Raw genomic sequence first — 48,414 nt, 5'->3', positions numbered from 1 at the left:
GGCGAAGGCGGCGGCGAAGATCAGGGCGAGGAGGGCGCCGGGGCCGACCGTGCCGCCAATCGCCTGCAGCACGGGAACCGAGGAGAATGCGAGGACGCCGAAGCCGGCGACCGTCGTGAGGTTGGCAAACAGCATCGACGCGAGGGTCGCGGGCGGAGGGGCGTCCTCGTCGCCCTTGCCGTCGAAGAACAGCGCGTAGTTGGAGCCCACTGCGACGATCAGCAGCAGGCCGACGAGGTGCAGGATCGTCAGCGCCACGCCGGCGAGCACGAGTCCGGCCACGACCGTCAGCACCGAGGCAGCGAGCGGCAGCAGGACGCGCAGGACGCGCCGCGGCGAACGCAGAGCGAGCGCAAGCAGGGCGATGACCGCTGCGACGCCCGCAAGCGACAGCATGATCGCCTCGCGCAGGTAGCCCGCGTAGAGCTGCCCGGATTCGCTCTTCATGTCGATGAAGAGCGGGGCGGCCTCCGCCGCCGCGTCGAGCGCGAGGCGCACGGTAGAGGGGTCGATTTCCCCCGCATGCGCCCCCTCGACGGGCGCGCGCAGCGGCAGCAGCGCGGTCCACTGCGCGCCCTGACGCAGGAGCAGCGAGTCGACGGCCATCGCGAAGCTCGTTCCGTCGAGGTCTGCGCGTGTCAGAGGGGGGCGCTCACGCGCTGCGGAGATGTCTTCGACGAAGGGTCCGAGGCGGCTGGCCTGCAGGGGCAGCTCCGCGGTCGCGCTCGTGAGCCGTTCGCGCAAGTCCTGCGGCTCGGGGAGCGCGGAGCGGCGTTCGAGCTGTCGGGCCCGGGACGGCAGATACAGCGACGGGCTTTCGAAACCGCCGATCTCCCCGGCATCGACGAGCACCTGCAGCCGCGCGGATACCGCCTCCGCCTTTTGCAGCGTGCCCTCGGCATCGTTTGCACGGACGACGATCATGTAGCGCAGGTCCGGCGCGCCGAGATCGCTGCGCAACATGGCGTCGACCGCCTGCGCCTGCGGCGGCACCGGGCTCAGGGCCGCGAGTTCGTGATTCCAGATCCGGCCGTGCTGGGCAAACACGAAGGCTCCGGCCAGCGCCGCCAATCCGGCAAGGATCCAGCGCAGTCTGCGCACTGCTGTGACGACGCGCTGAAGTCGCAGTCCGAACGGGGTCACGTCACGGATCGCGAATCCTGCAGGCAGCAGGTGCGGCAGGATGTAGCGCGTCGCGAGCGCAGCGACGATCAGGCCCGCGATCGAATACAGGCCGAGCTGCGCCAGGCCGGGAAAGCCGGAGAACATCAGCGCGCCGAAGCCGCAGATGGACGTCATCACCCCGAGGCGTATGGTCGGCCAGAAGGTGTTGCGCCCGGTGTTCGTCGCTGTCGAACCGGACTGGACGAAGAGGTAGATGGCGTAATCGACCGCCTCGCCGATCAGGGTGGTGCCGAAACCGAGGGTGACCCCGTGCATCACGCCGAATCCGAGGCTGACCGCGGCGATGCCGGCCAGTGCCCCGGATATCACCGGCAGCAGCCCGAGCAGGAGGGCTGTCGGCGAGCGGTAGATGAAGAGCAGGAGCGCAACGATGATCCCGGCCGACACCAGGGCGAGGCGCGTCACCTCGCTCTCGATGGTGGATCGCGAATCGACCGCGAACACGGCGGCGCCGGAAACCAGCAGCTTCAGATCGGTCCCGGAAGGTAGTTTCGATGCCTCGCTCGCAAAGGCACTGCGCAGGGAATCGATCGCCGCCTGCTGGCCGTCGAGATCCGAGCCCGAGGCGCGGGTCTGCACGAGCAGCAGGGCGCGTCTGCCGTCCCGCGAAGCCCATACTCCCTCCTGCATCGCGGGGCGGGATCCACCATCGAGCCGTTCGAGCAGTTGCATCAGTTCGCCGGTGGGGTCGCGCGGCAGCAGCGACTTCGTGAGCATGCCGAGCGGCGAGGCGAGGAGGTCGACCGATTCCGCGATCGCTTGTTGCAGACCGGACGACGTGAAGCGCTCCGCGGTCACGGCGGGGCTCAGCACATAACGGTGCATGAACAGCAAGGCATGGTCGCTCTCGCGATGGACGGGCTCGCCGTTCGCGACCATGCCGAAGGCCGCATCGGCGCGCAGCTTGGCGGCGAGCGCACGCGAGAGTTGCGCCCGCTGAGCGGCGTCGCCGCCCTCGATGCCGGCCAGCAGCAGGCGGGATACCATGCCGTCGCGCAACTGCTCGACCAGTACCCGCTGCTCTGCGGTGGGCGCTTCGGGCAGGAAGGCCGAGAGGTCGGCCGTGAAACGCGTCTGGCTGACGACGGCAGCACAGGTAGCGACGAAGGCCAGCCACAGCAGCAGTGCCGGCAGGAAACGGCGTGTCACCGTGCCTGCCCCAGCGCCACGATCTCCATGACCGAGCGGTCGCCGTCCGCCTGGAGGATCTCGATTTCACGCAGCAGCCCGCGTGTGCCGGTGATGTTGATGCGGGTCACGACCTCGGCCATGCGAGTGTCCCGCGGCAGCAGGGTCAGGGTCCAGCGTTCCGCATTGCCGGCAAGATGCAGCGCATAGGTGCGCTCAAGCGTATCGCGGTCCCCGGCCAGCGTCGCGCGGATGCTGTCGATGAAACCGGCGACTTCGCCGTAGTCGGACAGGCGCACGTTGAACTGCTTCTTGCCACGCGTCACGCTCAGGTTGTTGCCTTCGAGGACCAGCGCTTCGGGACGCGGCTTGAGGGTGATCTTCTCCAGCCGGTCGGGCGCCTGGAAGCGCAATTCGCCGGACGATTCGACCGGCTGGTCGAGCACGGCGAGATACTTCCGTTCCTGGAAGGTGGCCTGTCCGCTGCGGTGCTTGCCCAAGGCCTGCATCAGCTGGGCAACCGTCCACGACTCGGCCGCTATGGCCTGCGGGCCGTGCAGCAAGGAAGCCGCGGCGAGCAGGGCGGCGACGAGGAGGCGCATGGATGCAGCTTTGAACACGGATACTCCAGGGGCGGTCAATGCGTCGCGCGGCGTCGCGCACTGCGCCAGAAATCGAAAAAATTGAACCAGTTGTACGGTGCCTGTCCGGCGTAGTGCGCAAGGCGTGCGGCGTAGCGTTCGACTGCGTCATCGATCAGCCGTGCCCGGTTCTCGCGCGTTGCCGCGGAGAAATCGGCGAGTTCCTCGAAGTGCACGTCGTAGCGGTTGCCGCCGCGATACAACCCCACCATCAGGATCACCGGCCGCTTGAGCATGGCCGCGATGCGCCACGGGCCGACCGGAAACTCCGCGGGCTCACCGAAGAAATCGACGGGCTGCGACGGGTCGTCGCCCAGGCTGCGGTCCGCGAGCACGCCCACGAGCGAGCCGTCATCAAGGCGCTCCTTCAGTTGCAGCATCGAATCGAGATGCCCCAGCGGAATGATGTCCGCGCGTGCGGCCGGATTGATCGCGGCCAACGTGTCGTTGATCTTGCGCGCATTCTCCTCGTACATGACCATCGCCACCCGCATCCCGGGTTGCTGACGCGCGATCGCGCGCATGACCTCGAAGCTGCCCAGGTGCGCCCCCATCAGGAACACGCCCTGGCCACCATCCACCGCTGCCCGCACGAGTTCGCCCCCGTGTACGCGGATGTCGAACAGGTCGAAACGGTCATTCACCAGATAAATGCGGTCGTGAATCGTGCTCGCGAAGCTGAAGATGTGCCGGAACCGCTCCATGGCGGCAGGGCGTCGGCCCAGCGCATGTCGGAGCCATTCTCTCGAGGCCTTCCGGGCGGCCGGCGCGAAGAGCAGGAAGTAGGCCGAAATCAGCAACAGCACCGCGCGTCCCACGCGGCGGCCGAGTCGCAGCGAGATCCATGTCATCAGCCGCAGCGTCGCGTAGTTGCTGCGTTCCGGACGGCTCGCCCATTCGGCGGTTCCCCGCCGGGGCGTTGCGCTCGACGCGTCGCTCACGCCGGATCGACTCGCAGGACGCCGGTCGCGACGCAGTCGTCCCCGGCAAGGATGTCGAAGCGCCAGTTCGTTCCGGATTCGGTAAGGCGGATGCGCAGTTCGGTATCCGGGCCGACCGGGCGCAGGAACTTGGCCGATGCGATGCCGCAGGGCGGCACTTGGCGCCCGAGCGCACCCCCGAGCGCGCGGGTCGCCAAGCCCAGCAGTACCACGCCCGGCACGATCGGCCGGCCAGGGAAGTGTCCCGCGAAAGACGGATGATCGGCGGGAATCCGCACGCTCGATTCGTGAATCATTCGCTGCCGCCCAGCGTGCGCCGCAGTTCCTCCAGTGCCGCGCGCGGAAGCTTGCCCGTCGCGTTGCGCGGCAGGGCGTCAGCGAAGATCAGCGGGCGCGGCAGGAACAGGGGATCGACTCGCTCGCGCAAGGCCTGCAGCAGCGTCGCGCGGTCGAGGCCCGGAGCGACGACGACAGCTGTCAGGCGCGTCACCCCGTCGGTCTGCTCGTCTTCGGGCATGAAGTAACTGCCATCGACGACACCCGGGATCGCATTCAGCTGATGATTCAGGTAACCGAGCGAGCTGCGCTTGCCAGCGATATTCACGAGGTCCGCCGAGCGCCCGTGCAGCAGGAAGCGATCGTCCGCGGTGGGCTCGATGATGTCGCTCAGCACCGTTGGCGTCTCGACGTGGCCTCCGTGTGCCCACACCTTCTCGTCTTCAACAGTGAGCGCGAGACCGCGCATCAGCTGCCATTCGGCCGTTTCGGCCGTGCGCCGGGTGGCCGTCTGGCCGGTTTCGGTGCAGCCGTAGATCTCGATCAGCGGGCACTGCAATTGTGCCTCCAGCGCTACCGCGAGGTTGCCCGACAGCGGAGCGGTGGCGGATACGACGAGGTCCGCAGGCGGCACCTCGGTCCCTGCGCTCAGCAGCGTACGCAGGTGGAACGGCGTGGAGACCAGGACGCGCGGACGGGGAACTGCGGCCAGCGCGTCCGCGATGTCCGCCGGATAGAACGGCCGCCCCGTCCAGATCGCGCCGCCGGACAACAGCGCCAGCAGCACGGTCGATTCGAAACCGTACATGTGCTGTGGTGGAACGGTGCCGATCAGCGTGAACGGCTTGTCGACCAGCCCCAGCCTGTCGGCCTCTGCCGCGATGTTGCGCACGAGCGGCCCCCAGGTCTTCGCGTGCGGCATCGGCGTGCCGGTCGAGCCGGACGTGAACACATAGGCCACGACCTGATCCACGTCGATCATCGGCACCGCGCCACCTTCCGGCGAAGCGGCCACCGGGGACTCGATGAAGTGGTGTTGCGGCAAGTCGATGTCGCAGGCCGGGCTGTCGGTCAGGCAGAACGTGTCGGGCGCGAACACCTGCAGTTGCCGGACGGTCTCGGGGGTATGCGTCGAGGGCAGCAGGCTGATCTTGCGGCCCACCAGCGTCGCGGCCAGCCCGACGGTGAAGCGGTAGCGATCCGCGCACACGTTCAGGACGTGTCCGCCCGCGGGTAGCGAGGATGCGAGGCGCTCAACGTCACCCAGGAAGCGTTCGACCGTCACGGGGCCGTCATGCCGCCAGGCGACCACGGCATCCGGTTTGGTATGGGCGAGGAGCGGCAGTGTTGCGGAAGCGGGGTGCGTCATTGCTCGTTAACAGGTTTTGCGGTGGGCGACGCGCGCCGGTACGCGCGGACGGCGTCCAGGATGCTGCTGCGATCTTCGGGGAGCAGCCTGAGGCGCACGAGGTACTCTGCAAGGAACATCATTCCGACCAGCGGCATGGTCAGGAGATTGGCGAAGGCGGACCACGTCTCGATGGAGCCGAACGCGAACAGCAGACAGGAAATCGCCGCAGTCGCGGCGAAGAAGATCGTCCATGCGACCGTCACCTGCCGTGTATAGCGAGCGAGCGCGGGGCTGACGGTCGCGTGCATCGTGCGTGCGATGCGCGTGCACATCGGCTCGCGCCCGGCCGCGAGCGTGCGTCCGAAACCAATCCCCAGCAGGACGTTCGTGCCGACGTGCTGGACGAAATAGAGCCAGCCGACGTTGCGCGCAAGCGTCGGCCACGCCAGCGCCAACGCAAGCGTTGCGGCCGCAAGCACGCCGAGCATCGCGGCGCGGCGCGACGATTGCCAGGCGAAAGCCGCGGCGATCGCCGCGAAGGGTGCGATCGCAAGCAGCGCCCCCCAGGACGACTCATCGACGAGCGCACTCGTGTAATGCGCAGCGACCGCCCAGGCGACCACGGCGACGCCGATCGCAAGTCCGCGCCCGACGCGGACGAGTGCAGGCTTCATTTCGTGCGGTTGGCCGCGACGTACTCGGTGAGGCTGCGCAGGGAGCGGAAAATCTTGACGTTGTCCTCGTTGTCGGCGCGCAACTGGAAGCCGTAGCGCTTCGAGACGACGAGCGCGACCTCGAGGATGTCGATCGAATCGAGGCCCAGTCCTTCGCCGAAGAGGGAATCGTCGGCCGGGATGGATTCGGGAGCCATGTCCAGGTTCAGGGCTTCGACGACGAGGCCTGCTACTTCGAGACGCAGTGCATCGAGATCGGCGGAAGAGGGGGTGGCAGCTTGGGTCATGAATCGGCGGAAATGCGTTGAATTCGCGGCGACGCGCTTTTCGCAGGGCGATATGCGCGCTGGTCGCGAGACTGCCGAAGTGTCGCCCGGGAGCGGTCGACCGCGGTAGCGCCTCGCGATTGCAATTTGTTTGTGAAAACCCCGCAGTTTATAGGATTGACTCGTTCCGCGCAGCCGCTGGGGGGCGCATCCTGCGCGGCTGAAGCACTGATCCGTTATCATGAAGCGATGGCGCTGCGGCCGCGGATGCGGTTGCATCCGGTAACAGTACAGAAAACGGAGGGGGCACGGCACAGGTGACCGTTCCCTCGACAGGATGGATCCTCACGGTGAGCAAGGCATTTACCAAGGAAGGCGACGGCCAGGACGATGACGACGACGTCCCTGCGGCGGTCCGCCTGCCCCCGGGCACAAAGAACTACATGACGCGGCGCGGCTACGACGCATTGCGCGTCGAGCTCGACCAGTTGGTACGCATCGAGCGGCCCAAGCTCGTCGAAACGGTCGCGTGGGCCGCATCGAACGGCGACCGTTCCGAGAACGGCGACTACATCTACGGCAAGAAGCGCCTGCGCGAGATCGACCGCCGCATCCGCTTCCTAATCAAGCGCATCGAGTCGGCCGAGGTGGTTGACCCCGAGCGTCAGCAGGGCATGGAGCAGGTCTTCTTCGGCGCGACCGTCACCGTGCTCGACGTCGAGGACGAGGACGGCGAGGGGGAGCAGACCTGGCAGATCGTCGGCGTCGACGAGGCCAATGCCAGCGTCGGCCGCATCAGCTGGATCTCGCCGCTCGCCCGTGCGCTGATGAAGGCGCGCGAAGGCGACGTCGTGCGCTTCCAGAGCCCGGCGGGTCCGCGCGAAATCGAGGTCGTCGAAATCCGCTACGAGTGATCGCTGCCGGCGGTGCTTGAAATTCCCGGAATACGCCCCATATGCAGGCGCATTCCTGTGACAACGGAGTTTCAAACGATGACGACCGCCACCGGCGCCCAGACCCTCAACTTCCAGGCCGAGGTGAAGCAGCTCCTTCACCTGATGATCCACTCGCTCTACTCCAACCGCGAGATCTTCCTGCGCGAGCTGGTTTCGAACGCGTCGGACGCCTGCGACAAGCTGCGCTTCGAGGCCCTCGACAAGCCCGAGCTGTTCGAAGGCGAGGGCGAACTCGCGATCCGCATCTCCTTCGACAAGGATGCGAAGACCGTCACCGTTGCCGACAACGGCATCGGCATGAACCGTGACGAGGCGATCGCGCATCTCGGCACCATCGCCAAGTCCGGCACCAAGGAATTCTTTTCCCAACTCACCGGCGACCAGAAGAAGGACGCCCACCTCATCGGCCAGTTCGGCGTCGGCTTCTACTCGGCCTTCATCGTTGCCGACAAGGTCACCGTCGTCACGCGCCGCGCGGGCCTCCCTGCCTCGCAGGGCGTTAAGTGGGAATGCTCGATGGTGGGCGATGCCGCCGGCGAATACACGGTCGAGGCGATCGACAAGGCCGTTCGCGGCACCGAGATCACGCTGCACCTGCGCGACGACCAGGACGACCTGCTTTCCGGCTGGAAGCTGCGCAGCCTGATCCGCAAGTACTCGGACCACATCGTCCAGCCCATCCTGATGAAGAAGGAGGAGTGGGACAAGGACAAGAACGAGCAGGTCACGACGGACGAGGACGAGACCGTAAACCAGGCCAACGCGCTGTGGACGCGCTCCAAGGGCGACATCAGCGACGACGAGTACAAGGCCTTCTACAAGCACGTCGGCCACGACTACGACGAGCCGCTCGCGTGGAGCCACGCCCGCGTGGAAGGCCGCCACGAATACACCCAGCTGCTATACGTCCCGGCGCACGCTCCCTTCGACATGTGGGACCGCAACGCCCGCCATGGCATCAAGCTGTACGTGAAGCGTGTCTTCATCATGGACGACGCCGAGAAGCTGATGCCGACCTACCTGCGCTTCGTGCGCGGGGTCGTCGATTCGGCCGACCTGCCGCTCAACGTCTCGCGCGAGATCCTGCAGGAAAGCAAGGACATCGACACCATCCGTGCCGGCTGCACGAAAAAGGTGCTGGGCCTGCTCGAAGACCTCGCCACCAGCGACGAAGCCTCCGACAAGGAGAAGTACGCGACCTTCTGGAAGGAATTCGGCAAGGTGCTGAAGGAAGGCGTCGGTGAGGACTTCGCGAACAAGGAGAAGATCGCCGGCCTGCTGCGCTTCGCCTCGACGAAGGACGACACGCCCGACGAGACCGTCTCGCTCGCCGACTACATCGCCCGGATGAAGGAAGGCCAGGACAAGATCTACTTCGTCACGGCCGAATCGTTCAATGCCGCGAAGAACAGCCCCCACCTCGAGATCTTCCGCAAGAAGGGCATCGAAGTGCTGCTGCTGTCCGATCGCGTCGACGAGTGGGTGATCGGCAACCTCACCGAGTTCGACGGCAAGCAGCTTGTCTCCGTCGCCAAGGGCGGCCTGGATCTCGGCAAGCTCGAGGACGAAGCCGAGAAGAAGGAAGCCGAGAAGGCCGCCGACGAGTACAAGGAGCTGCTCGAGAAGATGAAGGCGAGCCTCGCCGAGCGCGTCAAGGACGTGCGCGTCACGCACCGCCTGACCGATTCGCCCGCCTGCCTCGTCGCCGACGAGCACGACATGGGGATGAACCTCGCTCGCATCCTGAAGGCTGCCGGCCAGCAGGCGCCGGTATCCAAGCCCATCCTCGAGATCAACCCGCAGCACCCCGCGGTGATGCGCCTGAAGTACGAGGAGAAGCAGTTCGACGACTGGGCAGCGGTGCTCTTCGACCAGGCGCTGCTCGCCGAAGGCGGCACGCTCGACGATCCGGCGACTTTCGTCAAGCGCATCAACCAGCTGATGATGGCGATGAGCGGCAACTGATCCGCGCGCGCCGCCATTCAGGCATCGCCGGAGCCGCCCGCCTTGCGGGCGGTTTTCGTTTACGACGCGTCCGCCTTTTCGCGCGCGGCGGCGTCGCGTCCGACCTCCGCTTGCGCGCGCTCCAAGGCAGGAACCGCCAGCGCGTCGTAGAGGGCGCGAGGCGACACCGATCTGGAGAAGCCGTATGCGATGACGGATGCGGCCATGAGCGGGATCAGCATCTCGTGATTTGCGGTCATCTCCATCACGATCACGAAGGACGTGATTGGTGTGAGCGTCATGCCCGAAAGGAAGGCGACCATGCCCAGGACCATCAGCGCCGGCCCTTCCTCACCGGGATTCAGCGCCGCCAGCGTCGAGCCGAGTCCTGCCCCGACTGCAAGTGCAGGGGCGAAGACTCCACCGGGAATGCGGCTGACGAAGGCGAGCCAGATGACCAGCATCTTCGCTGCGAAGAAGTAAACCGGCAGCGGTGCGGTTCCTTCCAAAGCCGCCTTGGACTCGGCATAGCCGGTCGCGTAAGTGGCACCTCCCGTCACGAGTCCGATGAGCGCGGTCGCGAGCCCGCAGCCGGCTGCGAAGGCGATCGGGCGTTCCGCGGCGAAATTGCCCACGCGACCGGGCAGGCCGCGTGCGGAAGCAACCAGCAGTCGGCTGAAGGTGCCACCCAGGATGCCGCCTGCCGCGCCGCAGATCAGCACCGGCCAGATGCCCGCGGGCCAGCTGAGCGCCGCCGGCGTACGGCCGAAATACGTGTAGTTACCGAGGATGCCGAGCGACATCAGGCCCGCGAAGATCACCGCCGTCAGCGTCGTGCTGTTTGCGCGGAAGGCATGATGGCGGCACATCTCCTCGATCGCGAACATTATTCCGCCCAGGGGCGTATTGAATGCAGCCGCGATACCCGCTCCGCTACCGGCAACGATGAGGTTGCGGCTCGATGCAATACGACCGAAGCGTCTCCCGGCCAGTGAATGCATCACCGAGGCGCCGATCTGCACCGACGGCCCCTCCCGACCGATGGATGCCCCCGAGAGCAGTCCGCCGAGAGTCAGAACCAGTTTGGCGCCTGCGATCTTCAGCGACAGCAAGCGTCCGCGCACCTCGGCATCGGGGCTGAGCGAAGCGGCAATCGTTTGCGGGATCCCGCTTCCCTGGGTGGCGGGAAAGAAACGCCGGGCGACCCATGCCATGCCGGCAAATCCGGCGGGAGCAAGGGCGAGCGACAGCCAGGGCGAGCTTGCAATGATCCTTGCGTGCAATTCGATCGCGTGCTCGGCGCCGATTGCGAAAACGATGGCGAAGAGTCCGGCGAGGAGTGCTGCGCCGACGAGGAGGGCGCGCCGGCGCCAGTGGCCGAGCGAGATCAGGGGGCTCGCGTAGCGGCGGCTCGATCGCGCGATGTGGCGGAAGGTGCGAGCCGAACGGTTCGCATCGGTTGGAGGGAGGTTGGACGACACGATGGCCCGTTGGAGTTGAAGTCCGCAACTGCTGGATTTGTTGGGGTTCGCCGGCGCTTCCGCTACGATATCCCGAAAGATCGTAGGGAAACCCGAAGGGGTTCCACAATATTTACACAAATATTTTTGCCGGGATCTCCCGGATGTTGCAAAAAGGGGTCTCGTATCGTGAGCAAGTCCGCCGACCGCAGTCAGCCGAGCCAGGTGAGCCCGCTGTCCGTCCTGCAGCGTTTCCGGGTGTTGATTCGCACGGCTCAGCGTCATTCCCAATGGGTCGAGAAACAGAGCGGCGTTACCGGCGCCCAGCTATGGGCAATGCAGGAATTGCTCGAGGAGCCCGGCCTGCGTGTGGGCGAACTTGCCAAACGGATGGCCCTGCATCAGTCGACCGCCTCCAACATGATCGACAAGCTCGAGACCAACGGCCTGGTCGCGAAGGCGCGCAACAGTGCCGACCAACGCGTCGTGCGGCTGTCGCTGACGCCGGCGGGGCGCGAATTGCTGGCGCGGGCGCCGTCGCCTGCCCGCGGAGTCCTGCCGGAGGCGCTGCGCCTGCTCGATGCGTCCTCCCAGGCACGGCTCCAGGAAGAACTGGACGGCCTGCTGCAGCAGATCAAGGGCCTCGACGAGGGCTTCGGCATGCAGCCCTTGCCCTTCACGGAGTAAGTCGCGTCTTACGCCGCGAACTCGTTTAAGTCGTCAGGTCTTCTTCGACAGCTGCCGCATCGCGCGTTCGAGTCCTTCGAGGGTCATCGGGTACATGCGCTGGGCCATGATGTTGTTGATGATCTCGATCGACTGCCGATAAGGCCACAGCCGTTCCGGTTCGGGATTGAGCCACGCGGCTGCCGGCCAGGCGTCGAGCAGGCGTCTTAGCCAGTCGGCGCCCGGTTCGCGGTTCATGTGCTCGATCGAACCATGTTGATGCAGGATCTCGTACGGGCTCATCGTCGCGTCGCCGACGAAGATCAGCTTGTAGTCCGGGCCATACTTGTGGATCAGGTCATGAACCGGGATCCGCTCCGCGTGGCGGCGATGGCTGTCGCGCCACACCGACTCATACACGCAGTTGTGGAAGTAGAAGTGCTCGAGGTGCTTGAATTCCGCCCGGCAGGCGGAGAACAGCTCCTCGCACGCCTTCACGTGGTCGTCCATCGACCCGCCGACATCCAGGAACAGCAGCACCTTTACCGCGTTGTGGCGTTCCGGCCGCATCATCAGGTCCAGCCAGCCGGCATTGCGAGCGGTCGCGGCGATCGTGCCGTCGAGATCCAGCTCGTCCGCGGCGCCCTCGCGCGCGAAGCGCCGCAGCCGTCGCAGCGCGACCTTGATGTTGCGCGTGCCGAGCTCCAGTGAATCGTCCAGGTTGCGGTACTCGCGCTTCTCCCACACCTTGATCGCGGTACGGTTACCCGCGGACTCGCCGCCGACGCGGATGCCCTCGGGGTGATAGCCGCCGTTGCCGAATGGCGACTTGCCGCCGGTGCCGATCCATTTCGAACCGCCCTGATGGCGTCCCTTCTGCTCCTCGAGGCGCTTGCGGAACTCCTCCATCAGCTTGTCCCAGCCGAGCTTCTCGAGCTGTGCCTTTTCCTCGGGCGACAGGTGCTTCTTCATCATCGCCCGCAGCCACTCTTCCGGCAGCTCCTTCTCGAGGCCGGGGATCTCCGTCACGCCCTTGAAGTACGCGGCGAATGCCTGGTCGAAACGGTCGTAGCGCGACTCATCCTTGACCAGGCAGGTACGAGCGTAGAAGTAGAAATCGTCGATCGCATGGCCGCACACGCCATCGCGCAGACCTTCCAGAAGCGTCAGGAACTCCCGCGTGGACACGGGCAGCTTGCTCGCCTTCAGATGCAGGAAAAAATCTATGAGCATGGTCCTCGTCCTTCGTCGGGCCTTTCAGCCCTTGATCTCGAATCGACGCCTGACCGTCAGCGATTGTTGCGCGCCATGAATACGAGCCGCTCGAACAGATGGAGATCCTGTTCGTTCTTCAGCAGCGCGCCGGCAAGCGGCGGCACGACCGCCCGCTGGTCCTGTGCGCGCAGCGCCTCGGGCGGGATGTCCTCGGCCACCAGCAGCTTGAGCCAGTCGATCAGCTCCGAGGTCGAAGGTTTCTTCTTCAGGCCCGGTACATCGCGCAGCCCGAAGAACACCTCGAGCGCCTCGCGCAGGAGATCCTTCTTCAGGTCCGGGAAATGCACGTCCACGATCCGCTGCATCGTGTCCCGGTCGGGGAAGCGGATGTAGTGGAAGAAGCAGCGGCGCAGGAAGGCGTCCGGCAGTTCCTTCTCGTTGTTCGACGTAATGAATACGATGGGCCGGTTGCGCGCCTGGATGGTCTTGCGCGTCTCGTATACATGGAATTCCATGCGGTCGAGCTCGCGCAGCAGGTCGTTGGGAAATTCGATGTCCGCCTTGTCGATCTCGTCGATCAGCACCACGCACGGAGTTTCGGATTCGAACGCCTGCCACAGCACGCCCTTGACGATGTAGTTGGCGATGTCCTTGACCCGGTCGTCGCCCAGTTGCGAGTCGCGCAGGCGCGAAACCGCATCGTATTCGTACAGGCCCTGCTGGGCCTTGGTGGTCGACTTGATGTGCCACTGCAGCAGCGGCAGACCCAGCGCCTCGGCGACCTGTTCGGCCAGCATGGTCTTGCCCGTGCCGGGTTCGCCCTTGATCAGGAGCGGTCGCTGCAGCTTGATTGCCGCGTTCACTGCGAGCATCAGGTCGGGGGTGGCGACGTAATCGCGTGATCCTTCGAAACGCATGGGGGGTCCTCTCGTTGGCGAACCCCGATTATATGGGCTCCACCAACCAAGGACACTAAGTGTTCAATGCCGCGGACGGTAACGGCCACTCGAGATGGAAGCTTGCCCCCCGGCCGGGCGCGCTTTCGGCCCGGCACCGCCCCTGCATGCGCGCGACAGCCTTGCGCACGATCGCCAACCCGATCCCCGTGCCGGGATATTCGTCGTCCCGGTGCAGCCGATGAAAGATGTCGAAGATGCGCTCGTGGTGGCTCATGTCGAAGCCGATGCCGTTGTCGCGCACGGAGACATGGAAGCCGTCGTCGTTCCGCTCGCATGCGATGACGACGCGGGGCCTGGCCACCCTTGCCGAAAACTTCAGCGCATTGCCAAGCAGGTTCCGCAAGGCCTGGATCAGTCCGCTGCGGTCCGCCAGGAGCGAGGCGCAGGACGGCGCAAGCTCCACCGTGGCACCGTTGGCGCGAATCTCCTCGTCGAAGTCCGCGATCAGCTGTGTGACGAGCTCGCGCACGTCGATCTCCTCGAAGGCCGTCGGTCCGCGTTCGATGCGCGAATATTCGAGCAGATCGTCTATCAGGAGACCCATGCGCTCGGTCCCCTCAAGAATCTTCTCAAGACAGGAATGCCCGTCGTCGGAGAGCCGGCCGGCTTCGCTGGAAGCGAGCAGGCTGCCATAGCCGTTGATCGCACGCAGCGGCGACTTGAGATCGTGCGCGACGGCGTATGTGAAACATTCCAGCTCGCGGTTTGCCCCGCGCAGCGCCGCATTGGTGCGCGCCAGTTCGTCGCGCGACCGTTCCAGGTCGCGGTACAGCCCGAGCGTGCGCATCGCCGAGCGCAGCTTCGCCTCGAGGATCTCGAATTCCACCGGCTTCACCAGGTAATCATCGCCGCCGGCGTGAAGACCCTCGACCAGATTTGCACACCCGCCGAGTACGGTCATGTAGATCACCGGCACCCAGCGGCCGCCGCACATCGACTTGATCCGCCGCGTCGTCTCGAACCCGTCGATGCCCGGCAGCATGACGTCCATGAGCACAAGATCGGCGGGCGCTGCCGCGAACAGATCGAGCGCCACTTCCCCCGATTCCGCGACCCTGACCTTCTGTCCGAGGCCCTGCAGCAGCATCGCCATGCGTTCGCCCTGGAGGGGATCGTCCTCCACGAGCAGGATGGAAAGTTCGGGTAGCGCTTCCATGTCCGGCAGTGCTCCTCGGGAAAGCCCACGCGGAACGTCAGCGGGGCGGGCAGGGCGCAACGGCGCTGGTGGCCGGGGCTACATCAGCGGAGTTTACACCGCCTCAACCCGCGCGGCGCAGCACGCAGCTGACATAAGCCTCGCCGTCTGGCTGCCGGTTGTTCCGCTGCGCATCGAACATCGTCTCCCCGAGACACTCCAGCACGTCGTGCAGGGCGGCGTGCCGATCGCCCCGGCGAGCCTGGCAGGACTCGAACGCGGCGCGCAAGCCGGGGGGCTGGTCGATTGACAGCTGTTCCTCGATCGCCAGATGCAGCGACAGATGCAGGAAGGGATTGAGCTGCCCGCCCTCGGGAGGAAACTCCCTGGTGACCGCTTCCGGGTCCTCAAGCAGCGCGTGATATTCCGGGTGGAGCAGGATAAGGTCGTTGGCCATGTGCTCGATCGGGGTCAGGACCTCCTTCGCGCGATATTTACGCCAGCTATCGATGAAGAAGGTACGGACCTGATCGCGGGATGGATTGAACATTTGCTCTCGATTGTTGGAGGGTTAGGCGGTCTTGTCGCGGAAATCGCACAAGTCGCGCACGAGGCACTCGCCGCATCTGGGCTTGCGCGCGGTGCAGACGTAGCGGCCGTGCAGGATGAGCCAGTGATGAGCGTCCCGCAGGAATTCCTTGGGCACGCGTCGCATCAGCGCGTGCTCCACGGCGAGGACATCCTTGCCGGGCGCCAGCCCGGTACGGTTCGCAAGGCGGAAGATGTGCGTATCAACGGCCATCACCGGCTCGCCGAACACCGTGTTCAACACCACATTAGCGGTCTTGCGTCCGACGCCGGGCAGCGCCTCCAGCGCGGTGCGATCGCGCGGCACTTCGCCGCCGTGGCGTTCGAGCAGCAGATGCGACAGTGCCACCACGTTCCTTGCCTTGTTGCGATACAGGCCGATCGTGCGAATATGCGCGGCGACACCTTCCTCACCCAGCGTGATGATGGCCTCCGGGGTCGGGGCGTCAGCGAACAAACCTCGTGTCGCGAGGTTCACGCTCTTGTCGGTTGCCTGGGCGGACAGGACTACGGCCACCAGCAGCTGAAAAGGGGATCCGTACTCGAGCTCGGTCGTGGGATGCGGATTTGCTTCCGCAAGACGGCGAAAGAACTCGCGGACGGACTCCCGCTTCATGCTCGCTGCCGGCCTCAGGCCGCCGACGCCGGCTGGTCGGCGGCCGGTGCGGCGGGCTCCTGTGTCGCGGCCTTCCTTTTCGCGGCGCGTGCACGGATCACATTCGACAGCGCGATCAGGCACGCGAGCGCGAAGAAGGCGCCGGGCGGCAGGATGCCGATCAGGAAGCCGGGATAGTCGGGGCCGAACACCGAGATCGCCGATAGCCCGGGGAAGATCATCTCGATGCCCGCGAACAGCGTGCCATTGCCGGCGAGCTCTCGCAGACCGCCAAGCACCGCCAGAAGCCACACGAGGCCCAGTCCCATCATCACGCCGTCGACGGTCGACGAAACCGGATCGTTCTTCGCCGCGTAGGCTTCGACGCGCGCAAGCACGATGCAGTTCGTGACGATGAGCGGTATGAAGATGCCAAGCACGAGATAAAGATCGTGGAAATACGCATTGAAGGCCAGATCGACCACCGTGGTGAGCGCCGCGATGATCAGGATGAACACCGGGATCCGGATCTCGTAGGGGATGAAGTTCCGCAGCGATGCCACGGCGAGGTTCGACACCGCCATCACCACCACGGTGGCCAGCCCGAGGCTTGCCGCGTTCACCACGCTCGTGCTCACGGCGAGAATCGGGCACAGGCCGAGCAACTGCACCAGGCCCGTGTTCTGGCGCCACAGGCCGTTCCAGGCCGATTCGCGAAAGCTTTGCAGATTCATTCAGCGTTCTCCGTCAGAGTCTTCCGCCAGCCGGTGCGGCGAACAGCGCGTCGCGGTTGCGGATCGCGTAGTCGGCGGCGCGCGCGGTCGCGTTTGTCACCGCACGCGCGCTGATCGTCGCTCCGCTACGGTAGGCGAAGTTTCCGCCGTCGCGCTTGACCTTCCACTTCTCCAGGCCGACGTCCGCGAACGACACCCCCGCGAACTGCCCGATCCAGGGCTGCGACTTGTTGCGATCCTTGTTCGGATCGATGTAGTCCCCCAGCCCCGGGGTTTCCTTGTGCGCCGTGACCCGGACGCCGCTCACCCGCCCGTCGACACCGACCGCGACCACCAGCTGGATCCGGCCCGCGTAGCCGTCCGGCGCGACGACCTCGAGCACCAGGGCGGCCGCTTGGCCGGCCATGCGCGCGCGGTAGATGTGTCCGCCCTGATCGAGCCCCAGTTCCGGCGTCCGACCGAGCGCTACGGAATCTTCCAGGAGCGCGTTGTCGTAGGCGGAAGGGGGCAGCACCTCGCGGATCAGACGCATCTTGCCTTCGAGCGCAGAGGCCTCGATGGCCGGACGGGTGAGCTGGAATGTCGCCGACATGAGGGCAGTGAAGACCACGGTGAACAGCACCATGATGCCGGCCGTGCGCACCGAAGTGCGCGCTGCAGTGTAACGGGCGCTCATCGTGCCTTGTCTCCCCTGTGCCCGAAGACCTGCGGCTGCGTATTCATGTCGATCAGCGGAACGCAGATGTTCAGCAGCAGCACCGCGAAGGCGACGCCCTCGGGGAAGGCGCCGAAGCTGCGGATGATGTAGGCCACCAACGCAATGGAGGCGGCGAAGATCAGCTTGCCGCGAGGCGTGGTTGCGCCCGAGACCGGATCGGTGACGATGAAGAACGCGCCCAGCATTGCGCCGCCGCTCGCGAGGTGGAAGAGGGGGGACGCGTAGTGCGCGGGATCGACCAGCCAGAAGGCCGCCGAGATCGCAGCGAGGGCACCGAGGAAGGCCGCAGGCATGTGCCACGTGATGATCCCGCGTGCCAGCAGGTACATGCCGCCCAGGGCATAGGCGGGCGCCAGCCATTCCCAGCCGCGCCCGCTCACGAAGCCGAAGTTTCCGTTCTGACCCATGATCGACTCGACCGTCGCCCCCGCGGTCCGGAGGCCTGTCTTGATCGTGTCCAGCGCAGTGGCGCTCGCGATGGCATCGAGCTCGCGCGCCCCGCCCAGCACCAACCCCAGCTGCGTGGCGAAATCCAGCTGGCCGGCGGCCGGCCATTGCGACATCAGCGCAGGGAAGGCGACGATCATGGCGCAGTAAGCGACCATCGCAGGGTTGAACGGGTTTTGCCCGAGTCCGCCATAAAGGTGCTTGACCGCCACGATCGCGATGAGGACTCCCAGCGCGGTCGCCCACCACGGCAGGATGGGCGGGAAGCACAGCGCCAGCAGCCACGCGGTGACCACCGCCGACAGGTCGGAGAGCGCCGGCGCCAGCGGTCTGCCCCGCAGCTTGAGCACCAATGCCTCGCCGGCCAGCGCGGCGCACGTCGCGATGGCGAGGTTGACGAGCACGACCGCAGCAATCTGCGAGGCGTAAACGACGATGGCGGGGACCAGCGCGATGAGGACCGCCAGCATCACCCCCTGGACGCTGGCCGGTTTGCGGATATACGGAGAATTGATCATGTCAGGGCGCCTTGTCGGCGTCTTGCTGGTTTAGCTTGTCGCGGCGGGCGTCGATATCGGCGATTTCCGCCTGGACGTCGGCGCTCAGGTCTTCGGTGTTCCTGGGCGTGACCGCGGCCTGCTGCTGCTTGGCGCGTGCCAGCGCGGCCGCGATCAGCGCCTTCTTCGGATCTTCGGCCTCGGTCGGTGCTGGCGCGGGCTCTCCCGTGTCCGCGATCTTTGCGCGCGTTTCGGCGGCCTTTGCGGCGAGCTTGGCCGCCTTCTCCTCCTTCTCGCGCTCCTGGCGGAAATTGCGGAATTCGAAGCGTTCCCGCGCCTGATCGGACGCCTGCCGTTCGCGTTCCCTTGCCCAGATTTCGCCCTTGGCGAAGCGGTAGTAGTCGACCAGCGGGATGCGCGACGGGCACACGAAGGCGCAGCAGCCGCACTCGATGCAGTCGAACAGGTGGTATTCCTGCGCCTTGCCGAAATTCTTCGCACGCGAGAACCAGTACAGCTCGAAGGGCTGCAGCTCGGCCGGGCAGGCACGCGCGCAGGCGCCGCAGCGGATGCACGGCAGCTCCGGCGGGGGAGGCGGGAAGAGTGCCGGCGAGGCCGAGATCACACAGTTCGTGCCCTTGGTGACCGGCACCGAGAGGCTCTGCAGCTCGGTACCCATCATCGGGCCACCCATGATGTAGCGATCCGTATCCGCTTTGGGGCCGGCCAGCTCCAGCAGCTCCGCAACCTGCGTGCCGAGCAGCACTTCGTAGTTTCCGGGGCGCGCCACGTTGCCGGTCAGCGTCACCACACGCGAAACGAGGGGCTCGCCGAAGCAGATCGCGCGGTGCACGGCGTGGGCCGTTCCGACGTTGAAGCACTGGACACCGAAATCGGTGCCGAGCTTCCCTTGCGGAATCTCGACGCCGGTCAGCACCCGGATCAACTGCTTTTCACCGCCCGCCGGGTAGAGCGTGGGAACGGGGACCACCGCAATGCCGTCCCCGAGCGTGCTCGCCGCAGCCTGCATCGCAGCGATCGCTTCCGGCTTGTTGTCCTCTACGCCTACCAACACCTGCTTGGCGCCGATCAACTCACGCAGGATCATCGCTCCCGACAGCACCTCGGGCGCACGTTCGCGCATCAGCCGATCGTCGCAGGTGATCCAGGGTTCGCATTCTGCCCCGTTGATCACCAGCGTCTCGATCCCGCGTCCGCCGCCGACCTTCACGTGGGTCGGGAAACCGGCGCCACCCATGCCGACGATGCCGCAGCCGCGCAGCCAGGCAAGCGCCTCCTCGCGCGACACTGTCGGCAAGTCGAGGGGCGTATGGTCGATCCAGCGGTCCTCTCCGTCCGGCTCGATCACCACGGAGAGGGTTTCCAGGCCCGACGCGTGCGCCATCGGGTACGGCGCGATCTCGACGACGGTCCCGGAGGTGGAGGCGTGCACGCTCGTTCCGAGGCCGCCTTCGCCCTCGCCGATGTGCTCGCCCTTGAGCACTTTCTGCCCGGGTTGGACCAGGCACCGTGCCGTCGAGCGGATGCTCTGACGCAGCGGGATGACCAGCCGCTTCGGCATCGGCGCCTTCTGGATCGGTGTCCCCGAGGATTCGTTCTTGTGCGATTCGGGCTTGACCCCGCCCTTGAAGCCGAAAAGGCGGGTGATCATGCGACAGACCTCAGTTCATGCACCGGATATTTCCATTTCCAATTTTCAACGGTCTCCGCGACCGGAACCATCGAGATGCAGTCGACCGGGCAGGGCGCAACGCACAGTTCGCACCCGGTGCACAGCGGTGCCACCACGGTATGCATCTGCTTCGCCGCGCCGAGGATCGCATCCACCGGACAGGCTTGAATGCACAGGGTGCACCCGATGCATACCTGTTCGTCGATGCGCGCGACCGATTTCGGTTTCTCGGTGCCGTGCTCCTCCGAGAGCGGCTTGAATTCGCGGCCCAGCAGGTCGGCGAGCTTGCGGATACCCTCTTCGCCGCCCGGCGGGCACTGGTTGATGTCGGCTTCCCCGTTCGAGATGGCTTGCGCGTACGGCTTGCAGCCGGGGTAGCCGCACTGGCCGCATTGCGTCTGGGGAAGGATCGCGTCGATCTTCTCCACCAGCGGATCGCCTTCGACCTTGAAACGGATCGAGGCATAGCCCAGTGCTGCGCCGAGCACGATGGCGATGCCTGTCATGATGAGGATGGCGGTCAACATGGAGTGTGTGCCAGGTTCGGGGCGTCGGGGAACAGTCCGCTGCCGGAGTGCTCCGCCTGCGCCGGATCAGTTTGGGGTAGGGGTTCGGAGGCTTGGGCTAGTGAAATCGGTCCAGCCCGGCAAAACCCATGAACGCCAGGCTCATGAAGCCTGCCGTGACCATTGCGATCGCCGTGCCGCGAAACGGCGTGGGGACGTCGGCGCCATCCAGGCGTTCGCGAATCCCGGCGAACAGGATCAAGGCCATCGTGAAGCCGATCGACGAGCCGAAGCCGAACAGAAGGGACTCCAGCAGATCATGCCGCAGACCGACGTTCAGCAAGGGGATGCCCAGCACCGCGCAGTTGGTCGTGATCAGCGGAAGATAGATGCCGAGAACCTGGTGAAGGACGGGGCTTGTCTTCTGGATGACCAGCTCGGTGAGCTGCACGATCGCCGCGATTACAACGATGAACGAAAGCGTGCGCATGAATGCGAGATCGAACGGCTCCAGCAGATAGTGATCGATCAGGTAACTCGTTCCGCACGCCAGGGTGAGCACGAACGTCGTCGCTGCGCCCATGCCCACCGCCGTCTCCAGCTTCTTGGACACGCCCATGAAGGGACACAGCCCGAGAATCCGGACAAAGACGACGTTGTTCACCAGAACAGCGCCGATGATGATGAAGATGTAGCTGGTCATGTTCGAGAACCGGTTGATATCCGTGGAATTATGTCCCGCCGTTATGTCCCGCTCAACCCTGAACGGGTTATAGGCATATGCCTTTTGGGGCCATCGGGTGGCACTGTCAGCGGTCCGCGCCGAAATCGGCCGTTGCGCGCACGCACTCCTGCACGAGCGAGGGGCCGCGATAGATCAGGCCGCTATAAACCTGCACCAGTTGCGCCCCGGCCTCGAGCTTGGCCCGAGCACCGCGTCCGTCCAGCACGCCCCCGGCGGCGATGATCGGAAGTTCGCCGCCGAGCGCCTGCGCAAGCTGGACGACGACCGCGGTCGAGGCCTCGAACACCGGTGCACCGGACAGGCCGCCCTGCTGCTCGCCGTAGCGCACGCCCTGCACCTTCTCGCGCGAGATCGTGGTGTTCGTCGCGATCACCCCGTCGATACGATGGCGCCGCAGGGCATCGGCGATGTTGGTCACCTGGGCAGGCTCGAGATCCGGTGCGATCTTCAGCGTCAGCGGCACATAGCGTCCGTGCTTGTCGGCCAGCCGTGCCTGCCGCTCCTTGAGCCGGCCGAGCAGGTCGTCCAGTTCGGATTCGCCCTGCAATTGGCGCAGGTTCTTGGTGTTCGGCGACGAAATATTGACCGTCACGTAGCTCGCCAGCGCATAGACCTTGTCGAGACAGGCGAGGTAGTCGTCTGCGGCGTTCTCGATCGGCGTGTCGAAGTTCTTGCCGATATTGATGCCCAAAATGCCCTTGAACTTCGCCGCGCCGACATTTGCGACCAGCGCGTCCACACCGTGGTTGTTGAAACCCATGCGGTTGATGATGCCGCGCACCTCCGGGAGGCGGAACAGCCGCGGGCGCGGATTGCCCGGCTGCGGGCGCGGAGTGATGGTGCCGATCTCGAGGAAGCCGAAACCGAACCGTGCGAGCCCGTCAATCGCCTCGCCATTCTTGTCCAGCCCGGCCGCGAGGCCGATACGGTTGGGGAAGCTGAGTCCCATGACCTCGACCGCATCGGACGGCACCGGCTTGCCAGCAGGAAGGATCCGTCCAGCAAGGTTCAGGGCGGCGAGGGAAAATTCGTGGGCGGTTTCCGCATCGAGCGAAAACAGGATGGGGCGGGCGATATCGTATAGCATCCGCGAATTCTACCGTTTCGCGCCGCGCCTCGCCCCCCGGATTTCCGAAGAAAGCGCGTGCCAGCGGACGGCAGCTACGCCGCGTGCTATTCCGAATCAGAATCCGTCGATGGATCCAGGGGGCGCCATTCGCCCCGGATGCGTCCTTCCAGAGGGTGGAAGCGGATCTTGTAGGTCATTTTCCGGCTGTCCTTGATCCAGTACCCCAGATAGAGATAGGGCAAGTGCAATCGGCGGCACACTTCGATCTGCCATAGCACGCCATAGGTCCCGTAGCTCGCCTTTGGGTCGTCGGGATCGAAGAACGTGTAAACGCTGGAGAGACCGTCGCTCAGGCGGTCGATCACGCTGACCATGCGCAGGACACCCTGATCGCGGAACTCGACGACACGCGTATCCACCTGGCTCTGCAGCAGGAAATGCGCGTATTGCTCGCGATTGTCCTGGTCCATTCCACCGCCTGCGTGCCGCGAACCCTGATAGCGCTGATACAGCGCGTAGTGCTCTTCGGAAAAGGAGAGATCCCGCTCGCGCGCCTCGAGCGTGCAGTGCCGCGCCCAGCTGCGCCGCTGGCTGCGGTCCGGAACAAAGGCATCGACGGGAATCCGCACCGGCACGCAGGCGCGGCAATGATCGCAGTAGGGGCGGTAGGTGAACATGCCGCTGCGCCGGAAACCGTTACGGACGAGCTCGCTGTACACGGCCGTGTCGATGAGGTGTCCGGGGGTCGCGACCTGCGAACGCGCCACCCGTTCCGGAAGGTAAGAGCACGCATAAGGCGCCGTCGCGTAAAACTGGATCAGTGCGTACGGATAGTCTTTCTGCATGTCTGCGAGTATGTGCTCAGAACAATCCCCGGCCCGCGTCCCGCGGCCAGCGCCCGGGCCCGTCCCCCTCCCGCGTCCAGACTTCCAGGCCGGCGCGGAACTCGGCGCGCGCGATCTCGAAGGCCCCGAGCGAAAGCAGATGTGTGGTGGTCATCTGGCAATCGATCACCGCAAAATTCCTCGACGCGAGGTACCGGGCGAGGTGCGCAAGCGCGACCTTGGATGCATCCGTGCGGCGGCTGAACATCGATTCCCCGAAGAATGCCCTCCCGAGCCCGATGCCGTAAAGCCCCCCCGCGAGCTCGCCATCGCACCACGCTTCGACACTGTGTGCATGGCCGAGTTCGTGCATGCGGCGATAGGCTGCCTGGATCTCCTCGGTGATCCACGTCCCCCCACCAGGCTCCCGCGGTGCCGCGCACGCAGCGACGACATCGGAAAACGCCGTATCGAAGCGAATCTCGAAGCGATGCTGGCGCAAGGTTCGGCCGAGCGAGCGGGAAATTTTCATCCTCGACGGAACGAGCACCAGTCGGGGGTCCGGACTCCACCAGAGTATCGGTTCACCCGCGCTGTACCACGGGAAGATTCCCTGTCGGTACGCGGCGAGCAACCATTCCGGTGCAAGTTCGCCCCCCGCGGCGAGCAGGCCGGGTGGGTCAGCCAGCGCCGATTCGACCGGAGGAAACCGCGGACTGCCGGTGAGCCAGGGAATCATCGCCGGCGCTCATTGCGCCCGGATCGGGCCGACCAGTGGGCGCTCCTTCACCGCCTCGTCCGACCCTTCGTGAAAGGTGACGACATGATCGACGTCCAGTCGGATCCCGATCCGCTCGCCGAGCGCGTGATTGTGGTGACTCGGCACCAGCGACAGCACTCTTGCTCCGCTCTCGAGTTTCAGCGTATAGAGGATGTCCGCCCCGCGGAAAGCCTTGTGCACCACCTCCGCCTGCAGCGTACTCGTGTCGTCGTGCACGATGTCGTCCGGCCGCAGGAGCACCGACACCGTGCAGTCGCGGTCGCAGTTGCCGCAGCCGATGCCGCACTCGACGGGAATTGCGCTGTTAAGCGTTCCGAGTTCGACCCTGACCTCATGGTCGTTGAGCACCAGCCCCTGAAGGAACACCCCCTGTCCGATGAAGTCGGCGACGAAACGATTGGCGGGCCGGTGATAGAGGTTGTACGGCGTATCCCACTGCTGGATGCACCCCTCATTCATGATCCCGATCTCGTCTGCAACCGCAAAGGCCTCGTGCTGGTCGTGCGTGACCAGAATCGCGGTCGTGTTCGTCGCCTTGATGATGTCGCGCACCTCGTAGGACAGGCGTTCGCGCAGCTCCACGTCGAGGTTCGAAAACGGTTCGTCGAGCAATAGCAGGCTGGGGCGGGGGGCAAGTGCGCGGGCGAGGGCGACCCGCTGTTGCTGGCCTCCCGACATCTCGTGCGGGTATTTGTGCCCCTGGCTGGCCAATCCGACGACGCGCAGCAACTCCGCGACACGTTCGCGACGTTGCTGGGCTTCAAGGTGACGCAAACCGAACTCGATGTTCCCGGCAACCGAAAGGTGGGGGAACAGCGCGTAATCCTGGAACACCATTCCGATACGCCGCCGCTCGGGCGGAACATGCAGGTCGCTCCCGCTTACCACGGCGCCATCGAGCCGGATCACCCCGGACATGACCGGCTCGAAACCGGCTATGCAGCGCAATACGGTTGTCTTGCCGCAGCCGGACGGCCCCAGCAGGCAGCCGATGCTGCCCTTTTCGAGGCGAAAAGAAAGATTACGGACAACCTGATGACCTCCGTACGCGAGATCGATGCCGGCCAGCTCGAGGTGGGACATGGAGATTCCGATACAGCGTTGAAAAGTGCGATGGCCATTATTGCATCGCGGTAAGCGAAATGGGATGAATTATAATTCTCGATAACCTGCCGCGTGGAATGGACCTCGCGGCGTGACCCCGTCGGGAGCGAGATGAGATTTCTGGAAGGGCTGGGAAAGTTGCACGAGCGCTGGTCGTCCCTGACGGCCGGGTCGCTGCTGGTCTCCGTTTTGATCGCGATGCCGGTGATCTCCGTCTTCTCGAACGTGTTCGTGGGAGGTACCGCGGGGACATGGAGCCACCTGTCGTCGACCGTTCTGCCGGAGTTCATCCGCAACACGCTGATCCTGTGTATCGGCGTCGGCCTCGGCGTATCTACGATAGGCGTCGCGACGGCCTGGCTGACCACCATGACCGAATTTCCCGGGCGTCGCTTCTTCCAGTGGGCACTGGTCCTGCCGCTCGCCGTCCCGGCATACGTGATGGCCTATGTGTACACCGATTTCCTCCAGTTCGTCGGCCCCCTGCAAACCGGGCTGCGCGAGGTCTTCGGATGGAAGGCGGGAGACTACTGGTTCCCCGACGTCCGCACCGCGGGTGGTGCGGTCGCGATGTTCATGTTCGTCCTGTACCCCTACGTCTACCTCCTGGCCCGAACCGCTTTCCTCGAGCGCGCGTCCGGAATGCTGGAAGCCGGGCGGTCCCTTGGGCTCGGCCCCTGGGGCAGCTTCTTCCGCGTCTCCCTGCCCCTGGCGCGACCCGCGGTCGTTGCCGGATCCGCCCTCGCGCTGATGGAAACGCTGGCGGATTTCGGAACCGTCTCCTACTTCGGTGTTCAGACCTTCACGACCGGCATCTACCGCGCCTGGTTCTCGCTCGGCGATCGCGTCGCCGCCGCGCAGTTGTCCGCGGTGCTGCTGGCCTTTGTCGTGCTCGTGCTGGTGCTCGAGCACGCCAGCCGCGGACGGGCCCGGTTCAACAACACCTCTCGCCAGCAATCAGCGCCGACCCCGGTCCGGCTGTCGCGTCCGCTGGGCCTTGTCGCCGCGCTGGCGTGCTTCATGCCGCTCCTGCTCGGTTTTCTCTTGCCCGCCTTCCTGCTCGTGCGCATGGCGCTCGTTGACGGCGACGCGCAGTTTGGCGCTCGCTTCGTGCAACTGGCGCGCAACAGCTTCGTGCTCGCCCTCGTCACGGCACTCCTCGCCGTGCTGCTGGCGATCCTCCTCGGCTATGCCGCACGGCTGTCACGCACGCACCTTCCCCGCGTTCTGAATCGCATCGTAGGACTCGGTTACGCCGTGCCGGGTTCGGTTATCGCGGTGGGAGTGCTTATCCCTGTCACGCGGCTCGACCACGCGATTGCGGCCTGGTTGGAGGGGGTGACGGGCGTCAATCCGGGGCTTGTGCTGACCGGTGGAATCGCCGCCCTGGTGTATGCTTACCTGAGCCGTTTCCTTTCCGTCGCCCTGCATACGGTCGAAAGCAGTCTCGGCAAGATCACCACGAACATGGACGACGCTTCGCGCAGCCTCGGTATCGGGAAGTGGGCGACGCTGCAACGCGTCCATGTCCCGATCCTGCGGGGCAGCCTCCTTACTGCCGGTCTGCTCGTGTTCGTCGACGTGATGAAGGAATTGCCGGCGACCCTGGTCATGCGGCCGTTCAACTTCGACACCTTGGCGACGCAGGCGCACACGCTCGCGTCGGACGAACGGCTGGCCGAGGCATCGACCGCTGCCATCACGATTGTCGCCGTTGGCCTGCTGCCGATGTTCATCATCTCGCGCCAGATTGCGCGCGGGAACCGGCGCACAGTCGAGGAAACGGAAGTCTAGATTGCGTTTCGAATGAGAAAGATTGCGGAGGTTAGGGGATGACAATCAAGATATTGTTGTGGTGTGATGATTTGATTAACCGCATGCGCCTCGAGTCCGAGTGGAAGGCCTCGGGTGCGACCATGCTCAAGAAGCGCGGCACGGAAACGCCAGACTGCATCGTGGTCGATCTTGCGGTGCGTAATGCTTGCGATCACATCACGCAGTTGCGTGCGAACTTTCCCGAAGTCGATATCATCGTTTTCGCTCCGCAATATGATCCCGAGGCATTCGAGGCGGCCAAGCAGGCTGGGGCGACCGAGGTCGCCGCGCGCGGATCGATCGTCGAGCGAGTGTCACGTCGTTTTCCCAAGTGAACGACTCGCCACAAGGCCAAGGCGTCCGCAGTACCCGCTGCAGGCGAGACTTTTTGAGCAAGAACAAGAGCGTGCAAGCCCGAACGATGGGATAATTCGACCATGAATGCACCGCAATCGACCTCTCCGCGTCGTCGCCTGCAGGAACTGCTGGCGATACCCGACAACCAGCGCTCCGACGCCGAATGGGACGAGCTCAACGAACTCGAGATCAGCCTTGCCCCCGGGAATCGTGAGGGCGCGCCCGACCCGAACCTCAGGCGCCCGACCCCATCGACCGGGCTGGGCGTCAAGCCGGCCCGCGGGCCGCGCCAAGGGGGCCGTCCGCAAAAGCAAGGCGGACAAGGCAAGCCTCCCGCGCAGCAAAAGCCGGCAGCCCCCCCAAAGAACGCCACTCCTGCGGCCCCAAACGCAGACGAGGTGCCGGCCAAGAAGCCTGCACGCAAGTTCCGCAAGCGTTCCCCGAAGCCGAATACGACACCGAGCCCGCAATCCGAGTAAGGAGGTCGGTCTGCAACATGCTCGTTTCGGGCGCGTTGCGGGGGTAGTACAAAAAATGACGCCTTCCGGTCAAACCGGAAGGCGTCATCCTTTTCCCTTCTCGCTCTTGTCGAAATTAAGTCTGCGACGGAGCCTCCGCCGCAGACTTAACGATCAGCGGAAGCCCGCGCGGTCGTAGATCTTCTGCGCTTCGGCGGTCGTGCTGGCGAGTTCGCCGATCGGCAGCGTGTCCGCCTTGAACTTGCCAAGTGTGTCGAGCGCAGCGTTGCTCACCTTGACGTTCGCGACAACGGGCCACTCGTTGTTGCCGTTGGCGAAGTAGGCCTGCGCCTCGTCCGACGCCAGATACTCGAGGAACTTGACCGCGGCACCCTTGTTCGGGGCGTTCTTCAGCATGCCCGCGCCCGAAATGTTGATGTGCGTGCCCCAAGTATTCTGGTTCGGCCAGACGGTGCCGATCTTCGCGACCACGGCCTTGTCCTCGGGCTTGTCGGAATTCATCAGGCGCGCAAGATAATAAGTGTTGGCGATCGTCACGCCGCACTCGCCAGCCGCGACTGCCTTGATCTGGTCGGTATCGCCGCCCTTCGGGGCACGAGCGAAATTCGCGACCACGTTTTTGGCCCAGGTTTCGGTCGCTTCAGCGCCGTTGTGCTTCACCAGGGCCGCCCCGAGGGAAATGTTGTACGGGTGGCTGCCCGAGCGCGAGCAGATCTTGCCCTTGAGTGCGGGGGAGGCGAGGCTTTCGTAGGTCTGAACATCGTCCGCCTTCACCGAATCCTTGTTGTACACGATCACGCGAGCGCGCGTCGAATACGCGTACCAGTTCGCGGCACGCAGATGCGCGGGAATCCGCTCTTCCAGCACCTTGGACTTCACCGGCGCAAAGATCCCGAGTTCGTCTGCCTTGGCCAGGCGCGATGCATCGACGGTGATGAAGACATCAGCCGGGCTGTTCGCACCCTCGTTGCGGATGCGCTCGAGCAGCTCATCTTCCTTGGCTTCGATCCGGTTGATCTTGATCCCGGTCTGCTTGGTGAAGTTTGAATACAAGGCCTCGTCGGTCTGGTAGTGGCGCGCCGAGTACAGGTTCAGCTCCGTGTCGGCGGCGATGGCCTGGCCGGACAGGGCACCGATGCCGGTGAGGATGGAAGCGATCAGCGTCTTTTTCATCGGGGGTTTCCTTGTTTCGTCATGAGGTGATGGCGCAATACTATCGAGAACAATTCTTACTTGCAAATAGTTCGCATTGCAGGCACTATAGTTGCGAATGATTCGCAATACCGACGAGGAATAACATGGATGCACTGATTGTGGGAGCTGATCGCCTCGGCAACATTCCGAATGTCCTGTCGGAATTCGGGATCCGCATTGCCGGGCACGTAAGCGGCCGGGAAACGGCTCACCAGCGCCGTAGTGCGACTCTGCCGGCCGGGATAGGAATGGTGATTCTCTTCACCGACTTCCTCGGACACAACGTAATGCAGCGTTTCCGTGAAGCGGCAAGCAAGGAAGGTGCGGCGGTCGTGTGTTGCCGGCGATCCGTATGTGCGCTCCAGCAGGCACTCGGAAAACGGGTGGATCGGAGCAACTGCGCGGCTTGCCGTGCAGACTGCGCCAAGCACTGAAGTGCCGCGGAGGAGGGCGCCTCGACGCCTGCCGCGTTACTTACAGGCAGGTGAATTCGATGACGTCGTGACTTTCCGCGGTGGATCTGCCAAGGGCGATACGCCCGCGTTTTCGCAGCACGACTTCCTCGTGCGAAAGTATGAACTCGCGTTCACCGTCAATGGCGACGAAGGTGCCGTTACTGCTCCGGTCGACAAGAACGAACTTGTCGCCACGCAGTTCGATGTAGGCATGTTCCCGCGAGGCGCGCGTGTCCGTTACGCGGATCTCCGAAGAACTTCCGCGCCCCAGTCGTGCGCTCGGAGCCTGAGCGTTCAGGGTCATTGAACGGTCCGCAATGCTCAGTCGCAACTCCGCTGCGTCTTCAGCACCGAGTTGCACGCTCTGAACCACGGTCAGATCGCCCGCGGATTCACACACCAATTCGAACGGCGCCGTCAGGCGCGACACCCCCCGCAGGCTTCTGCTCTGGAGCGGATGCATGAGATTGCGCCATTCCGGCTTGAGCGCAAGGACGCTTTGTTCGGATGCAATTGCACGCCCGGGTGTCGCCAGTTCGAGCAGACGGGCCGCCACATTCACCGTGTCGCCAAAGACGTCCTCGTCGCTAACGATCACCGTTCCGGTATGGAACGCGACGCGCACCGCCATTTTGTGCCCCGACACGCGAGGCAGATCCTGAACGACGTAGTGAATCCGTATCGCCGCCTCGGGCGCGTTGTTCGCGTCGGGAAAAACGGCGAGCAGTCCATCCCCGGTGTTCTTGATTACCCTGCCGCCGCAGGCCAGGATTTCCTGTCGCATCCCGAGCAGGCATTGCTCGATCAGGCGGTAGGCGGCGGCGTCCCCGGCGCGCTCGTAAAGCTGCGTGCTGCCGGCCAGGTCGGCAAAAAAAACGGTACAGGTCTCAGGGGAGGTTTCGGGAGCCGACATCGTTTCATTATAAGGAAAGGCGGACATGTGCGACGCACAATCGAATCCGGAAATCGCCGGATTTGGGGGCGGATCGCGCAATCCGCTATAATTCGGGCATTAAAGATCCGGATCGAAACCCCGTTCCGGCTCATTCTCTGCCGGTTGTCGCGGTCATCCCCGACGTCGCAGCGAAAGCGTCATCGCCTCCCCGGCTTTGCATATTTCCGATTGTCTGGAGCGTTCCGATGTCGCGCCATTGCCCTTGTGGGCGATGGGGTCGAATGCCGCGCCACGGACGGTCGTCGTGCGGGCTGATGCTGACCGTCGCGCCGCCGGATATTGCCTGTTTTCGAGGAGTTGAAATGGCGAAGGAAGAACTGCTGGAAATGGAAGGTGTCGTGAATGAGGTACTTCCCGACACGCGCTTTCGTGTGACCCTCGAAAACGGCGTGGAAGTCCAGGCTTACGCTTCGGGCAAGATGCGCAAGCATCGTATCCGCATCCTGGCCGGCGACAAGGTCAGCGTCGAACTGTCACCCTACGATCTTACCAAGGCGCGGATCAGCTTCCGCCACAAGGAAGAGCGAAGCGACGCGCCTCCCCCGCCGCCGCGCCAGTACCGCGGTCGCTGAGTGTTTCGCTTTCCCGGCCGGTCGAATGCGCGCCTCGCCGGGAGCGCCAGCTTTCTCGCTTCTTGATACGGCGCGACATGGACAGCGCCGAAGAGTCGCGTCGCACCGGCGAAACGGCCCGCAGCCCCTTGATCGCGGAGGCCGCGGCTTGTTTCTGACCTGAAAGCCCCGATTCGCGGGGCGCGCCTTCAACCGAAGAAGCGCCGTTCAGCTTCATCCCCGATCGCCATCCCGGTCGCCTTGGCGCGCGATAGCAATTCCCAGAAATACCGATACGAGGCCCGATCGTGGAGCTTGCCCTTGTGCTGGGTCGGCCCCCAGCCAACGGCCTGGGCATTGACGAGAATCTCGACCGCGGCTTCGACCTCCGAGAAGTCCGGGCGCATCGCCTCGACGATGGGCCGGATCTGGTTCGGATGGATGCTCCACATGCGCAGGTAGCCGAACTCGCGGCGCGCACGGTCCGCATCCCCACGTATGTAATCGAGATCCTTCAGCTCGGTGGTGACGTTGTGGGACGGGACGACGCCATTGCCGAGCGCCGCGGCGGCGATCTCGACTTTGGCCCGGACCACCAGCGGGTGTGTGAACTGCCCGGGGCTGGTCATCGCGCTTCCGGGGATCGCTCCATGATGTCCGGACACGAAATCCATGAGGCCGAAGTCGAGTGACTCGACGCTATCCAGGGCAGCGATCTCCCATGCTTCGCGTAGCGCCCCATGCGTCTCGATCAACACGTGCACCGGAATCGCCTTGTCTATTCCGTGCGACGCTTCGACCGCGCGCAACGCCCGGATTTGTTCCGCAGCGTCACGCGCGGAGCGGACTTTGGGCAGTGTGACGAACGCCAGGCGGCGCCCCGCCAGCCCGACAAGAATTTCGAGGTCCTGCTCCCAATGTCCGTGCGTGATGTCATGAATGCGTGCACCGACGCGACCGAAACGATTGTCTCCTGACAGAATCATTTCGGCAGCCATCGTCGCATGCTCGGCCTCGGCCCCGGCATGAGCACCATCCTCGCAGTCGCAGGTCACATCGAAGATCGGCCCGAGCTCCTGCTGCAACTGCAGAGCCTTTCGCATGAGCTTCTCCGAGCCCGCGTAGTGATCGACGGCGGGTAGCGCCGGAAAGGGTTTTTCCCCGGCAAAAAGAACGTCGGCAGGGTGTTGCATGGCATTGTCCATAAACGTGTCGAGGGTTCGATTCTGCTTAAACTGCCGGACAAAAAAAAGCCGCGGCGCTCAGCCGCGGCTCTTCCTTTTGATGTTGCGCCTGCTGATTACTTCAGCATGTCGGCAACGGCTGCGCGCTCGTCTTCGAGCTCGGCGAGGGTCTTGTTGATCTTCTCGCGCGAGTACTCGTCGATCTCGAGGCCCTGGAGAATCTTGAATTCGCCGTTCTTGCACTCGCAGGGGAAGCCGAACACCACGCCGGCCGGGATGCCGTAGGAGCCGTCGGAAGGAACGCCCATGGTGACCCAGTCGTCGGAGCCGAGGGCCCAGTCGCGCATGTGGTCGATGGCAGCGTTCGCAGCCGAGGCGGCGGACGACAGGCCGCGTGCGTCGATGATCGCCGCGCCGCGCTTGCCGACGGTCGGCAGGAACACGTCGTTATTCCAGGCGTGGTCATTGACGAGCGCCTTGACCGAATCGCCATTCGAGGTGCAGAAGCGGTAATCGGCGTACATCGACGGCGAGTGGTTGCCCCACACGACCATCTTCTTCAGGCTCGAGACCGGGCGGCCAGTCTTGGCGGCGAGTTGCGAGAGGGCGCGGTTGTGATCCAGGCGCAGCATGCCGTGGTAGTTGTTCGGGTTGGTGCGCCCGACCTTCTTGGCAGCGGCGGCGGCAATGTAGGCATTGGTGTTGCAGGGGTTGCCGACGACGAGGACCTTGACGGTCTCCTTGGCGTTCTCGGCAATCGCCTTGCCCTGAACGGTGAAGATCGCGCCGTTCGCGGTCAGGAGGTCGGCGCGCTCCATGCCGGGGCCGCGCGGACGGGCGCCGACGAGCAGGCAGTAGTCGGCATCCTTGAATGCGACGTTCGGGTCGTCCGTCGCGACCATGCCGGCGAGCAGCGGGAAGGCGCAGTCTTCCAGCTCCATCATGACGCCCTTGACCGCCTTCTGGGCCTGCGGCAGATCGAGCAGTTGCAGGATCACGGGCTGATCTTTGCCCAGCATTTCGCCGCTGGCGATGCGGAACAGCAGGCTGTATCCGATCTGGCCGGCAGCGCCGGTGACGGCGACACGGACGGGGGCTTTGCTCATCTGAGTACTCCCTCTAAAGCGAATTGAAGAGAAGACGGTTTTGATTGTAGATCTTGCGCCCGCGATTGCAGCTCGGCGTTCGACTATGGAATCCGCGAAAGCGGTTTCCGGGGCGGGAGGATGGTAGAAGCAAGTCCAGTGCGTGTCAATTAATGTCACTTGTCTTATATAAGACATTAGACCGATAATGGACGTTCGAAAAAATTTGTGATGAAATGCGCCCATGGCACAGGAATCCCCAACCTTCAGTCCGCTTTACCGGCAGATCAAGAGCTTGATTCTTCAGGCACTTGAGTCGGGCGAATGGCGTCCCGGGCAGGTGATTCCGAGCGAGCAGGAGCTCGCCTCGCGATTCAGCGTCTCGCAGGGGACGGTCCGAAAGGCAATCGACGAGATGGCGGCCGAGAACCTTCTCGTGCGCAAGCAGGGCAAGGGCACCTTCGTTGCGTCGCACAACGATCCGCGTGCGCTTTTCCGATTTCTGCGCCTCGTGCCGATGGATGGGGATCTCGCTCACCCGCAGAGCGTGCCGATGGACTGCTGGCGCGCCAAGGCGGGACAGGAAGCGTCGCGCATGCTCGGCATCGAGCAGGGCGAGCCCATCATCATCGTACGACGCCTGCTCAAGTTCGCCCAAAAACCGGTGGTCATCGACGAGATCTATCTACCGGGCGAGATTTTCCAGGGCTTGACCCTTGAGGTGCTGCAGAGCTGGAACGGATCGCTCTACAGCCTGTTCGAAACGCGCTTCGGGCTGCGCATGATTCGCGCGCAGGAGCGGATCCGTGCAGTGGCGGCCGACCGGTCCACCAGCGAGACATTGCGCGTGCAGGAAGGCACTCCGCTTCTGTCGGTCGAGCGCGTCACATACACCTATGGCGATAAACCGGTCGAATGGCGGCGCGGCCTCTATTCCACGGCCGAGCATTTTTATCTGAATGAGCTGAATTGAGCGGGCGGGGCGGCGGAATGCATAGCTTCCGCGTATATAATTCCCGCGCTTTGCAAGTTGGGAGAACCGCGTCGGGCAACCGTCGCTAAACTAGGGGTAAAACAATATGTCAGAAGCCATAGTGCGCAAGCAGCGGCCCAAATTCCTGGCCCTGCACGAGATCCGGCTGCCGTTGCCGGGTATCGTATCCATTCTTCATCGGGTCAGCGGGGCGGGGCTGTTCCTGATGATGCCGTTCCTCCTGTACCTGTTCGATCGCAGCCTCGCTTCGCCCGAGTCGTTCGCAGCGTACAAGAGCGTGGTTGGCAACCCGCTCGTCAAGCTCCTTCTGCTGGGGCTGCTCTGGGCGTACCTGCATCACTTCTGTGCGGGCATCCGCTTCCTGCTGCTCGACCTCCACAAGGGCATCGACCTTCAGTCGGCCCGCAACAGCTCGCGCATCGTGCTGGTCGTCAGCATCGCGCTGACCGTGATCATCGGAGTGAAGCTATGGTAAATCGTATCGTCGTCGGTGCTCACTACGGCCTGCGCGACTGGATCGCGCAGCGCGCAACCGCGCTGTTCATGGTGATCTTCACCATCCTTTTCGCCGCGGCTGCCCTCGGTCTTCCCGAGATGACCTACCAGACCTGGTCCGGCCTGTTCCGCAACGGCATCGTGCGTTTCTTCGCATTCCTGTTCTTCCTGGCGCTCTTCTATCACGCCTGGATCGGGGTGCGTGACATCTGGATGGATTACATCAAGCCGGTCGGCGTGCGTCTGACCCTGCATCTCGTAACGATTTTCCTGCTCGTCGGCTACGCCGGCTGGGCTGCGCAGATTCTTTGGAGGCTGTGAGCGTGACTGTCGCTAAGCGTACTTTTGACGCAGTTATCGTCGGCGCCGGTGGTGCCGGTCTGCGTGCGGCCCTGCAACTTTCCGAGGCCGGCCTGAAGACCGCCGTGCTCACCAAGGTCTTCCCGACCCGCTCGCACACCGTGGCGGCACAGGGTGGCGTTGCCGCCTCGCTCGGCAACTCGACGGAAGACAACTGGCACTGGCACATGTACGACACCGTTAAGGGGTCGGACTGGCTGGGCGACCAGGACGCCATCGAATTCATGTGCCGCAAGGCCAACGAGGTGGTCGTCGAGCTCGAGCACTACGGCATGCCCTTCGACCGTACCGACAACGGCAAGATCTATCAGCGTCCGTTCGGCGGTCATTCGCAGAACTACGGCCAGTCGCCGGTGTCCCGTTCCTGTGCAGCTGCAGACCGTACCGGTCACGCGATGCTGCACGCGCTCTACCAGCGCAACGTGCGTGCGAACACCCAATTCTTCGTGGAATGGATCGCGCTCGACCTGATCCGCGATCAGGATGGCGATGTCGTCGGTGTCACCGCGCTCGAACTCGAAACCGGTGAAGTGTCGATCTTCCACTCGAAGGCGACGATTTTCGCCACCGGTGGTGCCGGCCGCATTTTCTACAGCTCGACCAACGCCTTCATCAATACCGGCGACGGCGTCGGGATGGCCGCACGTGCGGGCATCCCGCTCGAGGACATGGAATTCTGGCAGTTCCACCCGACCGGCGTGGCCGGCGCGGGCGTGCTGATCACCGAGGGCGTTCGCGGCGAAGGCGGCATCCTGCGCAATGCCTCCGGCGAGCGCTTCATGGAGCGCTACGCGCCGAACCTGAAGGATCTGGCTTCGCGCGATGTCGTGTCCCGCTCCATGGTCACCGAGATCAACGAAGGTCGCGGTTGCGGTCCCGACAAGGATCACGTGCTCCTCGACATCACGCACCTGTCGCCCGAGACGATCATGAAGCGTCTCCCGGGCATTCGCGAGATCTCGATCCAGTTCGCCGGCGTCGATCCGATCAAGGCGCCGATTCCGGTCGTCCCGACCTGCCACTACCAGATGGGCGGCATCCCGACCAACTACAAGGGCCAGGTCGTCGTGCCGAAGGACGGCGAGCCGAACTCCCCCGTCGTCGGCTTCTATGCTGCCGGCGAATGTGCCTGCGCCTCGGTGCATGGCGCGAACCGTCTTGGCACGAACTCGCTGCTCGACCTTCTGGTCTTCGGCAAGTCGGCCGGCGAATCTGTGGTCGAGGACATCCAGAGCGGCAACCTGTCGCTGAAGCCGCTGCCGGCCGACGCCGCCGATGCTTCGCTGGCGCGGATTTCCCGGCTGGAGAACCAGACCGGTGGCGAGAGCGTTGCGGAAGTGGGGCAGGCGATGCGCCGCACCATGCAGAAGCACGCCGGCGTGTTCCGTTTCGACAAGCTGCTGAAGGAAGGTGTGACCGCCATCCTTGACGTTGCAGAGCGTTCGAAGCGTACCGAGATCAAGGACAAGTCCAAGGTCTGGAACACCGCGCGCATGGAAGCGCTGGAACTCGACAACCTGATCGAAGTCGCGAAGGCGACGATGATTTCGGCCGAGGCCCGCAAGGAGTCGCGTGGCGCTCACGTGCGCGACGACGCGCCGGATACCGCGGAATTCCCGAACGGCCGCAACGACAATGAGTGGCTCAAGCACACGCTGTGGTATCGCGAAGGCAATCGCCTCGAATACAAGCCTGTCACCATGAAGCCGCTGTCGCACGACGTCGAGCCGATCGCGCTCGCCAAGCGCACCTACTAAGTGCGGGAGAGATAGTTAAATGAGCAAGCGTACTGTTCAATTCAAGATGTACCGTTACGATCCGGATCGTGACGAGAAGCCCTACATGCAGGACATCAGCGTCGAACTCGAGGAGTCGGACAAGAAGCTCCTCGACGCGCTGGTACGCCTCAAGGCGAAGGACGATTCGCTGTCGTTCCGCCGCTCGTGCCGCGAAGGCGTGTGCGGTTCGGACGCCATGAACATCAACGGCAAGAACGGCCTGGCCTGCCTGACGGACATCGACAACCTGGCCCAGCCGATCGTGCTGCGTCCGCTGCCGGGCCTGCCGGTCATCCGCGACCTGATCGTGGACATGACCCAGTTCTTCAAGCAGTACCACTCGATCAAGCCCTATCTGGTGAACAACACGCCTGCGCCGGAGCGCGAGCGCCTGCAGTCGCCGGAAGAGCGCGAAGAGCTCAACGGACTGTACGAGTGCATCCTGTGCGCGTGCTGCTCGACGTCCTGCCCGTCGTTCTGGTGGAACCCGGACAAGTTCGTGGGGCCGGCTGGCCTGCTCGCGGCTTACCGCTTCATCGCCGATACGCGCGACGAGGCAACGAGCGAGCGTCTCGACAACCTCGAGGATCCGTATCGGCTGTTCCGCTGCCACACCATCATGAACTGTGTCGACGTGTGTCCGAAGAGCCTGAATCCGACGCGCGCGATCGGCAAGATCAAGGACATGATGGTCAGCCGGGCAGTATGAACATCAACCGGGGACGCGTGCGCTGGCAGTGTCGTCGGGCTCTTCTGGAGCTCGACCTCGTCTTCGCACGCTTTCTGGAAAGGGACTTCGACCGTCTTACGGACGGTCAGTTGGCGGACCTCGAGGATCTGCTCCGCTGCGAGGACCATGAGCTGTGGGCCATGGTCAACGGGAGCAGCCCCTGCGAGGTCGACCGCTGGAAGGAGATGATCGGACTGCTGAGTCAGCGCTGACTCGGCAGGACGGTCGTTACAGGGAGCTAGTAGTTAATACGGGCACGCATAAGGGATGACCTATGAGCACTGAACGCACCGCAACGCTTACCGTCGATGGCAAGACCGTCGAATTCCCGGTGATGACCGGCACCCACGGCAACGATGTCATCGACATCCGCACCCTGGGTGCCAAGACCGGTCTCTTCACCTATGACTCCGGGTTCCTTTCGACCGCGAGCTGCAAGTCCACGATTACCTTCATCGACGGTGACAAGGGCGAGCTGCTGTATCGGGGCTATCCCATCGAGCAACTCGCCGAGAAGTGCAACTTCCTGGAAGTCGCCTATCTGCTCAAGAACGGCGAGCTGCCGAACGCGGCACAAAAGGGTGAGTTCGAGACGACGATCAAGAACCACACGATGCTGCACGACCAGATGACGAAGTTCTATTCGGGCTTCCGTCGTGACGCGCACCCGATGGCGGTCATGGTCGGTGTGGTCGGCGCCCTGTCGGCGTTCTACCACGAGGCGATGGATTTCTCGGATGCAGCTCACCGCAACATCTCGATCAACCGTCTGATCGCCAAGCTGCCGACGATCGTCGCGATGGCCTACAAGTACAACATGGGCCAGCCCTTCATGTACCCGCGCAACGACCTCGACTACACGGCGAACTTCATGCACATGATGTTCGGTACGCCGTGCGAGACGTACGAGCCGAACCCGGTGCTGGTGCGCGCACTGGACGTCATCTTTACGCTGCACGCCGACCACGAGCAGAACGCCTCGACCTCGACCGTCCGCCTGGCCGGCTCGTCGGGCGCCAACCCGTTCGCCTGCATCTCGGCCGGTATCGCCTGCCTGTGGGGCCCGGCACACGGCGGCGCGAACGAAGCCTGCCTGAACATGCTGGAAGAGATCGGCGACGTATCGCGCGTCGGCGAGTACATCAAGCGCGCGAAGGACAAGAACGACAGCTTCAAGCTGATGGGCTTCGGTCACCGCGTGTACAAGAACTTCGACCCGCGCGCGAAGCTCATGGGCAAGGTCTGCGCCGACGTCCTGGGCGAACTCGGCCTCGAGAACGACCGCCTGTTCAAGCTGGCGAAGGAACTCGAGCGGATCGCGCTGGAAGACGAGTACTTCGTCGAGAAGAAGCTGTACCCGAACGTCGACTTCTACTCGGGTATCGTGCAGAAGGCGCTGGGCATCCCCACGTCGATGTTCACCTGCATCTTCGCGCTGGCACGTACGGTCGGCTGGATCACCCAGTGGGAAGAGATGATCACCGACCCCGAGTACAAGATCGGTCGTCCGCGCCAGCTGTACATCGGTGCGGCACGCCGCACTGTTCCGGACCTGGCCCAGCGTCCGTAACTGATGATCAAGGGCGGGAGAGAATCCCGGCGATGATCTCCGCGGGATGGTCGTTCGACGCGGCCATCCCGTTTTTGTTGGAGATGCCGGGCATGCAGCGTCGAGTAGCCCAAGCAACGCAATAAGACTACAGGTGGCATAACAAATGACCATTCAGCAACGATCCACTTCTCATTTGTTCGGCAGCAATGCGCCGTTCATCGAGGAGCTTTACGAGAATTACCTGTCCGATCCGGCGTCGGTGCCGGAATCGTGGCGCGCCTATTTCGACAACCTCCAGTCGCAAAGCGGCGCTGCGCTGCGCGACGTGGCACACGGGCCCGTGATCGCGGCGTTCACCGAGATGGCGAAGCGCGGCGCTGTCCGTACCGTCGTCTCCGAAGGTGACGACAAGCGTCAGGTGAGCACGCTGCAGCTCATCAATGCCTACCGCTTCCTCGGCAACCGTTGGGCGAATCTCGACCCGCTGCGTCGCACCGAGCGGCCGCACATCGCCGAGCTCGAACCGTCGTACTACGGCTTTACCGAGGCGGACCTGTCGCGCAGCTTCAATACCGGTTCGTTCCACGGCTTCTCGACCGACCACGCGACGCTGCGCGAGATCCTCGAAGCGGTGCGTCAGACCTACTGCGGCTCGGTCGGCTCCGAATACATGTACATCTCCGACATCTCGCAGAAGCGCTGGATCCAGGCGCGCCTCGAGAGCGTGCGCGCAACCCCGCGCTACGATGCGGCGAAGAAGAAGCGCATCCTCGAGCGCACGACCGCTGCGGAGACGCTCGAGCGCTACCTGCACACGCGATACGTCGGCCAGAAGCGCTTCTCGCTCGAAGGCGGCGAATCCGCTATCGTCGCGATGGACGAGCTGATCAGCATTGCCGGATCGCTCGGGGCGCAGGAAGTGGTGATCGGCATGGCCCACCGCGGTCGCCTGAACGTGCTGGTGAATACGCTGGGCAAGTCGCCGTCGATGCTGTTCTCGGAATTCGAGGGCAAGGCTGCTGCGGACCTCACCGCGGGCGACGTGAAATACCACATGGGCTTCTCCAGCGACGTCATGACGTCGGGCGGGCCGATGCACCTCACGCTGGCGTTCAACCCGTCGCACCTCGAGATCATCAACCCGGTGGTCGAAGGTTCGGTGTTCGCACGGCAGGTGCGTCGCAACGACGAGGCCAAGACCCAGGTCATTCCCGTCCTGATCCACGGTGATGCAGCCGTGGCGGGGCAGGGCGTGAACCAGGAGATGCTGAACTTCTCGCAGACCCGCGGTTACGGCACGGGCGGCACGATCCACATCGTCATCAACAACCAGATCGGCTTCACGACCTCCGATCCGCGCGACTACCGCAGCTCGCTGTATTGCACGGACATCTTCAAGATGGTCGAGGCACCGATCTTCCACGTGAATGGCGACGATCCGGAAGCGGTTGCGTTTGCCACCAAGCTCGCCGTCGAATTCCGCCAGGAGTTCAAGAAGGACGTGGTGCTCGACATCATCTGCTTCCGCAAGCTCGGCCACAACGAGCAGGACGAGCCGATGGTGACCCAGCCGCTGATGTATCGCACCATCCAGAAGCACGCCGGTACCCGCAAGCTGTATGCCGACCGCCTCGTCGCCGAGGGAACCTGCGAGGCGGACGAGCCCGATCGCATGATCGCCGAGTACCGCGAACATCTCGATCGCGGCGAACTGTTGTCGAATCCGGTTCTGCCCGGCCACAACCGTCAGTTCTCGGTGGATTGGACCCCGTTCCTCAAGCAACCATATACCGACGCCTGCGACACGGCGATCCCGGTCAGCGAGATCAAGCGCCTGGGCGAGCGGCTGTCGACCGTCCCCGAGACCTTCGCGCTGCACTCGCGCGTGAAGAAGATCATCGATGACCGCGCCGGGATGGCACGGGGCGATCTGCCGCTCGACTGGGGTATGGGCGAAAACCTCGCCTACGCCAGCCTGCTGGCACAGGGCTACCGCGTGCGGATCTCGGGCGAAGACGTCGGGCGCGGAACCTTCTTCCACCGCCATGCCGTGCTGCACGACCAGAAACGCGAGCGCTGGGACGAAGGCATCTACAAGCCGCTGGATCACATCCAGGACGGGCAGGCCGGCTTCCAATGCCACGATTCCGTGCTTTCCGAAGAGGCGGTGCTGGCGTTCGAATACGGCTACTCCACGACCGAACCGAACGAACTGGTGGTCTGGGAAGCCCAGTTCGGCGACTTCGTGAACGGCGCGCAGGTCGTCATCGATCAGTTCATCAGCTCCGGCGAAGCGAAGTGGGGACGCCTGAGCGGCCTCGTGATGATGCTGCCGCACGGCTATGAAGGGCAGGGTCCCGAGCATTCGTCGTGCCGCCCCGAGCGCTTCATGAGCCTCGCAGCCGAGAACAACTGGCAGATCTGCGTCCCGACGACGCCGGCCCAGGTGTTCCATCTGCTGCGCCGCCAGATGCTGCGCAAGGTGCGCAAGCCGCTCATCATCGTTACGCCGAAGTCGCTGCTGCGTCACAAGGAAGCGATCTCGACGATGGACGAACTCGCCACCGGCAGCTTCCAGACCGTGATCCCCGAAGTCGAGAAGCTGGATCCGAAGAAGGTGAAGCGCGTGGTCCTGTGCCAGGGCAAGATCTACTACGAGCTGCTGGCCCATCGTCGCGAGAACAAGATCACCGACACGGCATTGGTTCGTATCGAGCAGATCTATCCGTTCCCGACGGACGCCTTCGCCGCCGCGATCAACCAGTTCCCGAACGCGAAGGAAGTGGTGTGGTGCCAGGAAGAGCCCCGCAATCAGGGTGCGTGGTACTGGCTCGCTTCGCGTCAGCATCTCATCAACGTGCTGGGCACCAAGCGCAAGCTGCTGCTCGTCAGCCGCCCGGCATCGGCTTCGCCTGCCGTGGGCTACTACGCCAAGCACAACGCGCAGCAGAAGGCTGTTCTGGAAAACGCATTCGGTCCCATTCAGGACACGACGCAACAATCGCCCAACTAATAAGCAAGAGCTCGAACTTCGGGAGAAGACTACATGCTGATTGAAGTGAAAGTTCCGCAACTGTCGGAATCGGTTTCGGAAGCCACCCTGGTTTCGTGGCACAAGAAGGAAGGCGACGCGGTGTCGCGTGACGAGAACCTGATCGACATCGAGACCGACAAGGTCGTTCTCGAGACCCCGGCTCCCGCCGATGGCGTGCTGGTCAAGATCATCAAGGCGAACGGCGACAACGTGACCTCGGGCGAGCTGATCGCCCAGATCGACACCGAGGCGAAGGCTTCCGCCGGTGCCGCTGCGCCCGCGGCGGCAGCTGCTCCTGCGGCGGCGCCCGCTGCTGCAGCCCCCTCGGCCGCTGCATCCGGCGCCGCCAGCCCGGCCGCGCGCAAGATTCTCGAGGAGAAGGGAATCGCCGCCGCCGACGTCGCCGGCTCCGGTCGTGGCGGACGCGTCACCAAGGAAGATGCGGTTGCCGCCCAGCCGCGTCCGGCCGCAGCACCCGCCGCAGCACCTGCCTCGCTCACGCTGACCGGCGATCGTCCGGAAGAGCGCGTGCCGATGACCCGCCTGCGTGCACGCATCGCCGAACGCCTGATCCAGTCGAAGAACGAAAACGCGATCCTGACGACGTTCAACGAAGTGAACATGGCCCCGGTCATGGCGCTGCGCAAGCAGTACGGCGACAAGTTCGAGAAGGCGCACGGCGTCCGTCTCGGCTTCATGGGCTTCTTCGTGAAGGCCGCAGTCGCCGCACTGAAGAAATTCCCCATCCTGAACGCGTCGGTCGATGGTACGGACATCATCTACCACGGCTACATCGACATCGGCATCGCGGTCGGTTCGCCGCGCGGCCTGGTGGTGCCCATCCTGCGTGATGCGGACCAGATGTCGATCGCCGACATCGAGAAGAAGATCGCCGAGTTCGGCCAGAAGGCCAAGGACGGCAAGCTGTCGCTCGAGGAACTCTCCGGCGGCACGTTCTCGATCTCCAACGGCGGCGTGTTCGGCTCGATGCTGTCGACGCCGATCATCAACCCGCCGCAGTCGGCCATCCTCGGCATCCATGCGACCAAGGATCGTCCGGTCGTCGAGAACGGCCAGATCGTGATCCGTCCGATCAACTACCTGGCCATGTCGTACGATCACCGCATCATCGACGGCCGCGAAGCGGTCCTCGGCCTGGTGACGATGAAGGAAGCGCTGGAAGATCCGGCTCGCCTGATCCTCGACGTGTAATCGACATGCTGCGTGGCGCTTCGCCGGACCTTTCCGTCCGGCGAAGCGCCACGCTTTTCCTTTTTCGGGAGTGAATGATGGCTGACAAGCAATTCGACGTACTCGTCATCGGCGGCGGCCCTGGCGGGTATGTGGCGGCGATTCGTGCCGCACAACTGGGTTTCAAGACGGCGTGCGCGGAGTCCAACCCGTATGCCGATCCGAAGGGCGAACCGCGTCTTGGCGGCACCTGCCTCAACGTTGGGTGCATCCCGTCGAAGGCGCTGCTGCACACCTCGCACCTCTTCGAGGAGGCCGAGCACTCGTTCGAGGGCCAGGGCATCAAGGTGAGCGGTGGCGTGAGCATCGACGTGCCGACGATGATCGGTCGCAAGAACAAGGTCGTCGACCAGCTGACGCAGGGCATCAAGGGCCTGTTCAAGAAGAACAAGGTGACCTTCCTGGCCGGCCATGGCAGCTTCGAAAGCGCTGGTGCGGGCGGTTACGTGGTCAAGGTCGGCAACGAGACGGTCGAAGCCAAGCACGTCATCATTGCGACCGGCTCCAAGCCCCGTCATCTGCCCGGCATTCCGGTCGACAACAAGATCGTCTGCGACAACGTCGGCGCGCTGGACTTCGATTCGGTGCCGAAGAAGCTCGGCGTCATCGGTGCCGGCGTGATCGGCCTGGAAATGGGTTCGGTATGGCGTCGTCTGGGCTCCGAAGTGACCGTGCTAGAAGCGCTGCCCGATTTCATGGGCTTTGCCGACCTCGACGTTGCCAAGGAAGCACTCAAGGTCTTCAAGAAGCAGGGTCTTGCGATCGAGACGGGTGTGACCATCGGCGACACGAAGGTCACCAAGAAGGGCGTGTCCGTCGCCTACACCGACAAGGACGGCAAGGAGGCCAAGCTGGAGTGCGATCGCCTGATCGTGTCCGTCGGCCGCGTCCCGAATACCGACGGTTTGAATGCCGCGGCAATCGGCCTGAACGTGAATGAACGCGGCCAGATCGTCGTCGACGGGCACTGCAAGTCGAATCTGCCGAATGTCTACGCGGTCGGCGACGTCGTCCGCGGTCCGATGCTCGCGCACAAGGCGATGGAAGAGGCCGTCATGGTCGCAGAAATCATCGCGGGGCAGGCCGGGCACTGCAACCTCGACATGGTTCCGGGCGTGATCTACACCTCGCCCGAGATCGCCTGGGTGGGCAAGACGGAACAGCAGCTCAAGGCCGAAGGCGTCGCCTACCGGGCCGGCAAGATCCCGTTCATGGCCAACGGCCGCGCGCTCGGCTCCGGCGACCCCACGGGTTTCGTCAAGATGCTGGCCTGCGCCACGACCGACCGCATCCTCGGCGTGCACATCATCGGCGCCAACGCATCCGAGCTGATCTCGGAAGCCGTCGTCGCGATGGAGTTCGGAGCCGCATCAGAAGACCTGGCTCGCATCTGCCACGCCCACCCGACCCTCTCGGAAGTGGTGCACGAGGCGGCCCTCGCGGTGGATAAGCGTCCGCTGCACTTCTGATCGGCCTTCCGGCTGGTCGCTCGCGGGGTGGTGCGGGATAATCCCGGACCACCCTCGTTTTTTCGCTTTACGGTTTCAAGAAGATTCCATGCCCCATCGCGTCCTGAATGTCCCGCAGTACGGGATGCTCGAGGCCTACGAGGCCCAACTCGCCGCTCGTGGCTACAAGTCGGACCCGGAGCAGCGCTCGGCTGCACAGCGCCTGCAGGCGCTCTATTCGGATCTTCTGGATTTCAAGGCTGCGCGGCGCGGTACCCTGCGCAAGCTCTTCACCCGGCCACAGATGCCCCGCAGCGTGTATTTCTGGGGAGGCGTGGGACGCGGCAAGAGCTTCCTGATGGATTGCTTCTACGACTCGGTTCCGTACCAGCGCAAGCGGCGGGTGCATTTCCATGCCTTCATGCAGGAAGTGCAGAACGATCTGAGGAAGTTCAACAACGAGCCGGATCCCCTGCAGCGGGTGGCAGACCGCGTGGCCAAGGAAACGCGGCTGTTGTGCTTCGACGAATTTCACGTGTCCGACATCGCCGATGCGATGATTCTTGGGCGCCTGCTCGAAGCGCTATTCGCACGCGGCGTCATTTTCGTGATGACCTCGAACTACCCGCCCGACGGCTTGTATCCGAACGGACTGCAGCGCATCAACTTCCTGCCGACGATCGAGATGATCAAACGGCGCTTCGACGTCTTCGAAGTGGACCACGGCACCGATTACCGCCTGCGGACCCTGGAGCAGATGGAGATCTACCTCGTCCCGGCAGACGGCACGGCGGAGCGCAAGATGCGCGAGGACTTCTATCATCTGGCGGCAAGTGAACCCGCTGCCGGAGAGATCGACCTGTTCGAACGCAAGCTGCCGGTGCTTGGGCATGCGACCGGCGTGATCTGGTTCGACTTTGCGACGCTTTGCGGCGGCCCGCGCTCGCAGAACGATTACCTGGAGATCGCGCGGGAGCACCATACCCTGATCCTGTCCGGTATCCCGCGAATGAGCGCGGGTAGCGCCTCTGAGGCGCGCCGGTTCACCTGGCTTGTCGACGTCTTGTACGACCACCGGGTGAAACTCATCGCCAGCGCCGAGGTGGACGCCGCCGAGCTCTACACGCAGGGGCATAACGCACACGAATTCGTCCGCACGGTAAGCCGGCTGATCGAGATGCGCAGCCGGGAATACCTCGCGCAGGGCCACCGCGTAGATTGAGCCCGAGATTGGCCAAGCTGGGAGCCTCGGGTCTGCGATGATCGATCTCGAAAATGCCTTTTCGCCCGAGGGGCCGCTCGCCGAGGCGATACCATCGTTTCGTCCGCGACCGCAGCAATTCGAGATGGCCAGCCTCATTGCCGATGCGCTGCGGGAGAATCGCGTCCTGGTGGCCGAAGCCGGCACGGGTACGGGGAAGACATTTGCCTATCTCGTGCCGGCCCTCCTGTCCGGCGGAAAGGTGATCCTTTCCACGGGGACGAAGACGCTGCAGGACCAGCTGTTCAATCGCGACCTTCCGACCATCCGGGCTGCGCTGAAGACCCCCGTCACGATCGCGCTGCTCAAGGGGCGTGCGAACTACGTGTGTCCCTACCACTTGGCGCGTAACGAGCGCGACGGGCGATTTCTCACTGCGCAGGACGCAGCGGACCTGCGCACCATCGCGCGCTTCGCCAAGATCACGCAAAGCGGCGACAAGGCCGAATGCAGCGAAGTGCGCGAGGATTCGCCCGCCTGGTTTGCCGCCACTTCCACGCGGGACAACTGTCTGGGGCAGGAATGCCCCGATGTGAAGGAATGCTTCGTGCTGGCAGCGCGGCGCGCGGCGATGGATGCCGACGTGGTGGTCGTGAATCACCACCTTTTCTTCGCCGATGTGATGTTGCGCGACGAGGGGATGGGGGAGCTGCTGCCGTCCTGCAACGCAGTGATTTTCGACGAGGCCCACCAGCTTCCCGAAACGGCCAGCCTGTTCTTCGGTGAGAGCGTGTCGACGGCGCAGATACTCGAACTCGCGCGCGACACCCGTTCAGAGACGCTCGCCGGCGCGCGCGACTGCCGGGAACTCATTGACGCCACGCGCGCGCTCGAAAAGGCGGCGCGCGATTTCCGGCTGGCGTTCGGAAGCGAACCCGCACGGCTGTCTGCGGCACAGGCGGCTGCACTGCCGGATTTCGACAAGAGCCTTGACGCGCTTGATGCCGAGATCGATGCCATCGCGGCAGTACTCGAAACCCAGGCAGAGCGCAGCGAAGGGCTCGCGAACTGCCTGCGCCGCACGGCCGAGGTCGGCGAGCGGCTGGTCCGCTGGCGCTCGCCGGACGCGGGTGAATTCGTCCGCTGGGTCGAGGTGTTCCAGCAGTCCGCTGCGCTCAATGCGACCCCGCTGCATGTCTCGGGCGTCTTCCGGCGCCAGCTCGAGAGCCATCCGCGGGCGTGGATCTTCACCTCGGCGACGCTGGCTGTGGGGCAGAACTTCACCCACTACTGCAACGAGATGGGCTTGAGCTGGATCGACCCGCCGCCTGTCACGGCCGTTTGGGGGAGCCCCTTCGACTACGCCAAGCAAGCGCTGCTCTATGCGCCGGCCGCGATGCCCGATCCGAACCACCCCGACTATGCCGAGGCCGTCGCGCGCGTCGCCTTGCCCCTGATTCGCGCCGCGCGCGGGCGTACTTTCGTGCTTTGCACCTCACTGCGCGCCATGAAGCGCATCCACGCGCTGATCTCGGAGGGGCTCCAGCGCGCGGGGGAGGAATTGCCGCTGTTGCTGCAGGGCGAAGGATCGCGCTCCGAGCTCCTCGATCGCTTCAGGCGCATGGGGAACGCGGTGCTCGTGGCAAGCCAGAGCTTCTGGGAGGGCGTCGATGTACCCGGTGACGCCTTGTCGGTGGTGGTCATCGACAAGCTGCCCTTTGCTCCGCCTGACGACCCCGTGCTTGCAGCGAGGGTGGAGCATCTGCAGAAGAGCGGGCACAATCCGTTCATGCACTACCAGTTGCCGCGTGCCGTGATCAACATGAAACAGGGGGCAGGGCGCCTGATCCGCAGCGAGCGCGATCTCGGCGTGCTGTGCATCTGCGATCCGCGGATGATCGAAAAGCAGTACGGCAAGATCGTCTGGCGGAGTTTGCCGCCGATGCGACGCACGCGCGCCGAAGCGGAGGCCATTGCATTCCTGAAGCAACTCCCGCCTCCTCGCGGGGCCTGATTTGCCACTCATCACGGAGCGCCAATGACCGCGCCATCGGCACTTGCAACAGATCCGCTGATCCGGGCGATCGCAGAGGGCGATTGCGAGGACATCGTCGAACGCATGAATCGCGGTTGCCAATGCGTTTCGCTGGATCATGCACGTTTGAAGGCGGAACTCGAACGCGATCCGCGCGACGGCGCATTGCTCGCGACGATCAACGCAACGCGGCCCCACCTGTTCGCGGATTCGGTCGCATTCGTCGCCGAGCGGCACCTCGACGCCGCGGCTGCACTCGTCGAAGCAGTGGATCACGTAGTCAACTCCGCAGGCTGGCAGTCCGCCGCGCTGGCGCACGCACCCGCCAGCGCGCGCATTCCCTGTGCCGCCAGCGGGGTGTTT

At 64.2% G+C, this 48,414-nt stretch carries 48 protein-coding genes (1 of these 48 only partly in view); 21 read left to right on the top strand and 27 right to left on the bottom strand.

From position 1 onward, the window contains the following. The 7 genes from GO615_RS10415 to GO615_RS10385 all read right to left on the bottom strand — a co-directional run. A partial coding sequence (locus tag GO615_RS10415; protein WP_169127644.1) for an MMPL family transporter occupies window positions 1–2,334 on the bottom strand: 2,334 nt, incomplete at its 3' end. Then, a complete protein-coding gene (locus GO615_RS10410; protein ID WP_339380000.1) occupies window positions 2,331–2,933 on the bottom strand; it encodes an outer membrane lipoprotein carrier protein LolA in 603 nt (200 codons plus the stop codon). The genes GO615_RS10415 and GO615_RS10410, both read right to left, overlap by 4 nt. 17 nt (window positions 2,934–2,950) lie before the next feature. Next, on the bottom strand, window positions 2,951–3,895 hold the full coding sequence (locus GO615_RS10405) for a lysophospholipid acyltransferase family protein (RefSeq protein ID WP_339379999.1): 945 nt from the start codon (window positions 3,893–3,895) through the stop codon (window positions 2,951–2,953). After that, a complete protein-coding gene (locus GO615_RS10400) occupies window positions 3,892–4,191 on the bottom strand; it encodes a 3-hydroxyacyl-ACP dehydratase FabZ family protein (RefSeq protein ID WP_169127642.1) in 300 nt (99 codons plus the stop codon). The genes GO615_RS10405 and GO615_RS10400 overlap by 4 nt, the downstream gene beginning before the upstream one ends. Further along, on the bottom strand, window positions 4,188–5,540 hold the full coding sequence (locus GO615_RS10395; protein ID WP_169127640.1) for an AMP-binding protein: 1,353 nt from the start codon (window positions 5,538–5,540) through the stop codon (window positions 4,188–4,190). The genes GO615_RS10400 and GO615_RS10395 overlap by 4 nt, the downstream gene beginning before the upstream one ends. Next, window positions 5,537–6,196 (bottom strand): COG4648 family protein, encoded by a 660-nt coding sequence (locus GO615_RS10390; protein ID WP_169127638.1) that lies wholly within the window; start codon window positions 6,194–6,196, stop codon window positions 5,537–5,539. The genes GO615_RS10395 and GO615_RS10390 overlap by 4 nt, the downstream gene beginning before the upstream one ends. Further along, window positions 6,193–6,483 (bottom strand): phosphopantetheine-binding protein, encoded by a 291-nt coding sequence (locus GO615_RS10385; protein ID WP_169127636.1) that lies wholly within the window; start codon window positions 6,481–6,483, stop codon window positions 6,193–6,195. The genes GO615_RS10390 and GO615_RS10385 overlap by 4 nt, the downstream gene beginning before the upstream one ends. Before the next feature lie 329 nt (window positions 6,484–6,812). Between GO615_RS10385 and greB the strand changes: the two genes are divergently transcribed. Both greB and htpG read left to right on the top strand, forming a co-directional pair. Continuing rightward, entirely contained in the window at window positions 6,813–7,376 is a 564-nt protein-coding gene (gene greB, locus GO615_RS10380; RefSeq protein WP_169127634.1) for a transcription elongation factor GreB, read from the top strand. A gap of 78 nt (window positions 7,377–7,454) precedes the next feature. Continuing rightward, entirely contained in the window at window positions 7,455–9,383 is a 1,929-nt protein-coding gene (gene htpG, locus GO615_RS10375) for a molecular chaperone HtpG (protein WP_169127632.1), read from the top strand. A 59-nt stretch (window positions 9,384–9,442) separates the two neighbouring features. Here the strand turns inward: htpG and GO615_RS10370 are convergent, their stop codons facing one another. Further along, complete coding sequence (locus tag GO615_RS10370; protein WP_422614267.1) at window positions 9,443–10,843, bottom strand: chloride channel protein; 1,401 nt, start codon at window positions 10,841–10,843, stop codon at window positions 9,443–9,445. 168 nt (window positions 10,844–11,011) lie between these two features. On the opposite strand from GO615_RS10370, the gene GO615_RS10365 reads away from it, so the two are divergent. Next, complete coding sequence (locus tag GO615_RS10365) at window positions 11,012–11,509, top strand: MarR family winged helix-turn-helix transcriptional regulator (protein ID WP_339379998.1); 498 nt, start codon at window positions 11,012–11,014, stop codon at window positions 11,507–11,509. Window positions 11,510–11,542: 33 nt separating this feature from the next. On the opposite strand, the gene GO615_RS10360 is transcribed toward GO615_RS10365, so the two are convergent. The 15 genes from GO615_RS10360 to GO615_RS10290 form a co-directional block, all read right to left on the bottom strand. Next, window positions 11,543–12,721 carry a vWA domain-containing protein gene (locus GO615_RS10360; RefSeq protein ID WP_169127630.1) on the bottom strand — a complete coding sequence of 393 codons (1,179 nt, stop codon included), beginning with the start codon at window positions 12,719–12,721 and terminating at the stop codon, window positions 11,543–11,545. 56 nt (window positions 12,722–12,777) lie between these two features. After that, window positions 12,778–13,620 carry an AAA family ATPase gene (locus tag GO615_RS10355; RefSeq protein ID WP_169127628.1) on the bottom strand — a complete coding sequence of 281 codons (843 nt, stop codon included), beginning with the start codon at window positions 13,618–13,620 and terminating at the stop codon, window positions 12,778–12,780. A 55-nt stretch (window positions 13,621–13,675) separates the two neighbouring features. Then, window positions 13,676–14,818, bottom strand: coding sequence for a sensor histidine kinase (locus tag GO615_RS10350; RefSeq protein ID WP_169127626.1), 1,143 nt, complete (start codon window positions 14,816–14,818; stop codon window positions 13,676–13,678). A 103-nt stretch (window positions 14,819–14,921) separates the two neighbouring features. Then, on the bottom strand, window positions 14,922–15,347 hold the full coding sequence (locus GO615_RS10345) for a DUF1841 family protein (RefSeq protein ID WP_169127624.1): 426 nt from the start codon (window positions 15,345–15,347) through the stop codon (window positions 14,922–14,924). A gap of 21 nt (window positions 15,348–15,368) precedes the next feature. After that, window positions 15,369–16,001 carry an endonuclease III gene (gene nth, locus GO615_RS10340; protein WP_169127622.1) on the bottom strand — a complete coding sequence of 211 codons (633 nt, stop codon included), beginning with the start codon at window positions 15,999–16,001 and terminating at the stop codon, window positions 15,369–15,371. 14 nt (window positions 16,002–16,015) lie between these two features. Then, window positions 16,016–16,714: an electron transport complex subunit E gene (locus GO615_RS10335; RefSeq protein WP_169127620.1), complete on the bottom strand. Its 699-nt coding sequence runs from the start codon at window positions 16,712–16,714 to the stop codon at window positions 16,016–16,018. A 13-nt stretch (window positions 16,715–16,727) separates the two neighbouring features. After that, complete coding sequence (locus GO615_RS10330; protein WP_169127618.1) at window positions 16,728–17,390, bottom strand: RnfABCDGE type electron transport complex subunit G; 663 nt, start codon at window positions 17,388–17,390, stop codon at window positions 16,728–16,730. Further along, window positions 17,387–18,397: an RnfABCDGE type electron transport complex subunit D gene (locus GO615_RS10325; RefSeq protein WP_169127616.1), complete on the bottom strand. Its 1,011-nt coding sequence runs from the start codon at window positions 18,395–18,397 to the stop codon at window positions 17,387–17,389. Before GO615_RS10325 ends, GO615_RS10330 begins: the two co-directional genes overlap by 4 nt. 1 nt (window position 18,398) lies before the next feature. Beyond that, complete coding sequence (rsxC, locus tag GO615_RS10320) at window positions 18,399–20,048, bottom strand: electron transport complex subunit RsxC (protein ID WP_169127614.1); 1,650 nt, start codon at window positions 20,046–20,048, stop codon at window positions 18,399–18,401. Continuing rightward, complete coding sequence (gene rsxB / locus GO615_RS10315; RefSeq protein WP_169127612.1) at window positions 20,045–20,596, bottom strand: electron transport complex subunit RsxB; 552 nt, start codon at window positions 20,594–20,596, stop codon at window positions 20,045–20,047. Before rsxB ends, rsxC begins: the two co-directional genes overlap by 4 nt. 97 nt (window positions 20,597–20,693) lie before the next feature. Then, window positions 20,694–21,278 carry an electron transport complex subunit RsxA gene (gene rsxA / locus GO615_RS10310; protein ID WP_169127610.1) on the bottom strand — a complete coding sequence of 195 codons (585 nt, stop codon included), beginning with the start codon at window positions 21,276–21,278 and terminating at the stop codon, window positions 20,694–20,696. 106 nt (window positions 21,279–21,384) lie between these two features. Continuing rightward, window positions 21,385–22,407, bottom strand: a complete 1,023-nt coding sequence (locus GO615_RS10305; protein ID WP_169127608.1) for a quinone-dependent dihydroorotate dehydrogenase — start codon at window positions 22,405–22,407, stop codon at window positions 21,385–21,387. An 86-nt stretch (window positions 22,408–22,493) separates the two neighbouring features. Next, window positions 22,494–23,234, bottom strand: coding sequence for an arginyltransferase (locus tag GO615_RS10300; protein WP_169127606.1), 741 nt, complete (start codon window positions 23,232–23,234; stop codon window positions 22,494–22,496). Between the two features lie 16 nt (window positions 23,235–23,250). After that, entirely contained in the window at window positions 23,251–23,952 is a 702-nt protein-coding gene (aat, locus tag GO615_RS10295) for a leucyl/phenylalanyl-tRNA--protein transferase (protein ID WP_169127605.1), read from the bottom strand. A 9-nt stretch (window positions 23,953–23,961) separates the two neighbouring features. After that, window positions 23,962–25,077, bottom strand: coding sequence for an ABC transporter ATP-binding protein (locus GO615_RS10290; protein WP_169127603.1), 1,116 nt, complete (start codon window positions 25,075–25,077; stop codon window positions 23,962–23,964). 132 nt (window positions 25,078–25,209) lie between these two features. On the opposite strand from GO615_RS10290, the gene GO615_RS10285 reads away from it, so the two are divergent. The 3 genes from GO615_RS10285 to GO615_RS10275 all read left to right on the top strand — a co-directional run bounded on the left by GO615_RS10285 (window position 25,210) and on the right by GO615_RS10275 (window position 27,749). Beyond that, complete coding sequence (locus tag GO615_RS10285; RefSeq protein WP_211167033.1) at window positions 25,210–26,892, top strand: ABC transporter permease; 1,683 nt, start codon at window positions 25,210–25,212, stop codon at window positions 26,890–26,892. Window positions 26,893–26,930: 38 nt separating this feature from the next. Next, window positions 26,931–27,248 carry a response regulator gene (locus GO615_RS10280; protein WP_211167032.1) on the top strand — a complete coding sequence of 106 codons (318 nt, stop codon included), beginning with the start codon at window positions 26,931–26,933 and terminating at the stop codon, window positions 27,246–27,248. Between the two features lie 102 nt (window positions 27,249–27,350). Continuing rightward, window positions 27,351–27,749: a hypothetical protein gene (locus tag GO615_RS10275; RefSeq protein ID WP_169127601.1), complete on the top strand. Its 399-nt coding sequence runs from the start codon at window positions 27,351–27,353 to the stop codon at window positions 27,747–27,749. A gap of 153 nt (window positions 27,750–27,902) precedes the next feature. Here the strand turns inward: GO615_RS10275 and GO615_RS10270 are convergent, their stop codons facing one another. Further along, entirely contained in the window at window positions 27,903–28,922 is a 1,020-nt protein-coding gene (locus GO615_RS10270) for a Fe(3+) ABC transporter substrate-binding protein (protein ID WP_169127599.1), read from the bottom strand. A gap of 125 nt (window positions 28,923–29,047) precedes the next feature. Here GO615_RS10270 and GO615_RS10265 point away from each other — a divergent pair, with 125 nt between their 5' ends. Continuing rightward, entirely contained in the window at window positions 29,048–29,377 is a 330-nt protein-coding gene (locus GO615_RS10265) for a DUF2325 domain-containing protein (protein ID WP_169127597.1), read from the top strand. A 40-nt stretch (window positions 29,378–29,417) separates the two neighbouring features. Here GO615_RS10265 and GO615_RS10260 read toward each other — a convergent pair whose 3' ends face one another. Continuing rightward, window positions 29,418–30,338: an adenylate/guanylate cyclase domain-containing protein gene (locus tag GO615_RS10260; protein ID WP_246262220.1), complete on the bottom strand. Its 921-nt coding sequence runs from the start codon at window positions 30,336–30,338 to the stop codon at window positions 29,418–29,420. A 317-nt stretch (window positions 30,339–30,655) separates the two neighbouring features. Here GO615_RS10260 and infA point away from each other — a divergent pair, with 317 nt between their 5' ends. Then, a complete protein-coding gene (gene infA / locus GO615_RS10255; RefSeq protein WP_169127663.1) occupies window positions 30,656–30,925 on the top strand; it encodes a translation initiation factor IF-1 in 270 nt (89 codons plus the stop codon). Between the two features lie 188 nt (window positions 30,926–31,113). On the opposite strand, the gene GO615_RS10250 is transcribed toward infA, so the two are convergent. Then, window positions 31,114–32,097 (bottom strand): HpcH/HpaI aldolase/citrate lyase family protein, encoded by a 984-nt coding sequence (locus tag GO615_RS10250; protein WP_169127595.1) that lies wholly within the window; start codon window positions 32,095–32,097, stop codon window positions 31,114–31,116. A gap of 107 nt (window positions 32,098–32,204) precedes the next feature. Then, window positions 32,205–33,194 carry a malate dehydrogenase gene (locus GO615_RS10245; protein ID WP_169127593.1) on the bottom strand — a complete coding sequence of 330 codons (990 nt, stop codon included), beginning with the start codon at window positions 33,192–33,194 and terminating at the stop codon, window positions 32,205–32,207. 223 nt (window positions 33,195–33,417) lie between these two features. Between GO615_RS10245 and GO615_RS10240 the strand changes: the two genes are divergently transcribed. The 13 genes from GO615_RS10240 to GO615_RS10180 form a co-directional block, all read left to right on the top strand. Further along, window positions 33,418–34,146 (top strand): GntR family transcriptional regulator, encoded by a 729-nt coding sequence (locus GO615_RS10240; protein ID WP_169127591.1) that lies wholly within the window; start codon window positions 33,418–33,420, stop codon window positions 34,144–34,146. Window positions 34,147–34,252: 106 nt separating this feature from the next. Further along, window positions 34,253–34,642, top strand: coding sequence for a succinate dehydrogenase, cytochrome b556 subunit (gene sdhC, locus GO615_RS10235; RefSeq protein ID WP_169127589.1), 390 nt, complete (start codon window positions 34,253–34,255; stop codon window positions 34,640–34,642). Beyond that, on the top strand, window positions 34,636–34,983 hold the full coding sequence (gene sdhD, locus GO615_RS10230; protein ID WP_169127587.1) for a succinate dehydrogenase, hydrophobic membrane anchor protein: 348 nt from the start codon (window positions 34,636–34,638) through the stop codon (window positions 34,981–34,983). The genes sdhC and sdhD overlap by 7 nt, the downstream gene beginning before the upstream one ends. Before the next feature lie 2 nt (window positions 34,984–34,985). Beyond that, window positions 34,986–36,779, top strand: a complete 1,794-nt coding sequence (gene sdhA / locus GO615_RS10225; RefSeq protein WP_169127585.1) for a succinate dehydrogenase flavoprotein subunit — start codon at window positions 34,986–34,988, stop codon at window positions 36,777–36,779. A gap of 19 nt (window positions 36,780–36,798) precedes the next feature. Further along, window positions 36,799–37,509 (top strand): succinate dehydrogenase iron-sulfur subunit, encoded by a 711-nt coding sequence (locus GO615_RS10220; RefSeq protein ID WP_169127583.1) that lies wholly within the window; start codon window positions 36,799–36,801, stop codon window positions 37,507–37,509. Continuing rightward, complete coding sequence (locus tag GO615_RS10215; RefSeq protein ID WP_169127581.1) at window positions 37,506–37,742, top strand: FAD assembly factor SdhE; 237 nt, start codon at window positions 37,506–37,508, stop codon at window positions 37,740–37,742. Before GO615_RS10220 ends, GO615_RS10215 begins: the two co-directional genes overlap by 4 nt. A 62-nt stretch (window positions 37,743–37,804) precedes the next feature. Further along, window positions 37,805–39,100 (top strand): citrate synthase, encoded by a 1,296-nt coding sequence (gene gltA, locus GO615_RS10210; protein ID WP_169127579.1) that lies wholly within the window; start codon window positions 37,805–37,807, stop codon window positions 39,098–39,100. A gap of 145 nt (window positions 39,101–39,245) precedes the next feature. Next, on the top strand, window positions 39,246–42,095 hold the full coding sequence (locus GO615_RS10205) for a 2-oxoglutarate dehydrogenase E1 component (RefSeq protein ID WP_169127577.1): 2,850 nt from the start codon (window positions 39,246–39,248) through the stop codon (window positions 42,093–42,095). 33 nt (window positions 42,096–42,128) lie between these two features. Next, window positions 42,129–43,328 (top strand): 2-oxoglutarate dehydrogenase complex dihydrolipoyllysine-residue succinyltransferase, encoded by a 1,200-nt coding sequence (gene odhB / locus GO615_RS10200; protein WP_169127575.1) that lies wholly within the window; start codon window positions 42,129–42,131, stop codon window positions 43,326–43,328. A 77-nt stretch (window positions 43,329–43,405) separates the two neighbouring features. Beyond that, entirely contained in the window at window positions 43,406–44,836 is a 1,431-nt protein-coding gene (lpdA, locus tag GO615_RS10195) for a dihydrolipoyl dehydrogenase (protein ID WP_169127573.1), read from the top strand. An 88-nt stretch (window positions 44,837–44,924) separates the two neighbouring features. Further along, window positions 44,925–46,037 (top strand): cell division protein ZapE, encoded by a 1,113-nt coding sequence (zapE, locus tag GO615_RS10190; protein ID WP_169127571.1) that lies wholly within the window; start codon window positions 44,925–44,927, stop codon window positions 46,035–46,037. Window positions 46,038–46,074: 37 nt separating this feature from the next. Next, the gene (gene yoaA, locus GO615_RS10185; RefSeq protein WP_169127569.1) at window positions 46,075–48,030 is read left to right on the top strand and encodes a DNA repair helicase YoaA; all 1,956 of its coding nucleotides are present in this window, start codon (window positions 46,075–46,077) and stop codon (window positions 48,028–48,030) included. Window positions 48,031–48,054: 24 nt separating this feature from the next. Then, window positions 48,055–48,414, top strand: the beginning of a protein-coding gene (locus GO615_RS10180) for a hypothetical protein (RefSeq protein WP_169127567.1). 975 nt of this gene lie beyond the right edge of the window; the window shows 360 of its 1,335 coding nt (coding positions 1–360); the start codon lies at window positions 48,055–48,057; the stop codon falls past the right edge of the window.

Source organism: Aromatoleum evansii, assembly GCF_012910805.1.
GTDB classification, from domain to species: domain Bacteria; phylum Pseudomonadota; class Gammaproteobacteria; order Burkholderiales; family Rhodocyclaceae; genus Aromatoleum; species Aromatoleum evansii.
Note: the sequence above shows the minus strand (reverse complement) of the source record. Positions and strands in the feature narration are given on the sequence as shown.

What these genes read in the sequence shown, in the direction of transcription:
- GO615_RS10400 (WP_169127642.1), bottom strand. Translation starts at nt 4,191, where the DNA reads ATGATTCACGAATCGAGCGTGCGGATTCCCGCCGATCATCCGTCTTTC.
- GO615_RS10395 (WP_169127640.1), bottom strand. Translation starts at nt 5,540, where the DNA reads ATGACGCACCCCGCTTCCGCAACACTGCCGCTCCTCGCCCATACCAAA.
- GO615_RS10390 (WP_169127638.1), bottom strand. Translation starts at nt 6,196, where the DNA reads ATGAAGCCTGCACTCGTCCGCGTCGGGCGCGGACTTGCGATCGGCGTC.
- GO615_RS10385 (WP_169127636.1), bottom strand. Translation starts at nt 6,483, where the DNA reads ATGACCCAAGCTGCCACCCCCTCTTCCGCCGATCTCGATGCACTGCGT.
- htpG (WP_169127632.1), top strand. Translation starts at nt 7,455, where the DNA reads ATGACGACCGCCACCGGCGCCCAGACCCTCAACTTCCAGGCCGAGGTG.
- GO615_RS10360 (WP_169127630.1), bottom strand. Translation starts at nt 12,721, where the DNA reads ATGCTCATAGATTTTTTCCTGCATCTGAAGGCGAGCAAGCTGCCCGTG.
- GO615_RS10355 (WP_169127628.1), bottom strand. Translation starts at nt 13,620, where the DNA reads ATGCGTTTCGAAGGATCACGCGATTACGTCGCCACCCCCGACCTGATG.
- GO615_RS10350 (WP_169127626.1), bottom strand. Translation starts at nt 14,818, where the DNA reads ATGGAAGCGCTACCCGAACTTTCCATCCTGCTCGTGGAGGACGATCCC.
- GO615_RS10345 (WP_169127624.1), bottom strand. Translation starts at nt 15,347, where the DNA reads ATGTTCAATCCATCCCGCGATCAGGTCCGTACCTTCTTCATCGATAGC.
- nth (WP_169127622.1), bottom strand. Translation starts at nt 16,001, where the DNA reads ATGAAGCGGGAGTCCGTCCGCGAGTTCTTTCGCCGTCTTGCGGAAGCA.
- GO615_RS10335 (WP_169127620.1), bottom strand. Translation starts at nt 16,714, where the DNA reads ATGAATCTGCAAAGCTTTCGCGAATCGGCCTGGAACGGCCTGTGGCGC.
- GO615_RS10330 (WP_169127618.1), bottom strand. Translation starts at nt 17,390, where the DNA reads ATGAGCGCCCGTTACACTGCAGCGCGCACTTCGGTGCGCACGGCCGGC.
- GO615_RS10325 (WP_169127616.1), bottom strand. Translation starts at nt 18,397, where the DNA reads ATGATCAATTCTCCGTATATCCGCAAACCGGCCAGCGTCCAGGGGGTG.
- rsxC (WP_169127614.1), bottom strand. Translation starts at nt 20,048, where the DNA reads ATGATCACCCGCCTTTTCGGCTTCAAGGGCGGGGTCAAGCCCGAATCG.
- rsxB (WP_169127612.1), bottom strand. Translation starts at nt 20,596, where the DNA reads ATGTTGACCGCCATCCTCATCATGACAGGCATCGCCATCGTGCTCGGC.
- rsxA (WP_169127610.1), bottom strand. Translation starts at nt 21,278, where the DNA reads ATGACCAGCTACATCTTCATCATCATCGGCGCTGTTCTGGTGAACAAC.
- GO615_RS10305 (WP_169127608.1), bottom strand. Translation starts at nt 22,407, where the DNA reads ATGCTATACGATATCGCCCGCCCCATCCTGTTTTCGCTCGATGCGGAA.
- GO615_RS10300 (WP_169127606.1), bottom strand. Translation starts at nt 23,234, where the DNA reads ATGCAGAAAGACTATCCGTACGCACTGATCCAGTTTTACGCGACGGCG.
- aat (WP_169127605.1), bottom strand. Translation starts at nt 23,952, where the DNA reads ATGATTCCCTGGCTCACCGGCAGTCCGCGGTTTCCTCCGGTCGAATCG.
- GO615_RS10290 (WP_169127603.1), bottom strand. Translation starts at nt 25,077, where the DNA reads ATGTCCCACCTCGAGCTGGCCGGCATCGATCTCGCGTACGGAGGTCAT.
- GO615_RS10285 (WP_211167033.1), top strand. Translation starts at nt 25,210, where the DNA reads ATGAGATTTCTGGAAGGGCTGGGAAAGTTGCACGAGCGCTGGTCGTCC.
- GO615_RS10280 (WP_211167032.1), top strand. Translation starts at nt 26,931, where the DNA reads ATGACAATCAAGATATTGTTGTGGTGTGATGATTTGATTAACCGCATG.
- GO615_RS10275 (WP_169127601.1), top strand. Translation starts at nt 27,351, where the DNA reads ATGAATGCACCGCAATCGACCTCTCCGCGTCGTCGCCTGCAGGAACTG.
- GO615_RS10270 (WP_169127599.1), bottom strand. Translation starts at nt 28,922, where the DNA reads ATGAAAAAGACGCTGATCGCTTCCATCCTCACCGGCATCGGTGCCCTG.
- GO615_RS10265 (WP_169127597.1), top strand. Translation starts at nt 29,048, where the DNA reads ATGGATGCACTGATTGTGGGAGCTGATCGCCTCGGCAACATTCCGAAT.
- GO615_RS10260 (WP_246262220.1), bottom strand. Translation starts at nt 30,338, where the DNA reads ATGTCCGCCTTTCCTTATAATGAAACGATGTCGGCTCCCGAAACCTCC.
- infA (WP_169127663.1), top strand. Translation starts at nt 30,656, where the DNA reads ATGGCGAAGGAAGAACTGCTGGAAATGGAAGGTGTCGTGAATGAGGTA.
- GO615_RS10250 (WP_169127595.1), bottom strand. Translation starts at nt 32,097, where the DNA reads ATGCAACACCCTGCCGACGTTCTTTTTGCCGGGGAAAAACCCTTTCCG.
- GO615_RS10245 (WP_169127593.1), bottom strand. Translation starts at nt 33,194, where the DNA reads ATGAGCAAAGCCCCCGTCCGTGTCGCCGTCACCGGCGCTGCCGGCCAG.
- GO615_RS10240 (WP_169127591.1), top strand. Translation starts at nt 33,418, where the DNA reads ATGGCACAGGAATCCCCAACCTTCAGTCCGCTTTACCGGCAGATCAAG.
- sdhC (WP_169127589.1), top strand. Translation starts at nt 34,253, where the DNA reads ATGTCAGAAGCCATAGTGCGCAAGCAGCGGCCCAAATTCCTGGCCCTG.
- sdhD (WP_169127587.1), top strand. Translation starts at nt 34,636, where the DNA reads ATGGTAAATCGTATCGTCGTCGGTGCTCACTACGGCCTGCGCGACTGG.
- GO615_RS10220 (WP_169127583.1), top strand. Translation starts at nt 36,799, where the DNA reads ATGAGCAAGCGTACTGTTCAATTCAAGATGTACCGTTACGATCCGGAT.
- GO615_RS10215 (WP_169127581.1), top strand. Translation starts at nt 37,506, where the DNA reads ATGAACATCAACCGGGGACGCGTGCGCTGGCAGTGTCGTCGGGCTCTT.
- gltA (WP_169127579.1), top strand. Translation starts at nt 37,805, where the DNA reads ATGAGCACTGAACGCACCGCAACGCTTACCGTCGATGGCAAGACCGTC.
- GO615_RS10205 (WP_169127577.1), top strand. Translation starts at nt 39,246, where the DNA reads ATGACCATTCAGCAACGATCCACTTCTCATTTGTTCGGCAGCAATGCG.
- odhB (WP_169127575.1), top strand. Translation starts at nt 42,129, where the DNA reads ATGCTGATTGAAGTGAAAGTTCCGCAACTGTCGGAATCGGTTTCGGAA.
- lpdA (WP_169127573.1), top strand. Translation starts at nt 43,406, where the DNA reads ATGGCTGACAAGCAATTCGACGTACTCGTCATCGGCGGCGGCCCTGGC.
- zapE (WP_169127571.1), top strand. Translation starts at nt 44,925, where the DNA reads ATGCCCCATCGCGTCCTGAATGTCCCGCAGTACGGGATGCTCGAGGCC.
- yoaA (WP_169127569.1), top strand. Translation starts at nt 46,075, where the DNA reads ATGATCGATCTCGAAAATGCCTTTTCGCCCGAGGGGCCGCTCGCCGAG.